The 57671-nt window shown below is 72.9% G+C and carries 29 protein-coding genes and 1 pseudogene (2 of these 30 running past the window's edge); 6 read left to right on the top strand and 24 right to left on the bottom strand.

What is annotated here, in order from left to right; translation table 11 throughout:
• From ABZ562_RS01800 to ABZ562_RS01775, 6 genes are all read right to left on the bottom strand, one after another.
• Nucleotides 1-8988: the 5' portion of a type I polyketide synthase gene (locus tag ABZ562_RS01800; protein WP_361472493.1), read on the bottom strand. It extends 1164 nt beyond the left edge of the window; the window shows 8988 of its 10152 coding nt (coding positions 1-8988); its start codon is at nucleotides 8986-8988; the stop codon falls past the left edge of the window.
• A gap of 7 nt (nucleotides 8989-8995) precedes the next feature.
• Nucleotides 8996-9931 (bottom strand): proline iminopeptidase-family hydrolase, encoded by a 936-nt coding sequence (locus ABZ562_RS01795; protein ID WP_361472490.1) that lies wholly within the window; start codon nucleotides 9929-9931, stop codon nucleotides 8996-8998.
• A 44-nt stretch (nucleotides 9932-9975) separates the two neighbouring features.
• Nucleotides 9976-15924 (bottom strand): type I polyketide synthase, encoded by a 5949-nt coding sequence (locus ABZ562_RS01790; RefSeq protein ID WP_361472488.1) that lies wholly within the window; start codon nucleotides 15922-15924, stop codon nucleotides 9976-9978.
• A 7-nt stretch (nucleotides 15925-15931) separates the two neighbouring features.
• A complete protein-coding gene (locus ABZ562_RS01785; RefSeq protein WP_361472485.1) occupies nucleotides 15932-26077 on the bottom strand; it encodes a type I polyketide synthase in 10146 nt (3381 codons plus the stop codon).
• A 40-nt stretch (nucleotides 26078-26117) separates the two neighbouring features.
• Complete coding sequence (locus tag ABZ562_RS01780) at nucleotides 26118-31019, bottom strand: type I polyketide synthase (RefSeq protein ID WP_361472482.1); 4902 nt, start codon at nucleotides 31017-31019, stop codon at nucleotides 26118-26120.
• A 199-nt stretch (nucleotides 31020-31218) separates the two neighbouring features.
• Nucleotides 31219-31797, bottom strand: a complete 579-nt coding sequence (locus tag ABZ562_RS01775) for a DinB family protein (protein WP_361472479.1) — start codon at nucleotides 31795-31797, stop codon at nucleotides 31219-31221.
• A 100-nt stretch (nucleotides 31798-31897) separates the two neighbouring features.
• Between ABZ562_RS01775 and ABZ562_RS01770 the strand changes: the two genes are divergently transcribed.
• Nucleotides 31898-32884: a WYL domain-containing protein gene (locus ABZ562_RS01770; RefSeq protein ID WP_361472476.1), complete on the top strand. Its 987-nt coding sequence runs from the start codon at nucleotides 31898-31900 to the stop codon at nucleotides 32882-32884.
• A gap of 142 nt (nucleotides 32885-33026) precedes the next feature.
• Complete coding sequence (locus tag ABZ562_RS01765; RefSeq protein WP_361472473.1) at nucleotides 33027-33608, top strand: TerB family tellurite resistance protein; 582 nt, start codon at nucleotides 33027-33029, stop codon at nucleotides 33606-33608.
• Between the two features lie 14 nt (nucleotides 33609-33622).
• On the opposite strand, the gene ABZ562_RS01760 is transcribed toward ABZ562_RS01765, so the two are convergent.
• Nucleotides 33623-34210 (bottom strand): TetR family transcriptional regulator, encoded by a 588-nt coding sequence (locus ABZ562_RS01760; protein ID WP_361472471.1) that lies wholly within the window; start codon nucleotides 34208-34210, stop codon nucleotides 33623-33625.
• Between the two features lie 96 nt (nucleotides 34211-34306).
• Between ABZ562_RS01760 and ABZ562_RS01755 the strand changes: the two genes are divergently transcribed.
• Nucleotides 34307-35521 (top strand): MFS transporter, encoded by a 1215-nt coding sequence (locus ABZ562_RS01755; protein ID WP_361472468.1) that lies wholly within the window; start codon nucleotides 34307-34309, stop codon nucleotides 35519-35521.
• Here the strand turns inward: ABZ562_RS01755 and ABZ562_RS01750 are convergent.
• From ABZ562_RS01750 to ABZ562_RS01730, 5 genes are read right to left on the bottom strand one after another with little or no spacing between them, the layout of a single operon-like run.
• Entirely contained in the window at nucleotides 35514-36329 is an 816-nt protein-coding gene (locus tag ABZ562_RS01750) for an SDR family NAD(P)-dependent oxidoreductase (RefSeq protein WP_361472465.1), read from the bottom strand. The genes ABZ562_RS01755 and ABZ562_RS01750 overlap by 8 nt on opposite strands.
• Nucleotides 36316-39024 carry a family 78 glycoside hydrolase catalytic domain gene (locus ABZ562_RS01745; protein WP_361472462.1) on the bottom strand — a complete coding sequence of 903 codons (2709 nt, stop codon included), beginning with the start codon at nucleotides 39022-39024 and terminating at the stop codon, nucleotides 36316-36318. Before ABZ562_RS01745 ends, ABZ562_RS01750 begins: the two co-directional genes overlap by 14 nt.
• Before the next feature lie 38 nt (nucleotides 39025-39062).
• Nucleotides 39063-40376 (bottom strand): MFS transporter, encoded by a 1314-nt coding sequence (locus ABZ562_RS01740; protein ID WP_361472459.1) that lies wholly within the window; start codon nucleotides 40374-40376, stop codon nucleotides 39063-39065.
• Between the two features lie 31 nt (nucleotides 40377-40407).
• Nucleotides 40408-42192: a beta-glucuronidase gene (gene uidA, locus ABZ562_RS01735; RefSeq protein WP_361472456.1), complete on the bottom strand. Its 1785-nt coding sequence runs from the start codon at nucleotides 42190-42192 to the stop codon at nucleotides 40408-40410.
• Between the two features lie 31 nt (nucleotides 42193-42223).
• Complete coding sequence (locus ABZ562_RS01730; protein WP_361472453.1) at nucleotides 42224-43420, bottom strand: family 1 glycosylhydrolase; 1197 nt, start codon at nucleotides 43418-43420, stop codon at nucleotides 42224-42226.
• Nucleotides 43421-43588: 168 nt separating this feature from the next.
• Here ABZ562_RS01730 and ABZ562_RS01725 point away from each other — a divergent pair, with 168 nt between their 5' ends.
• Complete coding sequence (locus ABZ562_RS01725; RefSeq protein ID WP_361472450.1) at nucleotides 43589-44272, top strand: TetR family transcriptional regulator; 684 nt, start codon at nucleotides 43589-43591, stop codon at nucleotides 44270-44272.
• A 103-nt stretch (nucleotides 44273-44375) separates the two neighbouring features.
• Here ABZ562_RS01725 and ABZ562_RS01720 read toward each other — a convergent pair whose 3' ends face one another.
• From ABZ562_RS01720 to ABZ562_RS01670, 11 genes and pseudogenes are all read right to left on the bottom strand, one after another.
• Nucleotides 44376-45164, bottom strand: a complete 789-nt coding sequence (locus tag ABZ562_RS01720; protein ID WP_361472447.1) for a fumarylacetoacetate hydrolase family protein — start codon at nucleotides 45162-45164, stop codon at nucleotides 44376-44378.
• A gap of 130 nt (nucleotides 45165-45294) precedes the next feature.
• Entirely contained in the window at nucleotides 45295-46635 is a 1341-nt protein-coding gene (locus tag ABZ562_RS01715) for a PHB depolymerase family esterase (RefSeq protein ID WP_361472444.1), read from the bottom strand.
• A gap of 112 nt (nucleotides 46636-46747) precedes the next feature.
• Nucleotides 46748-46906, bottom strand: a pseudogene (locus tag ABZ562_RS01710) (Lrp/AsnC family transcriptional regulator); the annotation flags it as partial.
• Nucleotides 46907-47041: 135 nt separating this feature from the next.
• Nucleotides 47042-48292 (bottom strand): amidohydrolase, encoded by a 1251-nt coding sequence (locus ABZ562_RS01705; RefSeq protein WP_361472441.1) that lies wholly within the window; start codon nucleotides 48290-48292, stop codon nucleotides 47042-47044.
• Between the two features lie 127 nt (nucleotides 48293-48419).
• Entirely contained in the window at nucleotides 48420-49613 is a 1194-nt protein-coding gene (locus tag ABZ562_RS01700) for a cytochrome P450 (RefSeq protein ID WP_361472551.1), read from the bottom strand.
• Nucleotides 49614-49675: 62 nt separating this feature from the next.
• Nucleotides 49676-49876, bottom strand: a complete 201-nt coding sequence (locus ABZ562_RS01695) for a ferredoxin (protein ID WP_361472438.1) — start codon at nucleotides 49874-49876, stop codon at nucleotides 49676-49678.
• A gap of 100 nt (nucleotides 49877-49976) precedes the next feature.
• Nucleotides 49977-50639, bottom strand: a complete 663-nt coding sequence (locus tag ABZ562_RS01690) for a TetR family transcriptional regulator (protein ID WP_361472435.1) — start codon at nucleotides 50637-50639, stop codon at nucleotides 49977-49979.
• Nucleotides 50640-50800: 161 nt separating this feature from the next.
• Nucleotides 50801-51571, bottom strand: a complete 771-nt coding sequence (locus ABZ562_RS01685) for an SDR family NAD(P)-dependent oxidoreductase (protein ID WP_361472432.1) — start codon at nucleotides 51569-51571, stop codon at nucleotides 50801-50803.
• Between the two features lie 20 nt (nucleotides 51572-51591).
• Entirely contained in the window at nucleotides 51592-53238 is a 1647-nt protein-coding gene (locus ABZ562_RS01680; RefSeq protein WP_361472429.1) for a hypothetical protein, read from the bottom strand.
• Complete coding sequence (locus ABZ562_RS01675) at nucleotides 53235-55064, bottom strand: NAD(P)/FAD-dependent oxidoreductase (RefSeq protein WP_361472426.1); 1830 nt, start codon at nucleotides 55062-55064, stop codon at nucleotides 53235-53237. The genes ABZ562_RS01680 and ABZ562_RS01675 overlap by 4 nt, the downstream gene beginning before the upstream one ends.
• Before the next feature lie 141 nt (nucleotides 55065-55205).
• Nucleotides 55206-55832, bottom strand: a complete 627-nt coding sequence (locus ABZ562_RS01670; protein WP_361472423.1) for a TetR/AcrR family transcriptional regulator — start codon at nucleotides 55830-55832, stop codon at nucleotides 55206-55208.
• A 78-nt stretch (nucleotides 55833-55910) separates the two neighbouring features.
• Here ABZ562_RS01670 and ABZ562_RS01665 point away from each other — a divergent pair, with 78 nt between their 5' ends.
• Both ABZ562_RS01665 and ABZ562_RS01660 read left to right on the top strand, forming a co-directional pair.
• Nucleotides 55911-56408 carry a DUF2975 domain-containing protein gene (locus ABZ562_RS01665; protein ID WP_361472420.1) on the top strand — a complete coding sequence of 166 codons (498 nt, stop codon included), beginning with the start codon at nucleotides 55911-55913 and terminating at the stop codon, nucleotides 56406-56408.
• Nucleotides 56408-56632 carry a helix-turn-helix transcriptional regulator gene (locus ABZ562_RS01660; RefSeq protein ID WP_361472417.1) on the top strand — a complete coding sequence of 75 codons (225 nt, stop codon included), beginning with the start codon at nucleotides 56408-56410 and terminating at the stop codon, nucleotides 56630-56632. Before ABZ562_RS01665 ends, ABZ562_RS01660 begins: the two co-directional genes overlap by 1 nt.
• Here the strand turns inward: ABZ562_RS01660 and ABZ562_RS01655 are convergent.
• Nucleotides 56629-57671, bottom strand: the 3' portion of a protein-coding gene (locus ABZ562_RS01655) for an MFS transporter (RefSeq protein ID WP_361472414.1). It continues 106 nt past the right edge of the window; 1043 of the gene's 1149 nt are visible here — the last part of the coding sequence; its start codon lies off the right edge, out of view — the gene reads right to left on this strand; its stop codon occupies nucleotides 56629-56631. The genes ABZ562_RS01660 and ABZ562_RS01655 overlap by 4 nt on opposite strands.

Below are 57671 nucleotides of genomic sequence, written 5' to 3'. Positions count from 1 at the left end.
CTGCGCGCCGTGGGCCGCCAGTTCGGCGCGCAGGTCCGCCGCGCCCGGCGCGCTCTCGCCCCGGCGGCTGGTCAGGACGAGCCGCCGGACGCCGTGTGCCGTCACCAGATGGCGGGCGACCAGGGCGCCAAGGCCACTGGTCCCGCCGGTGATCAGCACCGTGGACGCCGGATCCCACGGGGTGCGGGCCTCATCCACCGCGGCGGCGGGAACGCGGGCGAATTCGGGAACCAGAAGCTCACCGCCGCGGGCCGCCACCTCGGGCGCGTCGATCACGTCGCTCACGTCCGGCACGGTGGCCTCGTCGTCGAGGTCCAGCAGCAGGAACCGGCCGGGGTTCTCCGCCGCGGCCGCCCGCACCAGACCCCACACGGGCGCCTGGCCCAGATCGACGTCCTCGTCCTCGACCGCCACCGCGCGGCGGGTGACGACCGCGAGCCTCGCCTCGTCCTTGCCGTGGTCGGCCAGCCACTCCTGGATGCGCGCCAGCACCTCGCCCAGGACCAGGCGTACGGCCTCGGGCGCGTCCCCCGCCGCGCGCGGGACCTCGTACACCTCGACCGGTGCCTCCGGGAGGGGGCGGCCCGTTGCCTTGGTCCAGGTGAGCGCGAACAGCGACTCGCGGTGGTCACCGCTTCCCCGCAGCTGCTCGGCCGAAACGGGCCTCGACGCCAGGTTCGCCACCGACAGGACGGGCGCCCCGGTCTCGTCGGCGACCAGCACCTCCGTACCGTCGCCCCCCTTCCGGTGCGACAGCCGGACGCGCAGCGCCGAGGCGCCGGCCCGGTGGAGCGAGACGCCGCCCCAGGAGAACGGCAACTCCGGCGCCCCGTCAGCGTCGCCTTCGACCAGCCCGACGTGCATCGCCGCGTCCAGCAGCGCCGGATGCACACCGAACCGGGACGCCTCCGCCCCTTCGGGCAGCGCGACCTCGGCGAACACGACGTCATCGCCGCGCCGCCAGGCCGCCCTGAGTCCCTGGAAGGCCGGACCGTAGTCATAACCGCGGGCGAGCAGGGCCTCGTAGGCGCCGTCCACCGGAAGCGGTGTCGCGTCGGCCGGTGGCCAGACGCCGAGATCGGACGACGGTGGTGTGGCGGACGGGACGATGCCGCCGGTGGCGTTACGGGTCCATGTCTCGTCGTCGAGGGACGAGTAGATCTCGATGCTGCGCGCGCCGGACGCCTGCGGGCCACCCACGACGACCCGTACCGCTACGCCGCCCTTCTCGGGGACGACGAGGGGCGCTTCGAGGGTCAGCTCGTCGATCGCCTCGCATCCCACCTGGTGAGCGGCGTGCAACGCCAGCTCGACCAGCCCGGTGCCGGGCAGCAGCAGGGTGCCCAGCACATCGTGATCCGCGAGCCAGGGCTGGGCGTCGAGGGAGAGCCGCCCGGTGAACACGGCCCCACCGGTGTCCGGCAGCACGACCCGCGCGCCCAGCAGCGGATGGTCGAGCGAGTCGGCCCCGGCGAGGGTCTTCGGCTGCTCGATCAGCCAGTAGCGCTCGCGCTGGAAGGCATACGTGGGCAACTCCACCCGCCGCGCCCCGCGCCCCGCGAACACCGCACCCCAATCCACCGCCACACCCGCCACAAACAACCGCCCCACCCCGGCGAACACACCCTCCACCTCAGAACGGTCCCGGCGCAGCGTGGCCGCCATCGTGCCCTCGACGGACTGCTGCGCCATCGCCGTCAGCACACCATCCGGCCCCACCTCCAGGAACCGGGTCACACCCTCCTCCCGTAACGCACACACGTCATCGGCGAACCGCACCGCCTCCCGCACATGCCGCACCCAGTACCCCGCCGACCCCACATCCTTGACCAGCCGGATCCCCGGCCGACCGTAGGTGACGGTCTCGGCCACCTCGCGGAACTCCTCCAGCATCGGATCCATCAACGGCGAATGAAACGCATGCGAGACCGACAGACGCCTCGTCTTACGGTCACCGAACCGGTCGGCGACCTTCGCCACCGCATCCTCGGCACCGGAAACCACCACCGACGAAGGGCCATTGACCGCAGCGATCCCCACCGCACCGTCCAACAGCGGCGCCACTTCCCCCTCCGTGGCCTGAATCGCCACCATCGCCCCACCGGACGGCAACGCCCGCATCAGCCGCCCCCGCGCCACCACCAGGCGCGTCGCGTCCTCCAGGCTCAGCACTCCCCCGACGTGGGCGGCGGCCAGCTCGCCGATCGAATGACCGACCAGGTAATCCGGGCGGATCCCCCAGGACTCCACCAGCCGGAACAGGGCCACCTCCAGGGCGAAGATGGCGGGCTGGGTGAACTCCGTACGTTCCAACGCCGCCGCATCACCCCACATCACCTCTTTCAACGGCAGCCCCGACGCCTCGCACACCGCGTCGAAAGCCGCCGCGAAGACCGGGAAGGTGTCATACAACTCCCGCCCCATCCCCAGGCGTTGACTACCCTGTCCGGTGAACAGGAACGCCAGCTTGCCGCCCTCGCCCGCCGTCACACCGCTGATCGTCTCCGACCCGACCAGCACCGCACGATGCTCCAGCACGGCACGCCCCGTCGCCGCCGAGAACGCCACATCCAGCTCATCGTGATCCGCGGCGAAGGCACTGATCCGCTGAATCTGGGCGTGGAGCGCGTCAGGTGTCTTCGCGGACACCACGATGGGCGCCACCGGGAGTTCGCGGCGCTCCCCGGGCTGGTCCTCGGCCGGTGGGGCTTCCTCCACGATCACGTGGGCGTTCGTCCCACTGATGCCGAAGGAGGAGATGCCCGCGCGGCGCGGGTGCTCGCCGCGCGGCCACTTCCTGGGCTCGGTCAGCAGCCGGACGTTGCCCGCCGACCAGTCCACCTGCGGCGTCGGCTCGTCCACATGCAGCGTCCTCGGCAGCACATCGTGCCGCATCGCCTGCACCATCTTGATGATGCCCGCGACACCGGCCGCCGCCTGGGTGTGGCCCATGTTGGACTTGACCGACCCCAGCCACAGCGGCTCGTCCCGATCCTGTCCGTACGTCGCCAGCAGCGCCTGCGCCTCGATCGGATCGCCCAGCGTCGTCCCCGTACCATGCGCCTCGACAGCGTCCACCTCAGCGGCCGACAGACCCGCGTTCGCCAACGCCTGGCGGATCACGCGCTGTTGGGACGGGCCGTTCGGGGCCGTCAAGCCGTTGCTGGCGCCGTCCTGATTGAGGGCGCTCCCCCGTACGACCGCCAGCACCGGGTGACCGTGACGCCGCGCGTCCGAAAGCCGCTCGACCAGCAGCATGCCCACACCCTCGCCCCACGCGGTGCCGTCGGTGGAGGAGGAGAAGGACTTGCAGCGGCCGTCGGCGGCCAGGCCGCGCTGTTCGCTGAAGTCGATGAACGACTGCGGCGTCCCCATGACGGTCACGCCGCCGACGAGGGCGAGTGAGCATTCGTCGCAGCGCAGTGCCTGCGCCGCCCAGTGCAGGGCGACCAGCGACGACGAGCACGCCGTGTCCACCGTCACCGCGGGGCCTTCGAGACCGAGGGTGTAGGCGACGCGGCCGGAGACGAGGCTGCCGCCGCCGGTGCCACCCGAGTAGTCGTGGTACATGACCCCGGCGAACACCCCGGTCGGGCTGCCCTTCAACGTGCCCGGGTCGATCCCGGCGCGTTCCAGCGCCTCCCACGACACCTCGAGCAGCAACCGCTGCTGCGGGTCCATGTCGCGGGCCTCTCGGGGGCTGATGCCGAAGAAGTCGGCGTCGAACTCCGCCGCGTCGTGCAGGAACCCGCCGTCGCGCACATAGGTCTTCCCGGGCTTGCCGGGCTCGGGGTCGTAGATGTCCTCCACGCCCCAGCCCCGGTCGGCCGGGAACTCAGAGATCGCGTCCACGCCCTCGTCCACCAGCCGCCACAGCCCCTCGGGCGAGTCCACCCCGCCCGGATAGCGGCACGCCATCGCCACGATGGCGATCGGCTCGTCGTCCGCCCGGACCATGGCGGGCCCGGCCGCCGTGTTCTCCACGGCGCCGGACAGCCCGCCCAGGAGGTGGCGGGCCAGCTCGCCGGGGGTCGGGTAGTCGAAGACGAGGGTGGCGGGCAGCCGGAGCCCGGTGGCGGCGCCCAGGAGGTTGCGCAGCTCGATGGCGGTGAGGGAGTCGAAGCCGAGGTCGCGGAAGGCCCGTTCGGGGTCGACGGCCCCGGCTCCGGCAAGGCGGAGGACGGTGGCGGCCTGGGAGCGGACGAGGGCGAGGAGTTCGGCGGCGCGTTCGTCGTCGTCGGTGAGTGCGGCCAGGCGCCGCCGTAGCGCGTCGGTCGCGGGGGCCGTGGCGTCGGCGACGCGGCGCGATCGGCCCCGTACGAGGCCGCGCAGGAGCGGTGGGGGTGTGTCGAAGGCCGCCAGGTCGAACCGGGCGGGCACCAGCGCGGGTTCCGCGGCACCGGCGGCCGCGTCGAGCAGGGCGAGGCCGTCTTCCGGTGCCAGGGTGCGCAGCCCCGCCTGGTCGAGACCGTCCGCCATGCCCTCTCCGGCCCACGGCCCCCAGGCCAGCGCCAGCGCGGGGAGCCCGGCGGTGTGCCGGTGACGCGCGAGGGCGTCCAGGAAGGTATTGGCGGCCGCGTAGTTGCCCTGTCCGGGCGCGCCGAGGACACCGGCGACGGACGAGAAGAGCACGAACGCGGTCAGCCCCATGTCACGGGTCAGCTCATGCAGATGCCATGCCGCGTCCGCCTTCGGGCGCAGTACCAGGTCCATCCGCTCCGGTGTCAGCGACGCGATCACTCCGTCGTCCAGCACGCCCGCCGCGTGCACGACCCCGCCGATGGTCCGGCCGTCGAGCAGCGTGGCGAGGGCGTCGCGGTCGGACGCGTCGCACGCCGCCACCTCGGCCTCGGCGCCCAGCGCGGCCAGCTCCTCCGTCAGCTCGGCCGCTCCCGGAGCCTCCGGGCCACGGCGGCTGGTCAGCAGCAGCCGCCGTATCCCGTGCCGGGTGACGAGGTGGCGGGCGACGGCGGCGCCGAGGGCGCCGGTCCCGCCGGTGATCAGGACGGTGCGTTCGGTGTCCCAGGTGGGCGCGTCCGGGCCGAGCGGCGCCCTGGCCAGCCGGGGTACCCGCACCTCGCCGTCACGGACGCACAGCTCGGGCTCCCCGGTGACCAGGACGGAGCGGGGATCGACCGGCACATCGGTGTCGGTGTCGACGAGTACGACGCGGCCGGGGTTCTCGCTGGCGGCGGCGCGTACCAGCCCCCGGACGGCGGCGTGGCCGAGGTCGGAGCCGTCGATCGCGCCGTGGGTGACGACGACGAGGGTGGCGTCGCCGTCCGCCGCGGTCCGCACGGCCTCCAGCACACCGCCCAGCGCCGCGTGCACCGCGCTCGGTATGTCGCCGGTCGTCGGCGGGCAGTGGTGGACGGCCACCTCGGTGTGGTCGGCCGGCGGCGGCCCGCCGGTGGCCGGGACCCACTCGACGCGGAAGAGGGCGTCCGCCACCCGGGCCGAGGCCAGGGCGAGTCCGTCGGCGGTGACGGCGCGCAGCGTCAGCGAGCCGACCGAGGCGACGGGCCGTCCCATGGCGTCGGCCAGCTCCAGCGCCACCGTGTCGTCGCCCCCGATGCGCAGGCGGACCCGGGCGGCGGTGGCGCCCTCGGTGTGCAGGGTGACGTCCGACCAGGAGAACGGCAGGACGGTCGGGCCGTCGTCCGTCAGGTCGAGGGCGTGCAGCGCCGAGTCGAGCAGGGCGGGGTGGAGGCCGAAGCGTCCGGCGTCGACACCGGCCGGGAGGGCGATCTCGGCGAACGTATCGTCGCCGCGTCGCCACGCCGTGCGCAGTCCGCGGAACGCGGGCCCGTAGTCCAGCCGCTCGTACAGCCCTTCGGTGGCGAGGGGTTCGGCGTCGCGCGGTGGCCACGCGGCGAGGTCGGTGGCCGGTACACCGGCGTCGGGTGCCAGGATCCCTTCGGCGTGCTGGACCCATTCGCGGTCGATCGGGGCGTCGTCGGCGCGGGAGTACACGGCCACCGGGCGGCGGCCGGACGCGTCGGGCGCGTCGACGGCGACCTGGAGGTGGACGCCGCCGTGGTCGGGCAGGATCAGGGGCGCGCCCAGGGTGAGTTCCTCGACGCGGTGGCATCCGACCTGGTCCCCGGCGCGTACGGCCAGTTCCACGTACGCGGTGCCGGGCAGCAGCACGGAGCCGAGCACGGTGTGGTCGGCCAGCCAGGGGTGGGCGCCGGTGGCCAGCCGTCCGGTGAACACCACACCGTCCGAGCCGGGCAGCCGCACCATCGCGCCGAGCAGCGGGTGGTCCGGCCGGTCGAGACCCGCGGAGGTGACGTCGCCGCCCCGGCCGCTCTTGTCGAGCCAGTAGCGGGCGCGCTGGAAGGGGTAGGTGGGCAGGTCGACGCGCCGGGCGCCCCGTCCGTCGAACACGCCCGCCCAGTCGACGCGCAGGCCCGCGCCGTGCAGCCGGCCGAGGGCGGTGAGGGCGGCGACCGCCTCGGGGTCGCGGCGGCGCAGCGCCGGGACGAGTACGGCGGTGTCGGCGGAGGTGGTGAGGCACTGCCGGGCCATGGCGGCCAGGACGCCGTCGGGCCCCAACTCCACGTAGCGGGTGACCCCTTCGGCCTCCAGCCGGGCCACCGCGTCGGCGAACCGGACCGTGTCACGGACGTGCCGCACCCAGTGGGCGGCGGTGGTGACGTCGCCGTCCGCCATGACCGGGACGCGTGGCTCGGCGTACGTGACGGTCTCGGCGACGTGGCGGAACTCGTCCAGCATCGGGTCCATCAGGGGCGAGTGGAAGGCGTGCGAAACCGTCAGGCGGTTCGTCCTGCGGGCGCCGAGCCGTTCGAGGGCCGCCGCGACGGTCGCCTCGACGCCCGCCTCGGTGCCGGAGAGCACCACCGAGGTGGGGCCGTTGACGGCGGCGATGCCGACGCCGTCGCCGAGCAGCGGGGCCACCTCGTCCGGCGTGGCCTCGACGGCCACCATCGCACCGCCGGGCGGCAGCGCCCCCATCAGCCGGGCCCGCGCGGTGATGAGCCGGGCCGCGTCGGCGAGGGAGAACACCCCGGCCACATGGGCGGCGGCCAGCTCGCCGATCGAGTGTCCGGCGACGAAGTCGGGCCGTACGCCCCACGATTCCAGCAGCCGGAACAGCGCCACCTGCAGGGCGAAGATGGCGGGCTGGGTGAACTCGGTGCGGCTCAGCGCCTCCTCGTCGCCCCACATCACCTCGCGTACGGCCGGGTCCAGCGCGGCGCACACCTCGTCGAAGGCGCGCGCGAAGACGGGGAACGCCGCGTGCAGCTCCCGGCCCATGCCCAGGCGCTGGCTGCCCTGTCCGGTGAACAGGAAGGCGGTCAGCCCGGTGGGCCGGGCGACGCCGCCGGGGGCCGTGTCCGCCGTGTCGTCCGCCAGCGCCGTCAGCTCGTTCAGGATCTCCTCGCGGTCACGACCGATGACGACGGCGCGGCGGGTCAGCGCGGCCCGGCCGGTGGCGAGGGAGAAACCCAGGTCCACGGGGTCCAGGCCGGGCGTGGCCCGCAGGTGGCCGGCCAGTTGCCGGGCCTGGGCGCGCAGGGCGGCCGTGGTGCGGGCGGACAGGGGCAGCGGCACGGGTACGCCCGGGAACGCGGGCTGCCCGGCGGGCTGGGGCTCGGGGGCGGGGGTGGGATCGGCCTGTTCGATGATCACGTGGGCGTTGGTGCCGCTGACGCCGAAGGAGGACACCGCGGCGCGGCGCGGACGGCCGGTGTCGGGCCAGTCGCGGGCCTCGGTGAGGAGTCGTACGTTCCCCGCGTCCCAGTCCACCTGCGGCGTCGCCGCGTCGATGTGGAGCGTCTTCGGCAGCGCGCCGTGCCGGATGGCCTCGACCATCTTGATGACGCCCGCGACGCCGGCGGCGGCCTGGGAGTGGCCGATGTTCGACTTGATCGAGCCGAGCCAGAGCGGGCGGTCATCAGAGCGGTCCCGGCCGTACGTGGCGAGCAGCGCCTGCGCCTCGATCGGATCGCCGAGCGAGGTCCCGGTGCCGTGCCCCTCCATGGCGTCGACGTCGGCCGGCGTCAGCCCGGCGGCGGCCAGCGCCTGCTGGATCACCCGGCGCTGGGAGGGGCCGTTGGGGGCGCTGAAGCCGTTGGACGCGCCGTCCTGGTTGACCGCCGAGCCGCGTACCACGGCGAGCACGGGGTGGCCGTGGCGGCGGGCGTCGGACAGCTTCTCCAGCAGCAGCACGCCCGCGCCCTCCCCCCAGCCGGTGCCATCGGCGGAGGCGGCGAACGAGCGGCAGCGGCCGTCGGGCGAGAGCCCGCGCTGCTCGCTGAACTCGATGAACGTCTCGGGCGTGGCCATCACGCTGACGCCCCCGGCCAGCGCCAGCGCGCACTCCCCCGTACGCAGCGCCTGCGCCGCCCACTGCATCGCCACCAGCGACGAGGAGCAGGCGGTGTCGACGGTGACCGCCGGGCCCTCGAAACCGAGGGTGTAGGCGATCCGCCCGGACACCAGGCTGCCGTCGCTGCTGGTGATGCCGTAGTCGTGGTACATCGCTCCGGCGAACACGCCGGTGCGGCTGCCGCGCAGCGACGCCGGGTCGAGGCCGGCCCGTTCCACCGCTTCCCAGGTGATCTCCAGCAGCAGCCGCTGCTGGGGGTCCATGGTCAGGGCCTCGCGCGGGCTGATGCCGAAGAACTCGGGGTCGAAGTCGGCGGCGTCGTACAGGAATCCGCCGTGGCGGACGTAGCTCTTGCCGGGCTTTCCGGGCTCCGGGTCGTACAGGGCGCTCAGGTCCCAGCCACGGTCGCCGGGGAACGGGCCGATGGCGTCGCGGCCCTCGGCGACCAGCTCCCACAGCCCCTCCGGGGAGGTGACACCACCGGGGAAGCGGCAGGCCATGCCGATGATCGCGATGGGTTCGGTGGCGGCATGCGCGGCGGCGCGCAGGCTCTCGTTGTCCTGCCGCAGCCGCTCGTTCTCGACGAGCGAGCCGCGCAGCGCCTCGACGATCTCCTCGACCTTGGCTTCCACCGTCGTCTCAGCCTCCGCTCACCGTCGTGGTCCGCGCGCCGGTGGCGCCGACCGTGTCAAGGAATGTGCCGAGCACCTCGGTGAAGCGTTCCGGTTCCTCGAGGTGCGGGGCGTGGCTGGAGTCTTCGAAGATCTCCCAGCGGGCGTTCGGGATGAGTTCCGAAAAGGGGCGCACGGTGACCGGGGTGGCCTCGTCGTGGCGGCCGGAGACGACGAGGGTGGGCACATCGATGCGGGGCAGGTGGTCGACCACCGACCAGTCGCGCAGGCTGCCGATGACATGGAACTCGTTGGGGCCGTTCATGGTGCGGTAGACCGTCGGGTCGGTGACGGCCTCCAGGTACGAGGCCATGAGTTCGCCGGGCCACGGGTCGAGGCGGCACACATGGCGGCTGTAGAAGACGAGCATCGCTTCCAGGTATTCGTCGCTGTCGGTGGTGCCCGCGGCCTCGTGCCGCCGCAGCGTGTCGTCCACACCGGGCGGCAGTTGGGCGCGCAGCACGTCCATCTCCGACAGCCACAGCGGGTACGAGGCGGGGGCGTTGGCGACGATGAGGCCGCGCAGCCCGGCGGGGCGGGCCGAGGCGTGCCAGGCGGCCAGCATCCCGCCCCAGGACTGTCCGAACAGGATGTAGTCGTCGGCGATGCCGAGCCGGTGGAGGAGGTTGTCCAGCTCGTCGCGGAAGAGCTGGGGGGTCCAGAAACCGGGGTCGGCGTCCGGCAGATGGGTGGAGCCCCCGTTCCCGAGCTGGTCGTAGTGCACCACGGGCCAGCCGTGGTCGGCGAAGTCGGCCAGCCGGATCAGGTAGTCGTGCGTGGATCCGGGGCCACCGTGGACGACGACGAGGGCCGGGCGGCCCGATCCCGGCTGTCCGGTGATGCGGTACCAGGTCTTGTGCTCCCGGAAGGGAACGGTTCCTTTGGCCGTGGGCGTGGGCGCCATGTCTCAAACCACCTCGGTTCGGGTCCTGTGCGTCGGTCGCGGTGTCAGTCGAGCGCCGTCAGCCACTCGTCGATGACCCGGGCGGTCGTCGGGGCGTGGTCCTGCCCGAGCGAGAAGTGGTCGCCCGGCACGGTGCGCAGGGTGTGGTCCGGGTCCCAGGGCCGGGCCCGCATCTCGGCCGGGTCGACACCCTCGGGCGGTGCGACGAACGGCTCGGCCGCCTGGACGAACAGGGTCGGCGCGGCCAGCGGTACGGGGTCGAAGTCCCCCAGCACCCCGAAGTAGTGCGGCATCGCCGACAGCCGCGCCGCGTCGTACGGTCCGAAGGCCGACTCCATCGCCAGCACCTCCCCCATGAGCTGGTCGAACCCGACCTTCATCGCCGTGTCGTCGACGCGGAAGGTGTCGACCAGGATCAGCCCGGCGGGCGGCACCTCGGCCACCTCCTCCAGATGCCGGGCGAGGACGTGGCCGATGATGCCGCCGGAGGAGTAGCCGAGCAGCGCGAACGGCTCGCCCCCGGCCGCCTCCAGTACGGCGTCGGCCAGCACCCGCGAGAGCGCATCGGCCGAACCGGGTAGCGGCTCGTCCCGGGCGAATCCGGGCAGCGGCAGCGCGGACACGTGGCGGATGTCCCGGAATTCCGCGCCCAGCCGGGCGTGCTGGTGCACACCGCCGACCGCCATGGGCGTGGCCAGGCAGATCAGCCGGGTACGGCGCGGGCCGTCGGCCAGCCGCACCGCCCTCGGAGCGCGGTCGAGGTCGCCGGGCGCGGCGAACCGGGGCCGCAGCGCCGCGACCGCCGACATCAGCGCCAGCGCGCCGGAGGAGTCACCGGCGCGCACGGCCTGCCGGAACAGGCCGGTCACGCTCTCGTCCGTCTCCGTCTCCGTCTCCGTTTCTGTCTCTCTCCGGGCCTGCGGCTCGGTGGCGGGGAGCATGGCCAGCTCATCGGTGAGGAGACGGGCCAGCCGGGACGGGTTCTTGCTGTCGAACACCGCCATCGCGGGCAGCTTCAGCCCGGTGGCGGCGTTCAGCGCGGTCCGCAGCTCCATCGCGGTGAGCGAGTCGAATCCGGCCTCCAGGAAGTCCCGCTCGGGGTCCACGGCTTCGGGGCCGCTGTGTCCGAGCATGGTGGCGGCCAGGCTCAGCACCAGATCACGCAGCGCTCCCTCCCGCCGCTCGGCGGGCAGCGCCGCCAGCTCACGCCGCAGCGCCGCCGGATCGGCAGCCGCCGCACGGTGTCCGGAGGCGGGGACCAAGCCGCGCAGCAGCACCGGGAGTTCGCCACCGGCCGCGCCGCGCAGCACCCGCAGGTCCAGCCCCATCGGCACCAGTACCGGTTCGGGGCGGGCGGACGCGGCGTCGAACAGCGCGAGGCCGTCGTCCACCGACAGCGCGGGCAGGCCCTGGCGGCGCAGCCGTCGCAGGTCGGCCTCGCCCAGGCCGCCCGCCATTCCGCCGGTGTCCGCCCACAGCCCCCAGGCGAGGGACTGCGCGGGCAGCCCTTCGGCGTGGCGGTGGTGGGCGAGCGCGTCGAGGAAGGTGTTGGCGGCGGCGTAGTTGCCCTGGCCGGGCGCGCCGAGCACCCCCGCAGACGACGAGAACAGCACGAAGGCGCTTAAGGAGTGGCCGCGGGTGAGCTCGTGCAGATTGAGCGCGCCGTCCACCTTGGGGCGCAGCACCTGGTCCAGGCCGTGCGGGGTCAGGTTGGCGATCAGGCCGTCGGCCAGCACCCCGGCCGTGTGCACGACGGCGCCCAGCGGCCGATCGGCGAGCAGTGCCTTCAAAGCTTCCCGGTCCGCCACGTCGCAGGCCGCGATCTCCACCGTCGCGCCGAGGCCGGTCAGCTCCTGGTGGAGTGCGGCCGCGCCCTCGGCGTCCATACCGCGACGGCTGGTCAGCAGCACGTCGCGGACGCCGTGCTCGGCGACCAGGTGGCGGGCGACGAGCGCGCCGAGGCCGCCCGTACCACCGGTGATCAGCACGGTGCCGAGCCGGTCCCAGGTGGTCGCCCGTTCCGGGGCGGCGGGGGTGCGTGCCAGGCGGGGTACGAGGATGTCGGCGCCCTGGACGCGTAGTTCCGGCTCGCCGGAGGCGATGGCCCGGCCGATGGGTTCCCGGTCGTCGCCGTCCGTCTCCAGCAGCGCGAAGCGCTCCGGGTCCTCCGCGTGGGCGGCGCGGACCAGGCCCCGGGCGGCCGCGTGGGCGAGGTCGTCGCCGCGCGTGACCACCATGAGCCTGCGGTCGGCGAACCGCTCGTCGGTGAGCCAGGTCTGCAGGGCGCGGAGGGTCGCGCCGGTGACCGTTCTGACGTCGTCGGCGATGCCGCCCGTGCCGCCAGGGAGCGTCAGCGCGACGGTGGCGGGCACCCGGCCGGTGAGTTCCGCCAGGTCGGCGACCATCGTCCAGTCGGTTTCGGCGGCGGGGGCGGGAGCGGGCGTCCACGCGATGTGGAAGAGGGAGTCGGCGGGCGTCGCGGGCGACGGTGCGAGTTGCGCGGCCGACACCTCCCGCGCGATCAGCGACGCCACGGACGCCACGGGCCGCCCCTGGGCGTCGGCGATACGCAGCTCCATCGCGCCCTCGCCCCGGGGCGTGAGCCGGACGCGCGCGGCCGTGGCGCCGGAGGCATGCGGCCGGACCCCCTTCCAGGCGTACGGCAGCCTCATCGCGTCGTCGTCTCCCGAGCCGAGCAGCACCGCGTGCAGCGCGGAGTCGAGCAGGGCCGGATGCAGTACGAAACGCCCGGCACCGGCCGCGTCGCCGAGCGCCACCTCGGCGAACGTCTCGTCGCCGGCGCGCCAGGCCGCCTTGAGCCCCTGGAACGCCGGGCCGTAGCCGAAACCGGCCTCCCGGAAACGTTCGTACGCGCCGTCGGTGGCGATCCGCACCGCCTCGGGCGGCGGCCACCGCGTCAGGTCGGAAGGCGGCGGCGCGGCGGTGTCCTCGGGCGTCAGCGCGCCCTCCGCGTGCAGGGTCCAGGCCGCCTCCGGGCCGGCGTCCTCGGACTGCGCGTGGAGGGTGAGGGGGCGTCGGCCCGTGTCGCCGGCCGGTTCGCCGACCGTCAGCCGCAACCGCACCCCGCCGCCCTCGGGCAGGGTCAGCGGCGCGTGCAGCGTCAGCTCTTCGAGGACGGGGCAGCCGACCCGGTCGCCCGCGCGCAGGGCCAGTTCCACGTACGCGGTCCCGGGCAGCAGCGTCGTGCCGAGCACCGCGTGGTCGGCCAGCCAGGGCTGGGTGTCCGTCGACAGCCGCCCGGTGAACACCACGGTCCGGGATCCCGGCACCGCCACTTCGGCGCTCAGCAAGGGGTGGTCGAGCGCGGTGAGGCCCATGGACGCGGCGTTTCCGCCCTCGGTGGCCACCGGCGCCGACAGCCAGTAGCGGCTTCGCCGGAAGGCGTAGGTGGGCAGATCGACGCGGTGTGCTCCCCGTCCCGCGAAGAGGGCCGTCCAGTCGGGAGAGGCACCCGTGGTGTGCAGTTGCGCGACCGCCGTGAGCAGCGTCGTGGCCTCGGGCCGGTCGCGGCGCAGAGCGGCCGCCGCCGTGGCGTCCGGGGCCGTCTGCCGGGTCATGGCCGTGAGGATGCCGTCCGGCCCGATCTCCAGGAACCGGGACACGCCCTCGCTCTCCAGACGGCTCACATCGTCGGCGAACCGCACCGCCTCCCGCACGTGCCGCACCCAGTACTCGGCCGACGCCATGTCCTTCACCAGCCGGATCCCCGGCCGACCGTAGGCGACGGTCTCGGCCACCTCGCGGAACTCCGTCAGCATCGGATCCATCAACGGCGAATGGAACGCGTGCGAGACCGACAAACGGCTCGTCTTACGGTCACCGAACCGGTCGGCGACCTTCGCCACCGCATCCTCGGCACCGGAGACCACCACCGACGACGGACCATTGACCGCAGCGATCCCCACCGCACCGTCCAGCAGCGGCGCCACTTCCCCCTCCGTGGCCTGAATCGCCACCATCGCCCCACCGGACGGCAACGCCCCCATCAGCCGCCCCCGCGCCGTGATCAGCCGCGCGGCGTCCTCCAGGCCGAACACCCCCGCGACATGCGCCGCCGCCAGCTCCCCGATGGAATGGCCGGCGAGGAAGTCCGGGCGAAGCCCCCAGGACTCCACCAGCCGGAACAGGGCCACCTCCAGGGCGAAGATGGCGGGCTGGGTGAACTCCGTGCGGTGCAGCGCCGCCTCGTCACCACCCCACATCACCTCCTTCAACGGCAGCCCCGACGCCTCGCACACCGCGTCGAAAGCCGCCGCGAAGACCGGGAAGGTGTCATACAACTCCCGCCCCATGCCCAGGCGTTGACTGCCCTGTCCGGTGAACAGGAACGCCACCTTGCCCTCGCGGGTCCTGCCGGTGACGACGGACGGCGACGGGGTCTTCCGGGCCAGCGCGGTGAGGCCCGCGAGGAGTTCCGTACGGTCGTCGGCGACGACCCCGGCGCGGTGTTCGAGGGCCGCGCGGCCGGTCGCCAGCGAGAAGGCGACGTCCACGGGGGTCAGGTCCGGTCGTTCCCGCAGATGGGAGTAGAGGTGTTCGGCCTGGGCCCGCAGCGCCTCCGGGTTCCTGCCCGACAGGGTCCACACGACGGGCCCCTCGGTGACAGCCGGGGCCGCGTCCTCCTCGGCCTCGACGGGCGGGGCCTCCTCGATGATGACGTGGGCGTTGGTGCCGCTGATGCCGAAGGACGACACGCCCGCGCGGCGCGGACGCTCGCCGCGCGGCCACTCCCGCGCCTCGGTGAGCAGCCGGACCTCGCCCGCCGCCCAGTCCACCTGCGGGGTGGGCTCGTCCACGTGCAGCGTCCTCGGCATGACACCGTGCCGCATCGCCTGCACCATCTTGATGACGCCCGCCACGCCCGCCGCCGCCTGGGTGTGACCGATGTTGGACTTGATCGACCCCAGCCACAGCGGCTCGTCCCGGCCCTGGCCGTACGTGGCGAGCAGCGCCTGCGCCTCGATCGGGTCGCCGAGCGTCGTCCCCGTGCCGTGCCCCTCGATCAGATCGACCTGGTCGGCGGAGACCCGGGCGTTGGCCAGCGCCTGCTTGATCACCCGTTGCTGGGCGGGGCCGTTGGGCGCGGTCAGGCCGTTGCTGGCGCCATCCTGGTTGATCGCCATGCCCCGTACGACCGCCAGCACCGGGTGGCCGTTGCGGCGCGCGTCCGACAGCCGCTCGACCAGCAGCATGCCCACGCCCTCACCCCAGCCGGTGCCATCGGCGGCCGCCGCGTACGACTTGCAGCGGCCGTCGGGGGCCAGCCCGCGCTGGTGGCTGAATTCGATGAACGTCTCCGGCGTGGCCATCACCGTGACACCACCCGCGAGCGCGAGCGAGCACTCCCCCGACCGCAGCGCCTGGACCGCCCAGTGCAGGGCGACCAGGGAGGAGGAGCAGGCGGTGTCGACGGTGACCGCCGGGCCCTCCAGACCGAGGGCGTAGGCGACACGGCCGGAGGCGATGGCGCCCGTGCTGCTGTTGTAGGTGTAGTCGTGGTACATCATCCCGGCGAACACACCGGTCGGGCTGCCCTTGAGCGTCGACGGGTCGATCCCGGCCCGCTCCAGCACCTCCCAGGACGCCTCCAGCAGCAACCGCTGCTGCGGATCCATGACCATCGCCTCATTCGGCGCGATCCCGAAGAACTCGGGGTCGAACTCTGCCGCGTCGTACAGGAACGCCCCTTCCCGGCTGTACGTCTTGCCGGGGCGTCCGGGCTCGGGGTCGTAGATGCCCGCCTCGTCCCAGCCACGGTCGGTGGGAAACCGCGAGACGGCGTCCGTTCCGTCGGCGACCAGCCGCCACAGCTCCTCGGGCGAGGCCGCGCCGGGATAGCGGCAGCTCATGGCCACGATCGCGATGGGTTCGCGGGAGGCGGCCCGCAGGGCGCGGTTGCTCGCGCGCAGGCTCTCGGTCTCCTTGAGCGACGCGCGCAGCGCCGCCACGAGCTTCTGGTCGGTGTCGGCCATCGTGTCCTCAGGCTTCTCGCGTCGCGTCGTCCGGGGCGGTGTCCTGCAGCGCCATGCTGATGAGGGTGTCGGTGTCCAACGCGTCGATCGCGTCGATCGCGTCGCGCGGCTCCGCCACGGGCGCGGCCGTGGCGGGGACGGCACCGGCGAGTTCGAGCAGGGTGTCCATCACGCCCGCGTCGTGCAGCCGGGTGAGCGGGATCGAGGCGAGCAGGCGGCGAATCGTGTCCTCGTCGGCTCCGGTGTCACCGTCGGCGGGGGCGGGCGCCAGTTCCGTGGCGAGGTGTTCGGCCAGCACCCGGGCGTTGGGATAGTCGAAGATCAGGGTGGGTGGCAGCCGCAGCCCGGCGGTGGCGTTGACGGCGTTGCGGAATTCGACCGCGCCCAGCGAGTCGAAGCCGAGGTCGCCGAAGGCCCGCTCGGGTTCGATGGCCTCCGGGCCCGCGTGCCCCAGCACGGCCGCCGCATGGGTACGGACGAGGGCCAGCAGTTCGTCGTACCGCTCGTCGGCGGGCAGTGCGGCCAGCCGCTGCCGCAGCTGGGCCGACCTCCCCTCGTCGTGCTGCGCCGCTACGGCCCGCCGCGCGGAGCCGCGTACCAGGCCGCGCAGCATCGGGGGTGCCTCGGCCGCGTTCAGCGTCCTGGTGTCCAGGCTCATGGGAACGAGGACGGGGGTGGCGAGGGCGGTGGCCGTGTCGAAGAGCTTCAGCCCTTCGGCGGGCGACAGCCCCGTCAGTCCCGCACGGCCCATCCGCTGCCGGTCCTGGTCCGCCAGCTCCCCGGCCATACCGGCATCGGTCGCCCACAGCCCCCAGGCCAGGGACTGGGCGGGCAGGCCCTGGGCGCGGCGGTGTGCGGCCAGGGCGTCCAGGAACGCGTTGGCCGCCGCGTAGTTGCCCTGCCCCGGCGAGCCGATCGCACCCGCCGCCGAGGAGAACAGCACGAACGCGGTGAGGTCCATCTCGCGCGTCAGCTCGTGCAGATGCAGCGCCGCGTCCACCTTCGGACGCAGCACCCGGTCCACCCGCTCCGGCGTCAGCGACGCGATCACCCCGTCATCCAGCACACCCGCCGCATGCACGACGCCGGTCAGCTCCCGGCCCGCCAGCAGCGCGGCCACGGACTCACGATCCGCCACATCACACGCCGCCACCTCCACCTCGGCCCCCAGCCCGGTCAACTCCGCCACCAGGTCCGCCGCGCCCGGTGCGTCCGGCCCGCGGCGGCTGGTCAGCAACAGCCGCCGCACCCCGTGTCCGGTCACCAGATGGCGTGCCACCAGCCCGCCCAGCGCCCCCGAGGCGCCCGTGACCAGCACCGAGTCGCCGAAGACGGAGGAGGGTTCGGACTCCGTCACCGAGGCGGCCCGCAGCCGTGGTGTGTAGACCTTGCCGTCCCGGACCGCCACCTGCGGCTCCCCCGCCGCCAACGCCAGGGCGATGTCCGCATCGTCGTCCGCACCGGCCACGTCGACCAGGACGACCCGCCCCGGATCCTCCGACTGGGCGCTGCGCACCAGGCCCCACACCGCCGCACCGGCCAGGTCGATGACGTCCTCACCGGCGAGCGACACCGCGCCACGGGTGACCACCGCCAGGGCGCCGGTCCCCGCCTGGAGCGCCGTCAGTACGGAACGCAGCGCGGAGCGGACGTCGTCGCCGTCGGCCCGCCACACCGTCATGTCGTCGGCCGCCCGGCCCGGTGCGGCCACCGGTGTCCACTCCACCTGGAACAGCGAGTCGACGCGGGCGAGCGACGGTGTGGCCATCGGGCGCAAGGTCAGGGAGTCCACCGAGATGACCGGCCGGCCGGTGCCGTCCACGGCGTCCAGGGTGATCTGGTCCCGGCCCGGTGACGTGATCCGTACGCGGAGCGCATCGGCGCCGGAGGCGTGCAGTTCCACGCCGGTCCAGGAGAAGGGGAGGACGACGCGGTCGTCGTCCGACAGCAGCGGGATGGCGTGCAGGGCCGCGTCCAGAAGCGCCGGGTGCAGTCCGAACCGGTCCGCCGCGCCGGGCAGTACGACCTCGGCGAACATCTCGTCGCCGCGCCGCCAGGCGGCCTTCAGCCCCTGGAAGACCGGCCCGTACGCCAGTCCGGCGTCCGCCAGCGCCTCGTACAGGCCCGCCACTTCCACGGGCTCCGCCCCGGGCGGCGGCCACTGTGTCATCTCCGTCGCACCGTCGCCGGTGGCCGGGGCCAGGGTTCCGGCGGCGTGGCGGGTCCAGGACTGGTGGACCTCGTCCTCGCCGCGCGAGTACACCTCGACCGGCCGGTGGCCGGATCCGTCATCGGGGCCGACCAGCACCTGAAGGGCCACGGCACCGCGCTCCGCGAGGACCAGCGGCGCCTCGATCGTCAGGTCCTCGATCCGGCCGCATCCCACCTCATCGCCCGCGCGGACGGCCAGCTCGACGAAGCCCGTACCGGGGAAGACCAGCCCGCCGCCGACGACATGGTCGGCCAGCCAGGGCTGCGTCCCGGCCGACAGCCGCCCGGTCAGCACGGTCTGATCGGTGCCCGCCACCCCGACCGCCGCCTCCAGCAGCGGATGGTCGGAGCCCTCCGGCCCGCGCCCGGACTCCAGCCAGTACGACTGCCGCTGGAAGGGGTAGGTCGGCAGATCGACGCGGCGTGCCCCACGGCCGCCGAGGACGGCCTCCCAGTCGACCCGGACCCCGGCGGTGAACAGCCGCCCGACCGCCGTGAACAGGCTTTCCGTCTCGGGTTGGCCGCGGCGCAGCACCGCTGCCATCGTGCCCTCGGCGATCTGCTGGACCATCGCCGTCAGCACGGCGTCCGGCCCGATCTCCAGGAACCGGTTGACCCCCTCGTCCCGCAGGACGCGCACGTCGTCGGCGAACCGCACGGTGTCCCGCACATGTCGCACCCAGTACTCCGCCGACGCCATGTCCTTCGTCAGGCGGATGGCCGGTTCGTGGTAGGTGACGCTCTCGGCAATCTCCCGGAAGTCTTCCAGCATCGGGTCCATCAGCGGTGAATGGAACGCGTGCGACACCTTCAGCCGGGTCGTCCTGCGGTCGCCGAACCGCTCGGCGAGCGCGGTCACGGCGTCCTCGGCGCCGGAGACGACCACGGACGCCGGGCCGTTGACCGCCGCGAGGCCCACCGCTTCGCCGAGGAGCGGCGTGATCTCCTCCTCGGTGGCCTGGATGGCCACCATGGCGCCGCCGGGCGGCAGCGACTGCATCAACTGTCCGCGCGCCGTGATCAGCCGCGCGGCGTCCTCCAGCCCGAACACCCCGGCTACATGGGCCGCCGCCACCTCGCCGATGGAATGCCCGGTGAGCACGTCCGGTGTGATGCCCCACGACTCCAGCAGCCGGAACAGCGCCACTTCGAGCGCGAACACGGCGGGCTGGGTGAACTCGGTGCGCCGCAGGGCGACTTCGTCGCCCCACATCACCTCGCGCAACGGCAGGTCGAGCGCGTCGCACACCTCGTCGAACGCCGCCGTGAACGCCGGGAACGTGTCATACAGCTCCCGGCCCATCCCCACCCGCTGGCTGCCCTGCCCGGTGAACAGGAACGCCAGCCTGCCTTCGGTGACCGCGCCGATGACGGTCTCCGACGATCCGATCCGCACCGCGCGGTGCTCCAGCGCGGCCCGGCCCGTCGCGGCCGAGTACGCCACGTCCAGCGCGTCCTGCCCGACGGCGGCCATCCGGTCGAGCTGGGCCTCCAGCGCCGCCCGTGTCCTGGCCGACACCACCAGCGGTACGACCGGCAACTCGCGTCGCTCGGCGGGCGCTTCCTCGACGGGCGGGGCCTCTTCGATGATGGCGTGGGCGTTGGTGCCGCTGATGCCGAAGGACGACACGCCCGCACGGCGCGGACGCTCGCCGCGCGGCCACTCCCGCGCCTCGGTGAGCAGCCGGACCTCGCCCGCCGCCCAGTCCACCTGCGGGGTCGGCTCGTCCACGTGCAGCGTCCTCGGCAACACGCCGTGCCGCATCGCCTGCACCATCTTGATGACGCCCGCCACACCGGCCGCCGCCTGGGTGTGACCGATGTTCGACTTGATCGACCCCAGCCACAGCGGCTCGTCCCGCCCCTGCCCGTACGTGGCGAGCAGCGCCTGCGCCTCGATCGGGTCGCCCAGGGTGGTGGCCGTGCCATGTGCCTCGACCGCGTCCACCTCGGCCGGTGACAGGCCCGCGTTGGCCAGGGCCTGCCGGATCACGCGCTGCTGGGAGGGGCCGTGGGGGGCCGTCAGCCCGTTGCTGGCGCCGTCCTGGTTGGTGGCCGTACCCCGGACGACCGCCAGCACCGGGTGGCCGTTGCGGCGCGCGTCCGACAGCCGCTCGACGAGCAGCATGCCCACGCCCTCACCCCAGCCGGAGCCCTCGGCCGCGGCGGCGAAGGAGCGGCACCGGCCGTCCCGCGACAGGCCCCGCTGCTCGCTGAACTCGATGAAGTTGTCCGGCGTGGCCATCACGGTGACGCCGCCCGCGAGGGCGAGCGTGCACTCGCCCGACCGCAGCGCCTGCGCGGCCAGGTGCAGGGCGACCAGGGAGGACGAGCAGGCGGTGTCGACGGTGACGGCCGGGCCCTCCAGGCCGAGGGTGTAGGCCACGCGGCCGGAGACGATGGCGCCCGTGCTGCTGTTCTGGCTGTAGTCGTGGTACATCATCCCGGCGTACACACCGGTCGCGCTGCCCTTCAGCGTCGTCGGGTCGATTCCCGCGCGCTCCAGCACCTCCCAGGACGCCTCCAGCAGCAGCCGCTGCTGGGGGTCCATGACCATTGCCTCGTTCGGCGCGATCCCGAAGAAGCCGGGGTCGAACTCGGCCGCGTCGTACAGGAACGCGCCCTTGTCGACGTAGGTGGTGCGCGGCCGGGTGCCGGTGGGGTCGTAGATCCGCTCCAGGTTCCAGCCCCGGTTGTCGGGGAAGGCCGAGATGGCGTCCGCACCGTCGTCCACCAGCCGCCACAGGTCCTCCGGCGAGGACACTCCGCCGGGGTAGCGGCAGGCCATGCCGATGATCGCGACGGGGTCGCCGTCGGCGGCGGTCGCGACCGGCTTGACGTGGCGCTCCTGCACGGTGCCCGACACCTCGTCCAGCAGATGGCGCGCGAGGACGGCGGGGGTCGGGTAGTCGAACACCAGCGTGACCGGCAGCCGGAGTCCCGTCGTCTGTCCCAGCGCGTTGCGCAGCTCCATCGCGGCCAGCGAGTCGACCCCCAGATCGCGGAACGCGCGCTCCGGGTCGACGGCCTCCGGCCCGGCGTAGCCGAGGGTCGTGGCGGCCTGGGCGCGGACCAGGGTCAGCAGCGTCTCCAGGCGCTGGTTCTCGGACAGGCCCACCAGCCGCTGGCGAAGGCCGTCCGCGTCGGCCCGGGTCCGGGCGGTGCCGCGGGTGACGGCGGGGACCAGGCCACGCAGCAGCTCGGGGACGGATCCGCTCGCGCGGACCGCCGCGAGGTCCAGCTTCACGGGGACGACGGCCGCGGGGGTGGCCGTGCGGGCGGCCGCGTCGAAGAGTGCCAGGCCCTCGCGGTGGGACAGCGGGAGGATTCCACCGCGGGTCATCCGGGACCGGTCGGTGTCGCCCAGGCTCCCGGCCATACCGGAGCTGGTCCGCCACACACCCCAGGCCAGGGACAGGGCGGGCAGGCCCTGGGCGCGGCGGTGTGCGGCCAGGGCGTCCAGGAACGCGTTGGCCGCCGCGTAGTTGCCCTGCCCCGGCGAGCCGATCACCCCGGCGGCGGAGGAGAACAGCACGAACGCGGTGAGGTCCATCTCGCGCGTCAGCTCGTGCAGATGCAGCGCTGCGTCCACCTTCGGACGCAGCACCCGGTCCACCCGCTCCGGCGTCAGCGACGCGATCACCCCGTCGTCCAGCACACCCGCCGCATGCACGACGCCGGTCAGCTCCCGGCCCGCCAGCAGCGCGGCCACGGACTCACGATCCGCCACATCACACGCCGCCACCTCCACCTCGGCCCCCAGCCCGGTCAACTCCGCCACCAGGTCGGCGGCGCCCGGCGTGTCCGCGCCCCGGCGACCGGTCAGCAGCAGCCGCCGTACGCCGTACTCGGTGACGAGGTGGCGGGCCATCAGGCCGCCCAGCACTCCGACCCCGCCCGTGATCAGCACCGATTCGCCGAACTCCGTTGCCGGAACGTCCCCTTGGCCGGGTGCGGATGTGGCCAGCCGGGCGAGGCGGGGAGCGTAGAGGGCGTTTCCGCGCACCACGATCCGGGGCTCCCCGGTCGCGCACGCCGACGCGATGGCGGCGTCGTCCGTCGCGCCGGTGGCGTTTGCGCCGGTGGCATCCGCGTCGGTGGCGTCCAGGTCGACCAGGACGAACCGGCCGGGGTCCTCGGTCTGGGCGCTGCGCACCAGGCCCCAGACCGCCGCCGCGGCCAGGTCGGGGGCGTCCTCGCCGGTCACCGGGACCGCGCCCCGGGTGACCACCACCAGACGTGAGTCGGCGGTCTGCAGCGCCTCCAGCGCCTGGTTCACCGCCGTACGCACATCGGATCCGGCGGCGACGCGCAGCACCTCCGTGCCGGTGGGCGACGGCGCCTCGGTGGCCGTGTCCCCGCCGGCCGGGAGCGGGGTCATCGCGATGTGGAAGAGCGATTCGGTACGGGGCTCGGCCCGCACGGCGGTGAGGGGCCGCAGCACCAAGGACTCGATCGTCGCGACGGGTTGCCCGGTCGCGTCGGCGATCGTCAGCGCCGCGACACCGTCCTGGAGCGGGGTGACGCGCACCCGCAGCGCGCCCGCGCCGGAGGCGTGCAGTTCCACGCCCGACCACGAGAACGGCAGCAGGGCCGCGTCCCCGGACCCCGCCGGGGAGAGGCCGATGGCGTGCAGGCCCGCGTCGAGCAGGGCCGGGTGCAGACCGTACGCGTCCGGCTCGGCGTCGTCCGGCAGGGCGATCTCGGCGAACACCTCGTCGCCCGCCCGCCACGCCGCCCGCAGTCCCCGGAAGGTCGGCCCGTACGCCAGGCCCAGGCCGATCAACTCCCCGTACAGGGTGCCGACATCGAGGTTCAGTGGCTCGGCTCCGGGCGGCGGCCAGGCCGTCAGGTCGTCGCCGCCACCGGTCGAGGCGGCCGCGGTCAGCTGACCGGTGGCATGCCGGTTCCAGGGCAGGTCGATGGCGTCCTGGTCTCGGGAGTACACCGTGACCGCGCGGCGGCCCGCCTCGTCCGCGGTGCCGACGACGACCTGCACGGCCACCCCGCCGCGCTCGGCGAGGACCAGGGGTTCGTGGAGGGTCAGTTCGTCGATCCGGCCGCAGCCGACCTCGTCGCCCGCGCGCACCGCCAGCTCCACGAATCCGGTGCCGGGGAAGAGGACCGATCCGTCGACGACGTGGTCGGCCAGCCAGGGCTGGGCCCCGATCGACAGCCGTCCGGTGAGCACCACCTCGTCCGAGTCCGCGAGGGTGACCGTCGCCCCCAGCAGCGGATGGTCCAGCGCGCCGAGTCCCATCGAGGCCGCGTCGGCGCCCGCCACCGCGTCGGTCAGCCAGTACCGGCGGTGCTGGAAGGGGTACGTCGGCAGCTCCACCTGCCGGGCGCCGGTTCCGGCGAACACCTTCTCCCAGTCGACGTCCACGCCATGGGTGTGGGCCTGGGCCAGGACGGTCAGGAAGCGGTCCAGGCCGCCGTCGTCGCGGCGCAGGGTGCCGATCGCGGTCCGTTCCATGCCGGGTGCCAGCACCGGATGCGCGCTGGCCTCGATGAACACGTCCACGCCCCGCTCGGTGAGCAGGCCGATCACCCGGTCGAACTCCACGGTCTGCCGCAGGTTCCGGTACCAGTAGCCCGCGTCCAGCCCCGTGGTGTCCATGAGGTCGCCGGTCACGGTGGAGTAGAAGGGGATCCGCGCGGCGCGGGGCCGGATCGGCGCCAGCACCTCCAACAGCTCCTGCTCGATCCGCTCGACCTGCGCCGAGTGCGAGGCGTAGTCCACCGGAATCCGCCGCGCGCGCACCTCCTCCGCCTCACACGCGGCGATCAGTTCCTCCAGGGCGGCCACCTCGCCGGAGACCACCGTAGAGGCGCCACCGTTCACCGCCGCGATGGACATCCGGTCGCCCCACCGTGCGAGCAGCCGCTCCGCCTCCTCCCGGGGCAGGGCGACGGACACCATCCCGCCCCGCCCGGACAGCGCGGGCAGCGCCTTGCTGCGCAACGCCACCACCCGGGCCCCGTCCCGCAACGACAGTGCTCCGGCCACGCTCGCCGCGGCGATCTCCCCCTGGGAGTGGCCCACCACCGCGACGGGCTCCACGCCGTAGTGCCGCCACAGCCCCGCCAGCGACACCATCACCGCCCACAGCACGGGCTGCACCACGTCGACCCGTTCCAGCATGGCCCCCTCGCCCAGCGCATCGCGGAGCGACCAGTCCACGAAGGGCGCCAGCGCCTCTTCACACGCGGCCATGTGGTCCGCGAACACCTCGGACGACGCGATCAGCTCGACCGCCATCCCGACCCACTGCGACCCCTGCCCCGGGAACACCATCACCGGGCCGGTCCCCGGGCGGGCCGGCACCACCGGAGCCTGCCCCTGCGCCACGGCGGCCAGGCCCTGCGCGATCTCCTCCCCCCGGGCACCCACCACCGCGGCCCGGTACGCGTACGGCGCCCGCCGCGTCGCCAGCGACCACCCCACGTCCACCGGGCGGGCGTCCCCCGCCGCCACGTCCCGCAGCCGGGCGGCGTATTCGCGCACCGCGGCCTCGGACTTGCCCGAGATCACCCATGGCACCGCCGGGCGCTCCGGGCCGTCCTCCGGCAGTGTGCCGGTCGGCGGGGCCTCCTCCAGGACCACGTGCGCGTTCGTCCCGCTGGCGCCGAAGGACGACACGGCGGCGCGGCGCGGGCTGTCGCCCTCCGGCCAGGCGCGGGCCTCGGTCAGCAGCCGGACGTTCCCCGCCGACCAGTCCACCTGCGGTGTCGGCTCGTCCACGTGCAGCGTCTTCGGCAGCATCCCGTGCCGCATGGCCTGCACCATCTTGATCACACCGGCCACGCCCGCGGCCGCCTGCGTGTGGCCGACGTTCGACTTGACCGATCCCAGCCACAGCGGCCGGTCCTCGGGGCGCTCCTGCCCGTAGGTGGCCAGCAGCGCCTGCGCCTCGATGGGATCGCCGAGCGTCGTGCCCGTGCCGTGGGCCTCCACCGCGTCCACATCGGCCGCCGTCAGGCCCGCGTTGGCCAGCGCCTGCTGGATGACCCGGCGCTGGGACGGGCCGTTCGGCGCGGTCAGGCCGTTGCTGGCGCCGTCCTGGTTGGTCGCCGTGCCCCGTACGACCGCCAGCACCCGGTGGCCGTTGCGGCGCGCCTCCGACAGCCGCTCCAGCACCAGCACGCCGACGCCCTCGCCCCAGCCGGTGCCGTCGGCCGCCGCGGCGAACGCCTTGCACCGGCCGTCCACCGACAGGCCGCGCTGCCGGCTGAACTCCACGAAGGTGACCGGCGTCGACATCACGGTCACCCCGCCCGCCAGCGCCAGCGGACATTCCCCGCCACGCAGCGCCTTGACCGCCATGTCGAGCGCCACCAGCGAGGACGAGCAGGCGGTGTCGACCGTCACCGCCGGGCCCTCAAGACCCAGGGTGTAGGCCACGCGGCCGGACACCAGAGCGCCCGTCACGCTGCTGGCCGGATAGTCGTGGTACACCAGCCCGGCGAACACACCGGTCGCGCTGCCCTTCAGCGAGGGCGGGTCGATCCCGGCCCGCTCCACCGCCTCCCAGGAGGTCTCCAGCAGCAGCCGCTGCTGGGGGTCCATCGCCAGCGCCTCCAGCGGGCTGATCCCGAAGAACTCCGGGTCGAAGTCGCCCGCGCCGTCGAGGAAGCTGCCCTGGTTGACGTAGCTGGTGTTCTCGCCCGACCCGTCCGGGTCGTACAGCCCGTCCAGGTTCCAGCCCCGGTCGGTGGGGAATTCGCCCACCGCGTCCCGGCCGTCGGCGACCAGCTCCCACAGCCCCTCCGGCGTGGCCGCGCCACCGGGGAAACGGCAGGCCATGCCCACGATCGCGATCGGCTCCCGCTCCCGGTCCTCCACCTCGTGCAGACGGCGCCGGGTTTGCTGCAACTCACCGGTGGCGAGCCGCAGATACTCCCGCAGCCGGTCCTCGTTGGAGTCCTTCGACATCGTCATCAACCCATCCGTGAAAGTCCACAAGCAGACGCGGTGTCCGTCAGGACAGTCCCAGTTCCTTGTTCAGCGCCTCGAACAACTCGTCGTCGGAAGCGGGCGCCAGGGCGTCGCCCGGTCCGGTGTCCGCCACCACTCCGCTCCGGGCGTCCCGCGCCCGGCGCGACACCGCCTCCAGCCGGGCCGTGACCTTGGCGTGAGCGGCGTCGTCGTCCGCCGCGAGCACGGTCAGGGCGTCCTCCAGCCGGCTCAGTTCGGCCAGCAGTGGCGCGGCGGGGTCGGCCTCGGCCGGGCGCAGCCCGTCGTGCAGGAGAGCGGCGACGGCGAGGGGGGTCGGGTAGTCGAACACCAGGGTCGGGGGCAGCGAGAGACCGGTCTCGGCGTTGAGCGCGTTCCGCAGTTCCACGGCGCCCAGCGAGGTGAGGCCCAGCTCGTTCACCGCGCGGTCCGGCGGGACCTCCTCGACCCCGTCGTGCCCCAGGATCCGCGCGACGTGGCCGCGTACCAGCTCCAGCAGCAGCTGCCGGCGTTCCGCCCCGGTCAGCCCGTCCAGCCGCCGCTCCAGCGACGCCTGGCCGGATGCCGTGTGGCGGGCCGGGGCGCGCACCAGCCCGCGGAACAGGGCGGGAAGTGTTCCGGTGTCGGCCTGGGTGCGCATCACCGTCAGGTCGAAGCGCACGGGAAGCGTCAGGGCCGGCCGCCCGGGCACGGTCGCCGCGTCCAGCAGGGCCAGTCCCTCGTCGGGGGTCAGCGGTGGCATTCCCGTACGCCGCAGCCGCCGCAACTCGGCCTCGTCCATCCGGTCGGCCATGCCGCCGACCTGGGCCCAGGGCCCCCAGCCCAGACACAGCGCGGGCAGCCCGTGGGCGGCGCGATGCCGGGCGAGCGCGTCCAGCCAGGCGTTCGCGGCGGCGTAGTTGGCCTGCCCGGCGCCACCGAGTGTGCCCGCGACGGACGAGAAGATCACGAACGCCGAGAGGTCATGGTCGCCGGTGAGTTCGTGCAGATGCCAGGCGGCGTCCACCTTCGGCCTCATCACCGCGTCCAGCCGCTCGGGCGTCAACGCCCCGATCAGTACGTCGTCCACGACCCCGGCCGAGTGCACGACGCCCGTCAAGGACCGTCCGGACAGCAGCGCGGCCACGGCGTCCCGGTCGGCGACATCGCAGGCGGCCACTTCCACCTCGGCGCCCAACGCCGTCAGCTCCGCGACGAGTTCGGCCGCGCCCGGTGCGTCCATGCCCCGGCGGCTGGTCAGCAGCAGGCGCCTGACGCCGTGCTCACCGGCCAGGTGGCGGGCCGTCAGGGCGCCGAGGCCGCTGGTGCCACCGGTGATCAGAACCGTGCCGTCCGGGTCCCACGACGGGGCCCCGTCCAGCGCCGGGACGCGCGCCAGCCTCGGCACCCGGATCCGGCCGTCGCGCACGGCGATCTCGGGCTCGTCGAGGCGCAACGCCTCCTCGGGCAGTTCGGCGTCAGCGTCCAGGTCGATCAGGGCGAACCGGCCCGGGTGCTCCCCCTCCGCCGCGCGCACCAGCCCCCATACCGCCGCATGCCCCAGGTCGGCGCCGTCGGTCGCGCCACGTGTGACGACCACGAGCCTGGAGGACGCCGCTCGCTCATCGGCCGGCCACTTCTGGACGACGGACAGGACCTCACGGGTCAGCGCGCGGAAACCCTCGGGCGTGGCATCCGCCACCGGCGGGCACGCGTAGACCACCACATCAGCGCCGGTCCCGGGGGCTGCGGGTGGCGCCGGTGGCGCGATCCACTCGACGTGGAAGAGCGATTCGCGGCCCCCGGTGTGGGCCCGCACCTCCTCCGTGGAGATCGGACGTGTCCCGGCCGAGTCCACCGACAGGGCCGGACCCCCTGCCTCGTCGACGCGCACCGAGACCCCGCGCCACGCGTGGGCGAGCGTCGGCCCGCCGTCGGTGTGCACGCCCGCGGCCTCTGCGGCGGCGTCGAGCACCTCGGCGTACGTCGCCTCATCGCGCGGCCAGGAGGTGCCGTCGGCCTCGGAGGAAAGAACACCGTTGGCGTGCTTCACCCAGGTCGTTTCGCCGTCACGCCGCGCGTGCACGCTGACGTTCCCCGTCTCACCGACCACCATGCGCAGCGTCAGGGCGTCCTCGGTGTCGGTCATGACCAGCGGTGTGTGGAGTTCAAGCTCCTCGACCCGGCTCCGGCCCGTCCGCTCGGCGGCGAACAGCGCCAGCTCCAGGAACATCTGCCCGGGCACCACCACCGCGCCGAACGCGTCGTGGGCGGCGAGCCACGGGTGGGAGTCGAGGGACAGCCGCCCGGTGAACACCGCCCCGCCGCCCTCGGGAAGCTCCACCATCGAGGTCAGCAGCGGATGGTCGACGGAGTCGGCCGAGGTCTTGGGCTGCTCGATCAGCCAGTAGCGCTTGCGCTGGAAGGCATACGTGGGCAACTCCACCCGCCGCGCCCCGCGCCCCGCGAACACCGCACCCCACTCCACCGCCACACCCGCCACAAACAGCCGCCCCACCCCGGCGAACACACCCTCCACCTCGGAGCGATCCCGGCGCAGCGTGGCCGCCATCGTGCCCTCGACGGACTGCTGCGCCATCGCCGTCAGCACACCATCCGGCCCCACCTCCAGGAACCGGGTCACGCCCTCGTCCCGTAACGCACGCACGTCATCGGCGAACCGCACCGCCTCCCGCACATGCCGCACCCAGTACCCCGCCGACCCCACATCCTTGACCAGCCGGATCCCCGGCTCCCGGTACTCCACACCCTCCGCGACCTCGCGGAACTCCTCCAGCATCGGATCCATCAACGGCGAATGAAACGCATGCGAGACCGACAGACGCCTCGTCTTACGGTCATCGAATTGGTCGGCGACCTTCGCCACAGCATCCTCGGCACCGGAAACCACCACCGACGACGGACCATTGACCGCAGCGATCCCCACCGCACCGTCCAACAGCGGCGCCACTTCCCCCTCCGTGGCCTGAATCGCCACCATCGCCCCACCGGACGGCAACGCCCCCATCAGCCGCCCCCGCGCCACCACCAGGCGCGCCGCGTCCTCCAGGCTCAGCACACCCGCCACATGCGCCGCCGCCAGCTCGCCGATCGAGTGGCCGGCGAGGAAGTCCGGCCGAAGCCCCCAGGACTCCACCAGCCGGAACAGGGCCACCTCCAGGGCGAAGATGGCGGGCTGGGTGAACTCCGTGCGGTGCAGCGCCGCCTCGTCACCACCCCACATCACCTCCTTCAACGGCAGCCCCGACGCCTCGCACACCGCGTCGAAAGCCGCCGCGAAGACCGGGAAGGTGTCATACAACTCCCGCCCCATCTCCAGGCGTTGACTACCCTGCCCGGTGAACAGGAACGCCAGCTTGCCACCCCCGCCCGCCGCCACACCGCTGATCGTCTCCGGCCCGACCAGCACCGCACGATGCTCCAGCACGGCACGCCCCGTCGCCGCCGAGAACGCCACATCCAGCTCATCGTGATCCGCGGCGAAGGCGCCGATCCGCTGAATCTGCGCCTGAAGTGCGTCTGCGGTCGCGGCCGAGACGACGATGGGCGCCACCGGCAGCGGGCGGCGCTCCTCGGGCTCGTCCTCGACCGGTGGCGCCTCCTCCACGATCACGTGGGCGTTCGTGCCGCTCATCCCGAACGAGGAGACACCGGCACGGCGCGGGCGTTCGCCGCGCGGCCACTTCCTCGGCTCGGTCAGCAGCCGGACGTTGCCCGCCGACCAGTCCACCTGCGGCGTCGGCTCATCCGCGTGCAGCGTCCTCGGCAACACGCCGTGCCGCATCGCCTGCACCACTTTGATGATCCCGGCCACGCCCGAAGCGGCCTGGGTGTGGCCCATGTTGGACTTGACCGACCCCAGCCACAGCGGCTCGTCCCGATCCTGTCCGTACGTCGCCAGCAGCGCCTGCGCCTCGATCGGATCGCCCAGCGTCGTCCCCGTACCATGCGCCTCGACAGCGTCCACCTCAGCGGCCGACAGACCCGCGTTCGCCAACGCCTGGCGGATCACGCGTCGCTGGGACGGGCCGTTCGGTGCCGACATGCCGTTGCTGGCGCCGTCCTGGTTGAGGGCGCTCCCCCGTACGACCGCCAGCACCGGGTGGCCGTGGCGCCGCGCGTCCGACAGCCATTCCAGCAGGAGGACCCCGGCGCCTTCGGAGCAGCCGACGCCGTGAGCGCCCGCGCCGAACGAATGGCAGCGGCCGTCCGTCGCCAGACCGCGTTGTTCGCTGAAGTAGATGAACATCTCAGGGGTCGACATCACCGTCACGCCCCCCGCGAGGGCGAGTGCGCACTCGCCCGAGCGCAGCGACTGCGTCGCCATGTGCAGGGCGACCAGCGACGACGAGCACGCCGTGTCCACGGTCACGGCGGGACCTTCGAGGCCGAGCGTGTAGGCCACCCGGCCGGAGACGACGCTGCCCCCGTTGCTGCCCCGCGCGTAGTCGTGGTACATGAGCCCGGCGAACACGCCCGTCGGGCTGCCCTTCAGCGACAGCGGATCGATGCCGGCCCGCTCCAGCACCTCCCACGACACCTCGAGCAGCAAGCGCTGCTGGGGGTCGGTTTCGGTCGCCTCGCGCGGGCTGATCCCGAAGAGCTGGGCGTCGAACTCGGCCGCGTCGTGGAGGAATCCGCCCTCGCGGGCGGCTGTCTTCCCGGGCTTGCCGGGCTCGGGGTCGTAGATGTCCTCCACGCCCCAGCCCCGGTCGGCCGGGAACTCCGAGATCGCGTCCACGCCCTCGTCCACCAGCCGCCACAGCCCCTCGGGCGAGTCCACCCCGCCCGGATAGCGGCACGCCATCGCCACGATGGCGATCGGCTCCCGGTCGCGGTGCTCGATCTCCGCGATGCGTTTGCGGGCAGCGCGCAGGTCCGTGGTCGCGCGCTTGAGGTAGTCAAGAAGCTTCTCCTGGTTGCCCACCACAGCCACCCCGGGTCGAAAAGCGCCCGACACTGCGACGCGCGCTTGCCGGGAACGCTACGCAGGGTGATAAGGGCCCCCAACCCCTGATCGCCCCTAACCTCGCCCGCCCCTCCGAGGCGTTCGTCGTGGGGCGGCTGAGACTGCCGCGCGGGCGGTGAGCCACCCGCGCGGGCCTCGATGCCTCCCCATCGGCCCGTCAGGTCGACTTCTGGCCGTCGAGCGTCTCGCGCAGGATGTCCGCGTGTCCGGCGTGCTGGGCGGTCTCGGCGATGATGTGCGTCAGTACCCGGCGGACGCTGTACACCGCTCCCGGTTCGTTCCACGGCGCCTCCGGCAGCGGATGGGTCGCCGACAGGTCGGATACGGAGGCGATGACGTCCGCGCTGCGGGCGGCGACCCGCTCGTAGTCCTCGACGATCCCGGCCAGTGTCTCGCCGGGCAGCATCCGGAACTCGTTCTGGTGGTCGATCATCCACTGCGGGAACGCGCGCGCGGTACCGGCCGCGATGTCGGCCCAGGTGACACCGTCGGGCAGGTCGTAGCGCATCGCCGACGGGCCCTCGGCCACGAAGCGCATCCACGTCTCCTCCATGGACGCGACGTGCTTGATCAGCCCGCCCAGGCACAGCGCGCCGGCCGTCGGCTGCCCGGCGGCCTGTTCGTCGCTGAGCCCGCGGGTGGTGTGGATGAGGGCGGATCGGGCGGTGGCGAGCGCGGCGAGCAGGTCGGTCCGCTCGGCGTCGAGGGTCGCGGGGGGTGTGGTGGTGGCGGTCACGGTGTTCGGGCCCTTCGCGTTGGTGTGGCTATGCCGTACGGGAGAACCGTCGCAGGGGAAGCGGCCAGGACGTGTCCGCTTCTGCGGGCACCATGGGGTCATGCCGAAGACTTCCGCGCGTCTGCTGTCGTTGCTCTCGCTGCTCCAGGCGCGCCGGGACTGGCCGGGGGCGCTGCTGGCGGAGCGGCTGGGGATCAGCCCGCGCACCGTGCGCCGTGATGTGGACCGGCTGCGCGAACTCGGCTATCCCGTCGTGGCGTTCAAGGGTCCCGACGGCGGGTACCGGCTGGAGGCGGGCACGGCGATGCCCCCGCTGCTGTTCGACGACGAGCAGGCCGTCGCGCTGGCCGTCGCCCTCCAGGTCGCCGCCACCTCGGGTGCCGGTGTCGAGGAGGCCGCGGTGCGCGCGCTGAACACCGTCCGGCAGGTCATGCCCGCACGGCTGCGCCACCGGATCGACGCCCTCCAGGTCACCGCCGTCGAGCGGCCCTCGGCCAGGCCGGACGCACGGGTCGGCGGTGGCGTGCTGAGCGCGCTCGGTGCCGCCGTCCACGCCCGCGAGGTGCTGCGGTTCGACTACGCCGCGGTGTCCCCTCCGGAGGTGGCCGACGGCGGCGTACCGGCTCCGCCGCGCCGGGTGCAGCCCCATCACCTCGTGACCTGGGGCGGGCGCTGGTATCTCGTCGCCTGGGACCTCGACCGCGAGGACTGGCGTACTTTCCGCGCCGACCGGATCACTCCGCGCACCCCTACCGGGCCCCGCTTCGCGCCGCGCGCACTGCCCGGAGGCGATGTGGCCGCCTTCGTGGCCGCCCGGTTCCGGGGCTCGGACGGCTCCGGCGACTGGCCCTGCCACGGCGAGGTGATCCTCGGGCTGCCCGCCGCCGAGGTGTCCCGCCACCTCCGGGACGGGGTCGTCGAGGCGCTGGGCCCGAACCGCTGCCGGCTCGTCCTGGGCTCGTGGTCATGGGTCGGCCTGGCCGCCGATCTCGGCAGGTTCGACGCCGCTGTCGAGGTCGTCGGACCGGCCGAGTTGAAGGACACCTTCGCGCGGCTGGCGCGCCGTTACGCCGACGCCTCGTCCTGACACCGTTCCGCCTCTCTTTTACGTGGACTTTGCTCTTCGGGAACCAGGTCGCCGCCGGGGGCGTTCACCTTGAACAGACCGCGAAGCAGCGCGACCGACGAGCAGAACCGGACAAGCAGCAACAGAAGCCGAGGTGGCACCGATGGCAATGTGGGACCGGCTCAAGGACCAGGCCAAGAACCTCCAGCAGTCCCAGAGCGCCCGTGGCAGGGGCGGGTTCGGGCAGGGGCAGCAGGGGCCCGGCTCGCACGGTGGCCACGGGTCCGGCTCGTCCTCCGGCGGCTCCAAGGCCCAGCTGGTCGGGCTGCTCAAGTCGCAGCTCGCGTCGGTCAAGACCGAGCTGAAGAGCGGCGCCTACCGCGATGCCACCATGGCGATGTGCGCCCTGGTGGCCGCGGCGGACGGACACATCGAGCAGGCGGAGCGGCAGCGCGTCGAGGAGCTGATCACCACCAACGACGTCCTGCAGAACTTCCCGGCGGACCAGCTCCGGCAGCGGTTCAACAAGAACCTGGACCGGCTCGTGGCCAACTTCCAGCTGGGCAAGACCGAGGCGCTGCAGGAGATCGCCAAGGCGGCGAAGAAGCCGGCCGAGGCCCGCGCGGTCATCCAGACCGGCATCGTCATCGCCGGGGCCGACGGCTACATCGAGCCGTCCGAGCAGGCGGCCATCCGTGAGGCCTGCGCCGCCCTCGGGGTCGCGCCCACGGAATTCGGCATCTGAGCTTCGCCAGGTCGTCAGGCCCCGGGCTGCCCGGGGCCTTTTGACAGGTCCCGCACGGCCCGGGAGATGTCCGCGCGGAGGTCGTCGAGGCTGTGGCCGGGGCCGAGGACCATGCGCCGCAGCTGCGGCATGGCGACACTCCATCCGGCCAGGGCGAGGGTGAAGAACACGCGGGTGCGCGCGTCATCCGTGTCGCCGCCCTGGCCGCTCCGGCCGCCGGACGCGGCGGCGTCGATCTTGTCCTGGTAGTGGCGGGTGCGGTCCTCCTCCGCCGGGACGGGCTGGTCGCCGATTTCGAGGGCTTCCCACATGACCAGGCGCAGCGCCTCGGGGTGGGCGCGGTGGTAGTCGAAGAGGCGCTCGGCGTAGGCGGGCAGGTCGTCGCTGGGCGGGACGGCCCGGGCGAGGTCGGCCAGGACGTGTTCGAGGACGGCGGCGAAGAGCTTGTTCTTGTCGCCGAAGTAGTCGTAGATCGCGCGCTTGTTGGCCTTGGCCTGGGCGGCGATACGGTCCACCCGGGCTCCCGCGACGCCGTGCGCGGCGAACTCCGAGGCCGCCGCGGCGAGGATGCGTTCCTTGGTCGCCGCTGAGTCGTATGCCATGGGCCCGATGGTAACGAACTGGTTCGTTTGACGATCCCCGGCCCGCATGCCACGCTCACTGACCGAACCATCTAGTTCGTTCGGTAGGAGTGTGTGATGTCCCGGAACGATCCGCCCGCCCCGGGCCCGACCGGCATAGGGCGGAGGCTGCCCCTGATCATGGCGCTGGCCTGCGGAGTCAGTGTCGCGAACATCTACTTCCCGCAGGCCCTGACGCCGCTCATCGCCGACGGCCTGGGCATCGCCCCGGCCACGGCGGCGGTCGTGGCGACGGTGACCCAGCTCGGCTACGCCGCCGGGATCTTCCTGCTGGTGCCGCTCGGCGACCGGTTGCCGCGCCGTCCGCTGATCACCGGGCTGCTCACCGTGACCGGCCTCGCCCTCCTGGCCGCGGGTCTCGCCCCGGCCACCGGTCCGCTGCTCGCGGCCGGGACCGTGGTCGGCGTGGCGACGGTGGTCCCGCAGCTCCTGCTGCCCATGGCCGCCGGGCTGGTCGAGCCCGACCGGCGCGGCAGTGTGCTCGGCACCCTCCAGGCGGGTCTGATCGGCGGCATCCTGCTGGCCCGCACCTTCGGCGGGGTGCTGGGCGAACATCTGGGCTGGCGGGCCCCGTATCTCATCGCCGCCGCCCTCACCGGGCTGCTCGCCGTCGTCCTCGGTTCCGCCCTGCCCGTCACCGCGCCTGCCGTGCGCGACCGGTACCCGGCGCTGCTCGCCGGCACCCTGCGGATGCTGCGCGACGAGAAGGAGTTGCGGCGCTCGGTGTACTTCCAGGTCACCCTCTTCGGCGGGTTCAGCGCCGCCTGGACCGCGCTGGCCCTGCTGATCACCGGCCCCCGGTACGGCATGGGCACCCAGGCCGTGGGGCTGCTGGCCCTGATCGGCGCGGGCAGCATGTTCTGCGCCCCCGCGGCCGGGCGCTGGGTCGACCGGCTGGGCGCCGACCGCGTGAACCTGTGGTGCGTCCTGGCAGCGCTCGCCGCCGCGGTGGTGCTCACGGCCGGGTCGCTGGGTGGGGCGGTGGGGCTCATGGCGCTGGCCGCCGGACTGCTGCTGCTCGACGTGGCGGTGCAGTGCGGCCAGGTCGCCAACCAGGCCCGTATCTTCGCCCTGCGGCCCGACGCCCGCAGCCGGCTGAACACCGGCTACATGACCTGCTCGTTCCTCGGCGGCAGCGCCGGATCGTGGCTCGGCACCCGCGCCTGGGTCCAGCTGGGCTGGGGTGCGGTCTGCGCGCTCATCGCCCTCGCCGCGCTCCTCGCACTCGCCACGTCCCGCCGGCCGGCCGTGCCGTCCGCTCCCGTCAGCTGATTTCCCCGGCGTCCGCGAGCAGAGTGCTGCCGGTCATGAACGCCGCCATGTCCGAGGCGCAGAACAGCACCACGCGGGCGATGTCGTCGGGCACCCCGATCCGGCCGAGGACGCTGCCGGTCATGGCGGCGATGTCGCCGCTGAACGTTGCGGATCGCGGGGCGGCAGCGGCGGCTTCGAGGTTGCCTTCGGTGACGGTGTACGTCGGGGCGACCCCGAGCACCCGGATGTTGTGCGGCGCGAGTTCGAGGGCCAGTTGGCGCGTCGCGCCGCGCGCTCCGTGCTTGGACGCGACGTAGGCGGCCAGGCCCGGTGCGACGCCCTTGAAACCGGCGGTGGAGACGATGTTGACGATGACGCCTCCCCGACCGGCGGCGATCATGTGGCGGGCCGCCTCGCGGGCGCCGAGGAACACCCCGCGGAGATTGACCGCCATGACCTGGTCCCACACCTCGACGTCCATGCGGAGCAGCGGCATGGCGGGGAAGATCCCGGCGTTGTTCACCCAGATGTCGATACCGCCGAGTTCCTCCACGGCGCGCCGGGCGGTCGCCGCCACGGACGCCTCGTCGGTGACGTCCATCCCGGCGGCGAGCGCGGTGACACCGTGGCGCGCCCGCAGTTCACCGGCCAGGGTACGGGCCTTGTCCGCCTTGAGGTCGCCGAGGAGGACGGCGGCACCGGCCTCGGCGAAACGGTGGGCGATCGCGCCGCCGAGGCCCTGGGCGCCGCCCGTGACCACGGCGCGCCGCCCGGCGAGCGAGACGAGCTGCGGAATCGATCTGCCCGACACATCAGGAATGCTCATGGTGTTGTCCCTTCACGGTTCGGTGGTCGCTGAAGTGGCCGGGGCCGGCGGTGAGGGGCTCGGCGCCCGGGAAGACGATCTCGGCCGTCGATCCCGCGGGCACATCCACGGAGAGGTGCAGATCGCTCCCGTCGGTCCGCCACTCCACGGCGATCGTGCCGCGCGGGCCGTCGAAGGTGCCCTTCGCCCAGGGGATCGACGGATGGAGAACCGGCGCGACGGTGAACGACTCCCAGGCGACGGAGCCCGGCCGCTGCCGCAGGCCGAGGGTGTGGGTGTGCAGGAAGCGGATGACGGCGCCCTTGCTGTAGTGGTTCAGGGAACCCGAGGCGGCGCCGTGGGCGTCGATGCCCTCCCAGTTCTCCCAGATCGTCGTCGCCCCGCGCCGGAGCATGGCGAGCCATGAGGGCGGCGTCCGCTGGAACAGCAGGGCGTACGCCACGTCCGCATGGCCCGTGTCGGCCAGCACCGGCAGCAGGTCCGGGGTGGAGAGGAAGCCGGTGCCGAGGTGGCCACCGGCCGCGTGGATCAGCGCTACGAGCCGGTCGGCCGCCGGGGCGCGCAGGTTTTCGGGGATGAGGCCGAACGCGAGGGCGCGGACGTAGCTCGCCTGCGTATCGGCCTTCGTGTGCCCCCGCGCGTCGAGGAATTCGGTCTGCCACGCCGCGCGGACGTCTTCCGCGAGCGCGGCGTAGCGCTCGGCGTGCCCGGACGCGCCCAGCACGGCGGCCGTGGCGGCGAGGGTGGTCAGCGACCGGTGCAGATACGCGGTGCCGACCTCGCCCTTGTCGGCCGTGTACCAGGCCACCGGGTCGGACGCGACGGGGTCGATCAGGGTGCCGTCGTCCGCCCGCGCCGCCGGTTCGGCCCATTCGCCCCAGTGGAAGGAGCCGTCCCAGATGAACCGCTCATGCGGCAGCGGGTCGGCCGAACGCACCTCGCGTGAGGGGTGCCGCGCGGTGCGGGCCGTCGCCAGCGCCCATTCGACCCACCGGACCATGGCGTCCCAGTTCTCGGCGAGCACATCGCGGTCCCCGTACGTCTCGTACATCACCCAGGGCACCAGCACGATCGCGTCGCCCCACCCGGCCGACCCGGTCAACAGGGCGAACTGGTCGTCGAGATGAAGCTTGATGCGGCGGCCGTCCGGGGAGAAGTTCGCGATCCGGCCATCGGGCAGCTGGTCGTCCCGGACCGAGCGCAGCCACTTCCGGGTGAAGCCCGCCACGTCGTAGAGGCGGACCGCGGTGGGCGCGAACACCTGGTAGTCCCCGGTCCATCCCATCCGCTCCCGGGTGGGACAGTCCGTCGGCACGTCGACCGCGTTGCCCCGGAAACTCCACCGCGCGGCCTCGTGCAGCCGGTTCAGGTCGTCGTCGCCGCAGGTGAAGCCGCCCGTCGCCCGCAGATCGGTGTGCACGACGCGCAGGACGAGGCTCCGGGCGTCGAGCGGCGCGCCACCGCGGTCGAGCCGGGCGTACCGGAAACCGTGCACGGTGTGGCGTGGTTCGAACACCTCCCCGGGGGTGCCCGAGGAGACGGCCTCGTCGCGCTGCACGAACGGCACGGGGTCCTGCCCCGGCCGTACGCCGTCCAGGTGTGCGGTCGTGAGGTCGCCGTCCGGGCCGAGGTGTTCGCCGTAGTCGATCACGGTGCGGGTACCGGCGGGGCCGAGGTCGGCGAGCGCGATCCAGCCCGAGGTGTTCTGCCCGAAGTCGGCGATCCACTCCCCACCCGGGAGCTGTGTGACGGAGACGGCGGGCCGGGACTCCACCCGGCGCACGGGCGGCGCGGGCGACCAGTCGACGGCGGGCGCGTCCACGGCGTCGACGCGCACCGGCCGTGCGGGGCCGGGCGCCGCCGTGAAGTCCGTGGTCTGGCCGTCCATGAGACCGGCGCGGATGATCCGGGAGTGTGCGCTCGTCCATGTGTCGTCCGTGCGCACGATCTGCCGCGAGCCGTCGACGTAGTCGATGTGCAGCTCCAGCCGGGCGGCGAGGGTGTCCCCCCAGCCCGCGGGCTCCCGGAAGGCGCCGACCCGGCCGCGATACCACCCGTCGGAGAGCAGGACGCGGAGCGTGTTCGCGCCGCGGCGGAGGGAGGCCGTGACGTCGGACGCCTGGGCGTACAGCGTGCGGTCGTACGACGTGGACCCCGGCGACAGCTCCGCGTCCCCCACACGGTCCTCGCCCACGAACACCTCGTACACGCCGAGCGCGGTCGCGTACAGCCGGGCCGAGGCCACCTCGCCGCGGACGCCGAACCCGGTCGTCAGGGAGTAGGCGGGACGGGCGCCGCCACGCGGGGCCTCGGCCACGAAAGGCCCTTCTCCGGCCGGGGGCTCCTCCTCGGCCGGGGAGATCCACCGGGCCGACCAGTCCTGGTCGAGCAGTCCGCATTCGAACGCGTGCCACGCCGACCAGCCGGACAGCCCGCCGGGCCCCCGCACCCGGACCCGCCAGACCACCCGCTCCCCGCTGCGCAGCGCCCGCCACGGCCAGTCGACGAACAGATGGGTGGCCGAGCTTCGGGTGGTCCTTTCCCGCCGCGCGCCGTGGACGCGGGCCTCCAGCTGGTAGCCCTCCTGCCGCTGCCAACCGGGCGGAAGCTTCCAGGACAGCCGCGGGCGGGGTCCGGACACCGGGAACCGGTCGTCCCCGCTGTCGATCCTCATGTCGTACGGCGCGGCGCGCATCGTTTCGTCTCCTTCCTCGACATCGCCCGACTCCCGCCTCACCGGACCGACTTCACCTTGAGCATGATCAGCAGGCCACCGGTGAGTGCCAGCGCGGCACCGGAGAGATAGAGCAGGGTGTAGTTCTTGTCCGCCCCGGTGGCGCCGATCGCGATGACCGCGGGCGCGATCAGCGGGGCGACGGCGCTCGGAATCTTCTGCGCGAACGCGACGACGGCCATGTAGCGGCCCGCCTGGGCCCGGTCGGGCAGCACGGCGAACACGATCGCCAGATCCACGGCCCCGAACGCGGCGATGGCCAGCTGCATGAGCACCCCGCCGACGACGAGCGGTACGAAGGAGTACGCGAACGCCTCGAGGCACGCCCCGGCGACGAAGAGCAGCGAGCCGATCAGGGCGAACAGCCTGCGGCGGCCCAGCTTGTCCGACAGGAAACCACCGGCGATCGCACCGACGCCCGCCGCGACGACGCCGAGCAGGCCGATGGAGGCGACGATCCCCGCCACCTCCTTGACCGGCAGGTCGAGCCGCTGGGCGTAGAAGAAGGTGCCGAAGGTGGTGTTGAAGTACAGGCCCATGAAGAACAGAAAGCGGCCGAGCCAGTTCCAGGCGAAATCGGGGTACTTGCGGGGGTTGAATCCGTAGCTCGAGAACAGCTCCCCCGCCGTCACACCGCTGGTACGCACCAGATCGCGCGAACCGCCCTCCCGCTCGATGAGGGGAAACAGCAGGAGCAGCACGAAGCCCAGCACCCCCGGAACCACGAAGACGAGAAACACGCTGGAGGCGAGGGCGTAGGCGATGCCGATGCCGAGCACGGGCGCGACCTGGACGCTGAGGCCCACCAGGGCCGATACCCGTCCGCGCTGCTCCTCCGGGATCCGGTCCGCCTGCAGGTTCTGGATCGCCTGCCCGGCGGTGGACCAGCCGGCCAGGCCGAGCACCCAGCCGACCCCGACCAGTGGCACGTTGGGGGCCAGCGCGATACCGGCCAGCGCGATCAGGCCCAGCACCGCCCCGAGCACCATGAACGGTGTGCGGCGGCCGAACGGCGACCGTAACCGGTCGCTCCATAAGCCGATCAGCGGGCTGAGGACCAGGTAGACGCATTGCGCGGTGCCCGTCACATACCCCAGCACCTCCTCGTTTCCCGGCGCCAGCTGGTCGACGCGCAGCGCGAGCGAGTAGGACAGGGGCAGGACGTAGGCGAGCGAGGAGCCGAAGAACGCGATCGACATCCAGGTGATGTAGCCCGTGCTCACCCGGGCGAGTGGGGGTGCGACGACGGCGGGCCCGGGGTCGGGATCGGGATCGGGCCCGGGGTGGCCCGCCGCCCTCTGCTTCTCGGCCACGATGACTCCTTTGTCATGCGGGGGGCTCGGGTCAGGTGAGGGGCTTGCGGGTCCCCGTACGGGTCCATCGCTCGCGGAGGGTGTGCGCGGCGGCCTTGGGGCGGCGGTCCCGGGTGAAGACGCCCTTCCGGTTGCCGTCGACGCGGTGGATGCCGTTCGACGTCTGGAAGTCGGCGAAGTTCCACACCTGCTCCCCGACGACCTCGGGGACGCGGTCGAAGACCCGGTGGTACATCGCCAGCTGCGCCTGCTGGAACTCCTCGCTCCAGGGCTGGTCCCAGATCGAGTGCACGCCCGGCATCGCGTCCGCGCCGTACTCGGTCATGATGATGGGCTTGGTGTGGGTCCGCGCCCAGGCGCGCAGCTCGCCCTCCAGCTGCTGCTCGGCGGCGGTGAGGTCGCCGGTGCTCAGGTACCAGCCGTAGTAGCGGTTGAGGCAGACGACGTCGAGGAGGTCGGCGAGCAGGTCGTTGTCGTAAGTGGCGAACATGACGTTGGCGACCGACACCGGGCGGGTCGGGTCGAGTTCCCGGGTGAGGGAGATCAGCGGTTCGAAGTACTCGCGGGCGCCCTCCTCGTTGGAGGACGGTTCGTTCGCGATGCACCACATCACGACGCTCGGGTGGTTCTTGTCGCGCCCGATCAGCTCGCGCAGGTGCTGGGCGTGTGCCTCGCGGGTGCGGTCGTTGCAGGTGTCCGGGGAGAACGTGGGTGTCGGGGCCCGGCCGCTGAGCCCGCCGGTGACGGCCAGGTTGAGCCCGACGGCGGCCGTCTCGTCGATGACGACGATCCCGTGCCGGTCCGCGAAGTCGAGCACCTCCTCGGCGTAGGGGTAGTGCGAGGTGCGGAAGGAGTTGGCGCCGCTCCACTTCAGCAGCTCGAAGTCGTGCACGAGATAGGCGTTGTCGTGCCCCTTGCCACGGACGGGGGTGTCCTCGTGCTTGCCGAACCCGGTGAAGTAGAACGGCTCGCCGTTGATGAGGAAGTCGGTGCCCCGCACCTCGACGGTCCGCACGCCGAAGGGCTGGGTGTAGGTGTCGATGACCTCTCCCCCGTCGACGGCCTCGGCGACGAGGTCGTAGAGGTAGGCGTCGCCGGGCTGCCACAGGCGGACGTCCTCGATGACGAGGCGGCCGGTCGCCCCGTCGTGGCTCGCGACCTGCGTCCCGTCGTGGTCGAGCACCCGGACGCGTACGAGGGAATCTCCGCGGGCAGCGATCCGGTAGTCGGCGTATCCGGCTCCGGCCGCCACGCCGGTGCGGACCGTCACGTCCTCGATGTGGGTGGCGGGGGTGCTGTAGAGCCACACGGACCGGTGCAGGCCCGCGTAGTTGTAGAAGTCGTGGAGATACGTCTGCGTCCTGCGCCCCCGGGTCACGGTGACGGTGCCGGGCGGGATCGTGACGTTGCTCAGTTCGTTGCTGACACCGACCGTCAGCCGGAACTCGGTCCCGGCCGCCACGACCTCGGTGAGGTCCGCCTCGAAGGGGGTGTAGCCGCCGACGTGCTCGGCGACCAGGACGTCTCCCACGTAGACGACCGCGGCATGTGTCGCCGCGTCGAACCGCAGGACGATGCGCTCGCCGCGCCACCCCCGTGGCACGCGCACCTGGCGCTGGTACCAGACCCGGCCGACGTGATCGCGCACGGCCGGGTCGGCGAACAGGTCGTTGTAGCTCGCGGGCACCGCCACGTCGAGGGTGCCGGGCAGCCGTCCGCGCCATGGCTCGGAGGTGGCGTCGGTCTCGACGGCGAACCGCCACAGACCGTCCAGGTTCACCAGGTCACGAGTGGCGGTGGCGCGGGGCTTCAGCACGGATGTCTCTTCTCTGTGAATGGTCGGGGGGTCAGGGGCGGCCGCGGCGGGCCACGTCACCGAGCCAGGCCAGGCTCGGCTTCGGACGGCGCTCGAAGGTCTCCCGGTCGACCGCGATGAGCCCGAACGTGGGCTCCCAGTGGCCCCACTCGTAGTTGTCCAGGGCGCTCCAGTGCAGATAGCCCCGTACGTCGATGCCGTCGTCGGCCGCCGCGAAGAGGTGGCCCAGCGCCTCGGAGGTGTAGGCGATGCGGCGTTCGTCGTCGGCGGTGGCGATGCCGTTCTCCGTGACCAGGACGGGCACCCCTCCGGTGACCTCCCAGGTGTGCCGCACCGCGATGCCGAGGGAGTCGGGGCGGTACGCGGTGCCGACGAGCGTGTTGTCCGGGTGCGGCGGATGGGGCTCGATGCCCTCGCGGGAGACCCACTGGCTCGAGTAGGACTGCACACCGATGAACCCGTCGCCGCGCGCGGCCTCCAGGTACAGGTCCTCCCAGATGTGCTCCAGCTCGTGGAGGGTTTCCTCGGCCCCGGGGCGCGCCACGAAGGCCCGGTTGGCGACGGTCCAGCCGACCGCCGCGTCCGTACGCTCCCGCAGGACCTCCCGCGCGGCGTGGTGCGCTTCGACCAGGCGGGCGCCGACCTCGGGGTCCGGGGTGGGCAGGATGGGGCGCGGCTGGTTGTCGACGGTGGGGCTCTGCCAGGCCCCGTCGGGCCGCAGCCTCGCGTCGCGTTCCGCGGTGACCATCATCGCGAGCATGTTCGGCTCGTTCATCGTGGCGATCCAGGGGACCCCGTCGAGGATCCGGGTGGCCGCCGTGACGTAGGACGAGAAGCGTTCGACGGCCCGGTCACCGAGCCATCCGCCCTCCTCCGCGAACCAGCGCGGGCTGGTGAAGTGGTGGAGGGTGACGACCGGGGTGAGGCCGAACCGCACGGCCGTGTCGATCATCCGCCGGTAGTGGGCGAGTTCGGCCCGGGAGAGGTGTCCGGGGACGGGCTCGATGCGTGCCCACTCGATGCCGAAGCGGTAGGCGTTCAGCCCGGCCTCGGCCAGGAGGCGCATGTCCTCCTCGTAACGGTGATAGCTGTCGATCGCGTCGCCACTGCGCTCCATGCCGGGCATCAGCCCCTCGCGCGCCCACCAGTCGCTGTTGACGTTGTTGCCCTCGATCTGGTGCGGAGCGGTGGACGCGCCCCAGAGGAACGGCTTCGTAACGGTGCCCAATGGAATCCCTTTGTCCGGGGTCGGCCCTCGACCAAATGTAACCACTGTGGTTACGTTTCGAAGGTGGATTTAAACTCCCGGACGGGTGGCCGCGGTAGCCCCCGCGGAGCTGTTTACCGATTTGTGACCGCTGTGGCCGTCGGGCCAACAGCCGGAGGACGGACGGATATGAGCGCTACGAACAGTGGCGAGCCACGAGGGCCGTACGCGTCCACCCCGGCCCGCCGGGCGCAGATCGTCCGCGCGGCGCTGGCCGGTTTCGCCGAGCACGGGTACGAACGGGCCTCGCTCCGCGACATCGCGGCGCGGGCCGGTGTCACCCACGCCGCCCTGCTGCGCCACTTCTCGGGCAAGGACGAACTCCTGCTGGCCGCCCTGGCCCAGCGGGAGGCGGACGAGGAGGAACAGGCCACGCGCATCGCCGAATCGGGCACCGCGGCCCCGGCCGTGCTCGGCGCGGTGCTGGGCGACGAGTTCGCCGACCCCGACTACCTGCGGCATTGGCTCGCCCTCGCCATCGCCGCCACCGACCCCGAACACCCGGCCCACACGTTCTTCACCGGGCGCCGCGCCCGCATGCGAGAACACTTCCGTCAGGGCTCGCTGCCCACCGCCTCCGACAGCATCCGGCTGCCCGCCGACGACAAGGTCACGCTGGTGCTCGCGATGATCGACGGACTGCGGATGCAGGCGCTGCTCGATCCCTCGCGCGATGTGCTGCGGCTCCTGCGGATCTTCATGGAACTGGTCCTCGACACCGGGGAGGGGAACACCGGGGAGTACAGCGCCGGGCAGGGGACCACACAGCCGGACCCGAAATCGGCGAAGGCCGACCCGCCGCCCGCTACGTAGCCACGTCGATGAGACGCCCGCGCCCGTCGAGCCTCAGGTCCCCGCCGAGCACATCCGCCGGCCCGGGCGCGCCGGATCCGGACGGGCCGGTGGTGGGGGCGCCTCAGGTGAAGGTCACCGAGACCGGCCCGAGGCCGCCGAAGCGTGCCTCGATCCGCCGGCCCGCGCTGACGAACGGGGCGCCGGTCATGGTGCCGGGCAGCACCAGGTGGCCGGACCGCAGCGCGGTGCCGAAGTCGGCGAGGGTGTTGGCCAGCCAGGCGACCGCGGCGGCGGGGTGGCCCAGTACCTCGCCGCCGCTGCCCGAGGCGACCCGTTCGCCGTCGACCACCAGGTCGACCAGGACGGCGGCGAGGTCGGGCGCCTCGGCCAGGGGTGTCCAGGCACCGTGGACCAGACCGGCGGAGCTGGCGTTGTCGGCCACCGTGTCGGCCAGGGTGATCTTCCAGTCGCGGATCCGGCTGTCGACGATCTCCAGGGCCGGGGCGACCGCCTCGGTGGCGGCGAGGACGTCCTCGACGGTGACGCCCGGTCCGCGCAGCGGCTCGGCGAGCCGGAAGCAGATCTCCGGTTCGATGCGCGGGGCGCAGTAGCGCGCGGCGGGTACGGTGCCGCCGTCGGGGTGGACCATGTCGTCCAGCAGATGACCGAAGTCCGGCTCGTCCACGCCGAGGAGCTGCCGCATCGCGGCCGCGGTGAGCCCGACCTTGTGGCCGACGACCGTGGCGCCGGCGGCCAGGCGCCGGGTGATGTTGTCGCGCTGGACGGCGTAGGCGTCGGCCACCGTCAGGCCGGGCAGCAGCTCCGACAGCGGGTCGATCGGCGTCACGCGCCGCTCGGCCTCCCGCAGCAGCCGGGCGGCTTCCTCGCGCTGTGCGCCGGTCAGGGCCATGCCGTGCTCCTCGTTGCCATGCCGCTCGCCGCGTCGGGGAGTGCCCGACCCGGCTCCACCCCGTTCTACACCGAGCGGCCCGCGGCGTGGCAAGGAGCGGCTACGGACCCGTGGGGGTCACCGGCCGCCATCAGGTGGCCGTGCAGGCCTGGCCGTTGAGCGTGAAGTCACCCGGGGCGCTCGTGGTGCCCGTGTGGTTGGCCTGGTAGCCGATGGTGACGCTCGCGCCCGGGGCGAGGGTGCCGTTGTAGGCGGCGTTGGTGGCGGTCACGGAACCACTCGCGGGGCTGTACGTGGCGCCCCAGCCGCCGGTGATGGTCTGGCCGGAGGGCAGGGTGAAGCCCAGCTGCCAGCCGTTCAGCGTGCTCGGGCCCGTGTTGGTGATGGTCACGGAGGTGGTCAGGCCGGTGCTCCAGGCGCTGGTGGTGGCCGACACCCGGCAGGCGCCCGGCTGGGGCTGGGGCCCGGGGCCGCCTGTGTCCAGGCCGAAGAAGGTGATCACGCGGGCCGCCATACCGCTGGTGACCAGGTTGTGGCCGACGCCCTGGAGGCTGATGGCCTCGACGGGGGCCTGGTCACCGGTGGAGCCGTACCGGGTGCGGGTCCAGCCGGACTGGGGAGAGTCCGTACGGGCCGGGGTCTGGCCGACCCCCTTCACGTTCGTCCACTGCTTGATCTCCTCCCCGAAGTTGGGGTAGCGCAGGGTGGCGTCCTCGGTCCCGTGCCACAGCTGCATGCGTGGCCGGGGCCCGCTGTAACCAGGGTAGGCGCCGTGGACCAGATCGCCCCACTGCTGCGGGGTGCGGGTGATGGCGCCGTTCGCGCAGTCGCTGTTCCACTCCGACCCGTTGGTGGTGGCGAAGCAGGCGAACGGCACCCCCGCGAACGCGGAGCCCGCCGCGAACACATCGGGGTAGTCCCCCAGCAGGACGTTGGTCATCATCGCGCCGGAGGAGGTGCCGGTGGCGAAGATCCTGCCGGTGTCGGCGTGATACGTACGGACCGTCCAGTCGACCATGGACTTGATGCCCACCGGATCGCTCCCGCCGTCACGGCGCAGCGCCTGCGGTGAGGAGACGTCGAAGCACTTGCTGGCGCGGGTGACGGACGGGTACACGGCGATGAAGCCGTACCGGTCGGCCAGCGAGGCGAACTCGGTGCCGGAGTACATCGCGGGCCCGGAACCCGTGCAGTAGTGCACGACCACCACCACGGCCGGGTTGGGGGCGACCTTGTCCGGGACGTACAGGTACATCTGGAGATTGCTGGGGTTGGTGCCGAAGTTCTTGATCTCGGTCAGCGCCGCGGTGGGGGCCTTGGTCCCGGCGGGGGTCTCGGTGGCGGCCGTAACCGCCGAGGCCGCGGGCGCGCCCAGCAGCAGGACCGCGAGTAACGAGATCAGCGCTCCGGCGAGGGTGACGGGCACCGAACGCCGTGGTCCTCGCGGGGTGGTGCGGGTCGATAAGGACACGTCCTCATCCCTTCCTGATCGCGGTGACGGATCGATCGTGATCAGGACACGCCGCCGCGGAACGCCCCCGTACGCGGCCTGCCCGCGCAGCATCGTGGCATGAACACGACCGTCATGGAAGCGCTCCCACGGCCGGTGGCACCCCACAGGGCAGCGGGACGATCCCCACGGAGCGGCCCTCCTCGTCGAGCAGCCGCCCCATGTGTTCGACCGTGCGCAGGACCGGCGAACGGTCGTCGATGGTCAGGCGGGGCAGCCGCCGGGCGGCCTGGCCGCGATGGCCGGCCGGGAGCCGGGACGGCTCGGCGTCGGGTGCGGCGCGGACAGGAGATCACGAGGCTGGAACTGGCCGACGCCCTGGCCTGGCAGCACGGGTTCCGGGCCGGTATCGGCTACGCGTGTGCACTCAGGTACGGATCAGCGAGGCGAGGATGTCGATCGCGGTCGGGATCGCCTCCTCGGCGACGTCGAAGGTCTCGCTGTGGTGCGGGCCCGGGCTGCCCGCTCCGACCAGCAGATACGCGCCCATGCCCCCGCGCTGCTGGACGTGCCTGATGAGGAGGTTGGCGTCGTCGCTGCCCGAGAACGCCCGGGTCCGGACGACCTCGGTGACATCGTCATGGGCGGTGGCGACCTCCACGATGCGGTCGATCATCTGGTCGTCCGGGGTGACGGTGGCGGACTGGCCCATCACCACGACGCTCGTGCGCACCCCGTGTGCCAGGCCCGCGCCCTCCACGATCGCGCGGACCCGGTCGACCAGTTCGTCGACGATGCCGTCATCGGTCGCCCGGGCCTCACACGTCATCACCGCGGAGGAGGGCACGATGTTCACTCCGTCACCGGCGACGAGCGTGCCGACGTTGAGCCGGGTGTCCGCGGAGTTGAAGCGCGGGATTCCCATGATGCCCAGCGCGGCCGTGGCCGCCGCGAGCAGCGCGTTGCGTCCGGCTTCCGGCGCCCCGGCCGCGTGGGACGCCTTGCCCTCGAAGCCGACCTTCAGCTTGCGGGTGGCCAGGCCGCCGGTGAAGCTCCCGACCACCCCGCCGACGGCCGTGTCCCCGGCCATGTGCACCGCGAGCATGTGATCGATCTCGTCGGCCACCCCGGCGTCGATCATCGTCTGCGCTCCCCGGACCCCCTCCTCGGCGGGCTGGAACAGAACCCTCAGCGAACCCGCGAAGTCGCGGTCCGCCAGCCGGTGCAGCAGGCCGACGCCGATGGTGGCGTGGGCGTCGTGGCCGCATGCGTGCATGGCGCCATATCCGGCGGCGAACCCGTTGGCCACCGGGAAGTGGGCGGCATCGGACGATTCGCGCATCGGCAGCGCGTCGATGTCGACGCGAAGCCCCCAGCGTGGCCCGGGGCGGGTGCCCACCAGGTCCACGACCAGCGCGGTGCCGTTCTCCCGGAAGTACCGGACCCGGTCCTCCGGGGCCCCCGAATCGGCCGCGCGGGCCGCCCAGGTGTCCAGGGTTTCCGGGGCCGGGAAGTTGACGACGGCGGAGAGATCCTGGGCGTCCTTCCCCGTGAGGACGCGTATCGGCAGGCCCTCGAGGGCTTGTTCGATCCGGGCCGCCGTGCCGAACTCCACGAACGCGGGCTCCGGATTCCGGTGCAGTTCCCGGCGCAACGCGACAAGCTGCTCACAGTCCACCAGTGGCCTCTCTTCCCCTCGGTGTACGGCCTCCCGTGCGAGTCCGCCTTGCGCCGAGGTGAGACACCATGAGCACAGCGATCGACGGCCGCGTCCCGCCTGCCGGAAGGCGGGTCCCCCTAAGGCGTCACCAGGTCACGGGCAGTTCGTGGACCCCGTAGACGAAGGAGTCGTCTTTGAAGGGGATCCGGTCCAGGCCGGTGGCCAGACGGAGGGTGGGGACGCGCCGGTAGAGCGTGCCGTAGACGACCTGGAGTTCCATGCGGGCCAGCGGCTGGCCCAGGCACTGGTGCACGCCGAAGCTGAAGGCGATGTGACGGCGGGCGTCGCGGTCGAGGTCGAGCCGGTCGGCGTCGGGGAAGATGTCGGGGTCGCGGTTGCCCATCTCGTTGAGCAGCAGCAGCCCTTCGCCGGCGCGGATGGTGTGACCGGCGACCTCGATGTCCTCCAGGGCGACCCGGCGCATCCCGAGGTGCGGGATGTGCAGGTAGCGCAGCAGTTCCTCGACCGCGCCCGCCACCAGCTCCGGATCGCCGCCGTCCCGGAGGCGGGCCAGCTGGTCCGGGTTCTCCAGCAGGGCCAGGGTGCCCAAGGCGATCATGTTGGCGGTGGTCTCGTGCCCGGCGAACAGCAGGAGCACGGCCATCGAGGTCGCCTCCCGGTGGGTCAGCGCGCCGTCCTCGACCTTCGCGGCCAGGTCGGACAGCACGTCCTCGCCGGGGGTGTCGCGCTTGGTGTCCAGCAGTCGGCCGAGGTAGGCGCTCAGCCGGCCGTTGGCTTCGGCGCGCTGCCCGGGCGTCGAGGAGCGGGTGATGATGGCCTTGCTGTTGGCCTGGAAGAACGCGTGGTCGTCGTAGGGCACGCCGAGCAGTTCACAGATGACCAGGGACGGCACCGGCAGGGCGAAGGCCTCGACCAGGTCCGTCGGGTTCGGCCCGGCCAGCAGGTCGTCGATCCGGTCGTCGACGATCTTCTGGACGGCCGGGCGCATGGCCTCCATCCGCTTGATGGTGAACGGCCCGGTGACCATCCGGCGCAGCCTCGCGTGCTCGGGGTCGTCCATGGTGATGAAGCTGAGGCCGTGGCCGTCGGCGGGCGCCTCCTGGTCATCGGCGTAACCCCGCTCCGGGCGCGGGAAGCCGGGCAGGGCGGGGACGGCGCTGAGCCTGGGGTCCGACAGCAGCGTCCGCTGCTCGGCGTACCGGGTCACCACCCACGGGGTGCTGCCGTCCCGGAGCCGGACCCGGGTGAGCGGGCCCTTCTCCCGCAGCGCGCGGAACGCCGGGGGCGGGTCGAAGGGGCATCCCCGCTCCCTGGGCATGGGGAATTCCGGGAGTTCGGCGCCCTCGCCGCCCTCGGCGCTTGCGGCGCGCACGGTGCCGGTCACGCGTCCTCGCTGACCTGGATCGCGCCCGCGGGGCACACCTGCGCGCACTCACGCACCGCTTCGTGCTGGTCCTCGGAGGGCGTCGCGTCGAGCAGGATCACGATGCCGTCCTCCTCGCGCTGGTCGAACACCTCCGGCGCGATCATCACGCAGGTGCCCGCAGCGCAGCACTTCTCGTCGTCCACCGTGACCTTCATCGCGGATGCCCCTTCGTCGGTTCGTTGACCCGCACAGGTAAACCCGACGACTTAATCCAGTCAAGCGAACGGTTTAAACGATCTTGGACAACCCTCTTGATCAAGCCACCCCGGCATCGCTGGTGACCGGCGCCCGCCAGAGGGCGACGATGACATCGATCAGACCGTTCGCCGTCTCCCGCCAACTGGCCCTGGACGTCGGCGCGTTGTTCGCGAGCGCGCGTTCCCGTTCCGCGGTCATCTGCGTGATCAAGTGGCGTGTCATGGCGGCGCGCTCGGCGTGCACCTCGGCCGGAAGGTCGGGCAGACAGCGCTCCAGGCCCTCCTGCAGCGCGCGCATCGACGGCGATCCGGCCGCGAACTCCTCGACGGTGACCGCCCGCAGGGCCGGGTCGGCCGTGACCTGGGCGATGAACCGGGCGTACCAGCTGGGCGTGCCCAGGGCCTCCAGGTGCCCGGTGACCGGGCGGACCGCGCAGGCCACCCAGTCCCGCAGATCGGTGGAGTCGCCGATCTCGGCCATCATGCGCAGCCGCCCCGCCTCCATCTTCTCGGCGTGCCTGCGGGCAAGGGCGCGCACCAGGTCGGTCTTGGTGCCGAAGTGATAGCTGACCGCGGCGTTGTTGCCCTGCCCGGCGGCCGTGCTGATCTGGCGGTTGGCGACCGCGTGCACCCCGCGTTCGGCGAACAGCCGCTCCGCCGCGTCCAGGAGCGCTTCCCGTGTCGCGCTGACCTGCTCGTCCCGCCGCACCCTGCCGGCCATCGCCACCACCACTTCGGGACATCACACTGGTCCGCGGAAGGCCCGTCCCCCAGGCCACCGCGGATCCTCGGCCGGGTCGGCGAGGTCGAACGGGGAAAGCGTACGCAATCAGTACGCGATCACACCGCCGACCCGGACGAGACGCCGCCCGCCTCCTGCCGTCAGACGGCCGCCCAGGCGTCGTCGACCGGGAGCACGGCGCCGTTGACGAACGAGGCGGCGTCGGAGGCCAGGAAGACGATGGCGTCGGCCTGCTCCTCCGCCGACCCGAACCGGCCCATGGTGGCGCCGATCAACTGCCCCACCACGGCGGGCCCATGGGCCTCCTCGGCGGCATCCACCCGGATGGCGGTCGCGGTGGGGCCGGGAGCGATGGCATTGGCGCGGATGCCCTGCCCCCGGTACATGACGGCCAGGCTTTTGACCAGGCCGACGATGCCGTGCTTGGAAGCGGTGTACGCGGCGCCCGCCGTACTGCCGCGCAGGCTCGCCTCCGACGCGGTGAAGACGATCGACCCGCGCCCGGCGGCCAGCATGTGCGGCAGAACCGCACGGGTCAGCAGGAACGGCGCCGTCAGGTTGATCCGTATGACCCGCTCCCACTCGGCGTCGTCGGTCTCGCCGAGCGCGGACATACGGTCCATGATCCCGGCGTTGTTCACCAGCACGTCCACGCCGCCGAAGGCCTCGACGGCCCGCCCGGCCACGTCGTCCACCACCCGCTGATCGCTCAGATCGCCGACGACCGCGAGGGCGGTTCCCCCGGCGGACTCGATCTCCCCGACGACCGCCTCGGCGCCCGCCCGGTCGACATCCGCGACCAGCACCTTCGCGCCACCTTGCGCGAATTTCAGGGCCGTGGCCCTGCCGATTCCGGACGCGGCGCCGGTGACGACGACACCGCGCCCTTCAAGACCCGCGGTGCTGGTCATGTGACCACCTTCTCCCTGTGTCAAGGCCTCAGCTGCCATACCGCCCCCTCCCCGTTGGCCGACAGCAGGAGGGAGCCGTCCGGGCCGGTGGCGAGTCCGGCGAACGGGCGGGGAGCGCCGACCATGCCGTGGGCGAAGAGCGCGGGCGCGGTGCGCGGAGCGGTGCCCGGGGGCTGTCCGACGGGCAGGTCCTCGGCCTCGGTCCGGCGCTCCCCGGTGCTCAGCGAGATCGCGGTGAGCCTGCGCGGCCCGGTCTCCACGGTGAACAGCGTGTCGCCGAGGACCGCCAGCCCCTGAGGCGCGCCGAGCCCGTCCGCGACGACCGCCGTCGTCCCGTCCTCATCGATCCGCAGGACGGCCCCGAGCCGGTCGTCGCTCACATGGCACCGTCCCCCGGCGTCGAAGTCCACGTCCACCGGGTGGCCGAGCCCTTCGGCGAGGACGGTGACGGTGTCGCCGTCGTCGATGGACACGACCCGCCCGGCGCCCGCCTCCGCGACGACGAGTGAGCCGTCCGGTCCCACGGCGATGCCGACCGGCTCGTTCAGGCCCGTCACCCGCTGCCGGGTGGTCCGCTGCTCGGGGTCGTGGGTGTGGACGTCGCCGTACTGGGAGGTGGAGTGGACGAGCCCGCCCGCGGTGGTCACGCCGTGGACGAAGGGCATCAGGGTGAGCGAGGTGACGCCGCCCTCCTCGCCCGCCGCGTCGGCGGTGACCGGCTCGCCCTCGTCGACCGGCGCCGGGCCGGCCAGCCGGTAGTGGTCGGCCACGTACACCGTGCCGCCGAGGTCGACCGTCACACCGTACGGGCCGTCGAGTCCGCGCGGGACGATCTCCCGGGTGCGGCCGTCGGGGTGCAGTTCGGTGATGCCGCCGCTGGCGTAGCTGGAGACGAACATGCGGTTCTCCGCGTCGAACGCCGCGTTGTCCAGACCCACCAGGCCGCTGGTGACGAGCGTGCGGGAGCCGCTGCCGTACAGGTCGATCCGGGTGACGATGCCCTCCACCCCGCGCGAGAGGACGTGCAGCACCCCGCCCTGGTCGAAGCGGACCGCGACCGGCTGGTGCACATCCTCGGCGACCACCTCGGGCACACCGCCGTCCGGCGGGATCCGCCAGACCTGGTTCGTCATCATGTGCGGGTAGTACAGCAGGCCGTCCGGGCCGAGCTGCATGGCGTTTCCGAGGGCGAGCCCTTCGGTGAGCACCACGGGCTCGCCGCCGTCCGGGAACAGCTCCAGCAGCCGGCCGCCGGGCCGCATCTCGTTGACGAAGAGCCGGTCCCCGACGCAGGTGATGCCGTTGACCACCTTCACCTCGTCCGAGACCACGGTGTACGCGCCCTCCGGGCCGCGCCGCCACACACGGCCGGGGATCAGGTCGGCGATGTACATCGACCCGTCCGCGCCGAAGGCGAGGTCGTCCGGGGACTGCACCGGGCCGTCCATCGGGACGACCACCTCGACGTCCCCGGTGGCCGGGTCGACGGCGCTGATCTGCCCGGCGAGGTACTGGGCGACGTACAGCCGCCCGTCCGGGCCGAAGGCGACACCGTTCGAACCCCACAGCGGGCTCGGGGGGTTGAGCCGCCGGGCGCGCGGGTGCGAGGCGGAGACGGCCGTGTCGCCTACGGTGCCGCCGAAGCGGTTGCGGCCCCGCGCGCTCACGCTTCCTCCGCCCCGGCCAGGACATCGTCCATGCCACCGCCGGCGCGCCAGTGCCGGAGCAGGTCGTGGAAGGCGACCGGCCCGTCGGCGTACGCGTTGCGCTTGTGCGGCATGCCCTCGTTGTTGTAGTAGCCCGGGGTGCACTCCGCCTGGAACGCGTGCAGGTCGGGGGCGTTCTCCCGGAGGGCGGCCAGCCACGCGTCCTGGGCCGCGGAGGTCGGTTCGACGTACCGGGCCCGGCGCTTGCGGGCCTCGGTGACCATCTCGGCGACGTGGTGGGCCTGTTCGTCGAGGACGTGGACGAAGTTCACGGAGGCCGCGTTCTGCAGCGGGCCCAGCTGGAAGAGGTTGGGGAAGCCGTGAGTGCAGAAACCGTGGAGCGTCTTGGGGCCGTCCGCCCAGGCCTCGGAGAGCGGCACGCCGCCCCTGCCGTACACCGGCAGCCGCCCGGAGAGGATCCCGGAGACGCCCACCTCGAAGCCGGTCGCGAAGATGACGCAGTCGACCTCGTACGCGGTGCCGCCGACCACGACGGCGGTCTCCGTCATCCGCTCCACGCCGTGGGTGTCGGCGGTGTCGACGAGGGTGACGTTGGGCCGGTTGAAGGTCTGGAGGTAGTGGTCGCTGAACGTGGGCCGCTTGCACATGTAGCGGTACCAGGGCTTGAGCTTCTCGGCCGTCGCGGGGTCCTCGACCACCGCTTCGACCCGGGCCCGGATCTCGTTCATCTTCTGGAAGTCGGCTATCTCGTACAGCCGTTCCCGGTCCTCGGCCGGAACGTCCGCGTAGGCGTTGGTGGGGATCAGCTTCTCCTGGAGCCGGGCGCTGCTGGTCCAGGAGTCGTTCACCAGGTCCTCGTCCGTCCGGACGCCGGTGACGACCTTGAGGAAGTTCTCCATGCGGTGCCGCTGCCAGCCCGGCCCCAGCGCCGCGGCCCAGTCCGGGTCGGTGGGGCGGTTGTCCCGTACGTCGACGGAGGAGGGCGTGCGCTGGAACACGTAGAGGTGCCGGGCGTCCTCGCCGAGGTGGGGCACGACCTGGATGGCGGTGGCGCCGGTGCCGATGAGGGCGACGCGCTTGTCGGCCAGCTTGCGCAGTCCGCCGTCCGCGTCGCCGCCGGTGTAGTCGTAGTCCCAGCGGCTGGTGTGGAAGGTGTGGCCCCGGTAGGTCTCGATGCCGGGGATGCCGGGCAGTTTGGCCTGGCTGAGGGTGCCGGTGGCGGTGATGACGTACCGGGCCCGTATGCGGTCGCCGCGGTCGGTGGCGACGGTCCACTCCACCTGGTCGTCGTCCCAGCGGAGTTCGGTCACCTGGGTCTGGAAGCAGGCGTCCTCGTAGAGTCCGAAGTGGCGCGCGATGGCCCGCGCGTGCTGCCGGATCTCCTCCCCCGGCGCGTAGCGCCACTTCGGGACGTAGCCGACCTCCTCCAGCAGGGGCATGTAGATGTAGGACTCGATGTCACAGTGGATGCCCGGGTAGCGGTTCCAGTACCAGGTGCCGCCGAAGTCCCCGCCCTTGTCGATGACCCGGATCGACTCCACGCCCGCCTGCCGCAGCCGGGCGGCGGCGAGCAGACCGCCGAACCCGCCGCCGACGATCGCCACCTCCACCCGGTCGCGCAGCGGCTCCCGCGTGAACTCGGCGTCGGCGTAGGGGTCCTCGGCGTAGTAGCCGAACTCGCCGCCGACGCCCCGGTATTGGGTGCTGCCGTCGGGGCGTATCCGGCGCTCGCGTTCGGCGCGGTAGCGGGCGCGCAGGGCCTCCGGGTCGAATCCCAGGTCCTGCGGCGGCCGGGGTGGGGTGGAGGAGGTGTTCGGGGCGGACATCGGCGTCCTCTTCCTCTCTGTGGTCCATCGGCGGCCGCCGTGCTCGTCGGCGCGCCACCGGGAGTCGGACGCCGAAAATCTATCACCTAAAAATTTAGCGCGAAGCCAGTAAGTCCGCGGGGCCGCCGTACGGGAGACGGCTCATCGGCCGGCCGGGGCGGCCTCCTGCCCGGAGGTGTCCGCGGGCACCAGCATCCGGGCGAACGTCTCGGCGATCGCGGCGATGTCCACGGTGGGGTCGTGCATCCACTGGATCTGCAGACCGTCCATCACCGCCACGACCGCCCTGGCCAGATGGTCGGCCGGTTCGTCGGCGCGGATCTCACCGGCCCGCTGCCCCTTCTCGAGGTCCTGCGTGGCCTCGGCCGCGAGACCCCGGTAGCGCTCGGCGAAGTGACGGTGCACGGGGCTCCCCGGATCGGTGGCGGCAGCCGAGAGCGTGACGCACAGTTTGGCCACCCCGGGGTGGCCGGTGATGAGGCGGGCGCCCGCCACCACGCCGTCGACCACCGTCTCACCGTCTCCGGCGGCACGGGCGAACGCCTTGCCCAGCACATCGCGCCGCTCCAGGACCGCGAGAAGCAGGTCGTCGCGGGTGGGGAAGTAGTACGTCAGCGCGGGCTGCGTCACTCCGACCCGGTCGGCGATGTCCTGCAGGGAGGCTCGTTCGCCGTGCTCGTCGATGGCCTCGTAGGCGGCTTGGAGGATCTGTTCCCGTCGTTCCGCGCTCTTGCGGTACGGACCCCGTGGCTTTCGCTGGTTCGTCACTCCGCAGACCGTACTTCACCGGTTCGAACCGGGAAGGCGTCGATTGACTTTCGATAGATACCGATCGAGAATCGATAGATGCATCGACTCTTCATCGCCGCGCTGCGGGCCGGAATCGCCGCCGCGATCCTGCTGGGTCTCTTCGGGCAGATCGTCGTCATCCCGACGACGGCGGCCGACGAGGTCGACCGGTTCCCGCCGTACGCCCCCTTCGCCACGCCCTACGTGACGGTGGCGATCCTCGGCGTCGCCTGCGTCCAAGTCGCGCTCGTCGCCACGTGGATGCTGCTCGACATGGTCCGCCGGGGCGCCATCTTCACCCCGCGGGCGTTCCGCTGGGTCGACATCATCATCGGGTCCTCGGTCGTGGCGACGCTGCTGGCGATCGGGGTCACCGGCCATCTCGCCATGGCGAGCATCCCCTCCCCCGACGACGGCATGGAGGCCATCAGCGCGCTGTTCGCCGCGACCGCGAGCGCGGGTGTGGGGGCGTCGTTCGCGATGCTCATCGTCATCATGCGAGGCCTGCTGCGCAAGGCGACGGATCTGCAGACCGAGATCGCCGAGGTCGTCTGATGGCGATCATTGTCGACCTCGACGTCCAGCTCGCCCGGCACCACATGTCCGTCGGCGAGTTCGCCGCCGCCGTCGGTATCACCCCCGCCAACGTCGCCGTGCTGAAGAACGGCCGTGCGAAGGCGGTGCGGTTCACGACGCTCGACGCGATCTGCCGCACCCTCGGCTGTCAGCCCGGGGATGTGCTGCGCTACGTACCCGACGAGGCTCAGGACATCCCCTAGGGGGTGTCCGGCGCGGCGGGTTCGGGCAGCGTGCGGAACAGCAGCCAGCTCAGGGCGGGCATCACGATCAGCGGGGCCAGGGCCGTTCGCAGCGAGGTCGCGTGCGCGACGCTGCCGATGAGCGGGGTGACCAGGCCGCCGACGCTGACGGTCAGCCCGAGGGTGATTCCGCCGGCGGTGCCGACGCGGGTGGGCAGATAGTCCTGGCCGAGGGTGACCTGCAGCGAGAAGGGGACGTACAGGCCGACGGAGGTCAGCGCCACGAACAGGTGGAGCGCCGGACCGGGTACGAACACGACCCCCGCGACGGCGGCGACCGTGACGAGGTAGGACCAGCGGGCCACGGTGACCCGGCCCCAGCGGTCGGCCAGATGGCCGCCCAGCACGGAGCCCACCGCGCCGCCGAGGTAGAGCACGAACAGCGCCGCGGTACCCGCCGCCGTGCTGCCGCCCGGACGCGCTCGCGCGTAGAGCGCGATATAGGTGCTCAGGCCGATGAAGACGATGGACCGGCAGATCACGGCCAGCGCCAGCTTCACGAACGAGGCGGTGTCGTCGGCGCCCGGCGCCACCGCGGTGCCGGAGCCCCCGCGCACCGGCCCGTCCAGGGCGCGCAGCACCGGCAGGCACAGCACGCTGCCGACGAGCGCCGGTACGACGAGCAGCGGCGACAGCCGCAGACCGCCCCAGGCGGCGACGGCGCCGACCATGAGCGGCGCGGTGGCGAAGCCGAGGTTGCCGCCGAGGGAGAACCAGCTCATCGCGGTGTGGCTGCCCGCGCTGACGCGCCGCGCCACACGGGCGGACTCGGGGTGGTAGGCGGCGACCCCGACCCCGGACACGGCCACGAACGCCAGCGTCCAGCCGTAGGAACCGCTCACCCCGCTCAGGGCGATCCCCAGTCCGCCGAGGACCGTACTCACCGGCAGGAGCCAGGGCATCGCCCAGCGGTCGGTGAGCGCGCCGAACACCGGTTGGGCCACCGACGACAGCAGCGACGCGGCGAGCACGACGCCCGAGACGGCGGCGTAGCCGTAGG

It is taken from the genome of Streptomyces sp. NPDC019937 (assembly GCF_040631655.1).
Taxonomy (GTDB): Bacteria; Actinomycetota; Actinomycetes; order Streptomycetales; family Streptomycetaceae; genus Streptomyces.
The sequence above is the reverse complement of the archived record's forward strand: the minus strand, read 5'-3'. Positions and strand labels throughout refer to the sequence as shown.

What these genes read in the sequence shown, in the direction of transcription:
- ABZ562_RS01795 (WP_361472490.1), bottom strand. Translation starts at nt 9,931, where the DNA reads ATGGCGCCCACGCCCACGGCCAAAGGAACCGTTCCCTTCCGGGAGCAC.
- ABZ562_RS01790 (WP_361472488.1), bottom strand. Translation starts at nt 15,924, where the DNA reads ATGGCCGACACCGACCAGAAGCTCGTGGCGGCGCTGCGCGCGTCGCTC.
- ABZ562_RS01785 (WP_361472485.1), bottom strand. Translation starts at nt 26,077, where the DNA reads ATGACGATGTCGAAGGACTCCAACGAGGACCGGCTGCGGGAGTATCTG.
- ABZ562_RS01770 (WP_361472476.1), top strand. Translation starts at nt 31,898, where the DNA reads ATGCCGAAGACTTCCGCGCGTCTGCTGTCGTTGCTCTCGCTGCTCCAG.
- ABZ562_RS01765 (WP_361472473.1), top strand. Translation starts at nt 33,027, where the DNA reads ATGGCAATGTGGGACCGGCTCAAGGACCAGGCCAAGAACCTCCAGCAG.
- ABZ562_RS01760 (WP_361472471.1), bottom strand. Translation starts at nt 34,210, where the DNA reads ATGGCATACGACTCAGCGGCGACCAAGGAACGCATCCTCGCCGCGGCG.
- ABZ562_RS01755 (WP_361472468.1), top strand. Translation starts at nt 34,307, where the DNA reads ATGTCCCGGAACGATCCGCCCGCCCCGGGCCCGACCGGCATAGGGCGG.
- ABZ562_RS01750 (WP_361472465.1), bottom strand. Translation starts at nt 36,329, where the DNA reads ATGAGCATTCCTGATGTGTCGGGCAGATCGATTCCGCAGCTCGTCTCG.
- ABZ562_RS01745 (WP_361472462.1), bottom strand. Translation starts at nt 39,024, where the DNA reads ATGCGCGCCGCGCCGTACGACATGAGGATCGACAGCGGGGACGACCGG.
- ABZ562_RS01725 (WP_361472450.1), top strand. Translation starts at nt 43,589, where the DNA reads ATGAGCGCTACGAACAGTGGCGAGCCACGAGGGCCGTACGCGTCCACC.
- ABZ562_RS01720 (WP_361472447.1), bottom strand. Translation starts at nt 45,164, where the DNA reads ATGGCCCTGACCGGCGCACAGCGCGAGGAAGCCGCCCGGCTGCTGCGG.
- ABZ562_RS01700 (WP_361472551.1), bottom strand. Translation starts at nt 49,613, where the DNA reads ATGCCCAGGGAGCGGGGATGCCCCTTCGACCCGCCCCCGGCGTTCCGC.
- ABZ562_RS01695 (WP_361472438.1), bottom strand. Translation starts at nt 49,876, where the DNA reads ATGAAGGTCACGGTGGACGACGAGAAGTGCTGCGCTGCGGGCACCTGC.
- ABZ562_RS01690 (WP_361472435.1), bottom strand. Translation starts at nt 50,639, where the DNA reads ATGGCCGGCAGGGTGCGGCGGGACGAGCAGGTCAGCGCGACACGGGAA.
- ABZ562_RS01685 (WP_361472432.1), bottom strand. Translation starts at nt 51,571, where the DNA reads ATGACCAGCACCGCGGGTCTTGAAGGGCGCGGTGTCGTCGTCACCGGC.
- ABZ562_RS01675 (WP_361472426.1), bottom strand. Translation starts at nt 55,064, where the DNA reads ATGTCCGCCCCGAACACCTCCTCCACCCCACCCCGGCCGCCGCAGGAC.
- ABZ562_RS01665 (WP_361472420.1), top strand. Translation starts at nt 55,911, where the DNA reads ATGCATCGACTCTTCATCGCCGCGCTGCGGGCCGGAATCGCCGCCGCG.
- ABZ562_RS01660 (WP_361472417.1), top strand. Translation starts at nt 56,408, where the DNA reads ATGGCGATCATTGTCGACCTCGACGTCCAGCTCGCCCGGCACCACATG.